At 68.7% G+C, this 40,534-nt stretch carries 36 protein-coding genes, 1 pseudogene and 1 riboswitch; of the genes and pseudogenes, 22 read left to right on the top strand and 15 right to left on the bottom strand.

Features of this window, described 5'->3' with window-relative positions; translation table 11 throughout:
- Window positions 1-483: 483 nt before the first annotated feature.
- From NM1_RS35800 to NM1_RS35790, 3 genes are all read left to right on the top strand, one after another.
- A complete protein-coding gene (locus NM1_RS35800) occupies window positions 484-1,773 on the top strand; it encodes an adenylosuccinate synthase (RefSeq protein ID WP_068030749.1) in 1,290 nt (429 codons plus the stop codon).
- A gap of 415 nt (window positions 1,774-2,188) precedes the next feature.
- Window positions 2,189-2,770 carry a TetR/AcrR family transcriptional regulator gene (locus tag NM1_RS35795; protein ID WP_068030745.1) on the top strand — a complete coding sequence of 194 codons (582 nt, stop codon included), beginning with the start codon at window positions 2,189-2,191 and terminating at the stop codon, window positions 2,768-2,770.
- A gap of 11 nt (window positions 2,771-2,781) precedes the next feature.
- Window positions 2,782-4,365: an FAD-dependent monooxygenase gene (locus tag NM1_RS35790; RefSeq protein WP_174556948.1), complete on the top strand. Its 1,584-nt coding sequence runs from the start codon at window positions 2,782-2,784 to the stop codon at window positions 4,363-4,365.
- Between the two features lie 280 nt (window positions 4,366-4,645).
- Here NM1_RS35790 and yczR read toward each other — a convergent pair whose 3' ends face one another.
- Entirely contained in the window at window positions 4,646-6,142 is a 1,497-nt protein-coding gene (yczR, locus tag NM1_RS35785) for a MocR-like transcription factor YczR (protein ID WP_068030739.1), read from the bottom strand.
- A gap of 368 nt (window positions 6,143-6,510) precedes the next feature.
- Here yczR and NM1_RS35780 point away from each other — a divergent pair, with 368 nt between their 5' ends.
- Both NM1_RS35780 and NM1_RS35775 read left to right on the top strand, forming a co-directional pair.
- The gene (locus tag NM1_RS35780) at window positions 6,511-6,858 is read left to right on the top strand and encodes a hypothetical protein (protein ID WP_068030737.1); all 348 of its coding nucleotides are present in this window, start codon (window positions 6,511-6,513) and stop codon (window positions 6,856-6,858) included.
- A gap of 53 nt (window positions 6,859-6,911) precedes the next feature.
- Entirely contained in the window at window positions 6,912-7,463 is a 552-nt protein-coding gene (locus NM1_RS35775) for a methylated-DNA--[protein]-cysteine S-methyltransferase (RefSeq protein ID WP_068030768.1), read from the top strand.
- 64 nt (window positions 7,464-7,527) lie between these two features.
- Here the strand turns inward: NM1_RS35775 and NM1_RS35770 are convergent, their stop codons facing one another.
- The 5 genes from NM1_RS35770 to NM1_RS35750 form a co-directional block, all read right to left on the bottom strand.
- Complete coding sequence (locus NM1_RS35770; RefSeq protein ID WP_147289058.1) at window positions 7,528-7,938, bottom strand: hypothetical protein; 411 nt, start codon at window positions 7,936-7,938, stop codon at window positions 7,528-7,530.
- A 137-nt stretch (window positions 7,939-8,075) separates the two neighbouring features.
- A complete protein-coding gene (locus tag NM1_RS42760) occupies window positions 8,076-8,399 on the bottom strand; it encodes a hypothetical protein (protein ID WP_147289057.1) in 324 nt (107 codons plus the stop codon).
- A 100-nt stretch (window positions 8,400-8,499) separates the two neighbouring features.
- On the bottom strand, window positions 8,500-9,477 hold the full coding sequence (locus NM1_RS35760) for a hypothetical protein (protein ID WP_084520366.1): 978 nt from the start codon (window positions 9,475-9,477) through the stop codon (window positions 8,500-8,502).
- A gap of 216 nt (window positions 9,478-9,693) precedes the next feature.
- Window positions 9,694-12,309 (bottom strand): helix-turn-helix transcriptional regulator, encoded by a 2,616-nt coding sequence (locus tag NM1_RS35755; protein ID WP_068030726.1) that lies wholly within the window; start codon window positions 12,307-12,309, stop codon window positions 9,694-9,696.
- A 217-nt stretch (window positions 12,310-12,526) separates the two neighbouring features.
- Window positions 12,527-13,627 carry a CaiB/BaiF CoA transferase family protein gene (locus NM1_RS35750; RefSeq protein WP_068030722.1) on the bottom strand — a complete coding sequence of 367 codons (1,101 nt, stop codon included), beginning with the start codon at window positions 13,625-13,627 and terminating at the stop codon, window positions 12,527-12,529.
- Window positions 13,628-13,831: 204 nt separating this feature from the next.
- On the opposite strand from NM1_RS35750, the gene NM1_RS35745 reads away from it, so the two are divergent.
- From NM1_RS35745 to NM1_RS35725, 5 genes are all read left to right on the top strand, one after another.
- Window positions 13,832-14,803 carry a purine-nucleoside phosphorylase gene (locus NM1_RS35745; RefSeq protein ID WP_068030765.1) on the top strand — a complete coding sequence of 324 codons (972 nt, stop codon included), beginning with the start codon at window positions 13,832-13,834 and terminating at the stop codon, window positions 14,801-14,803.
- Between the two features lie 136 nt (window positions 14,804-14,939).
- Window positions 14,940-15,260 (top strand): WXG100 family type VII secretion target, encoded by a 321-nt coding sequence (locus tag NM1_RS35740; RefSeq protein ID WP_068030720.1) that lies wholly within the window; start codon window positions 14,940-14,942, stop codon window positions 15,258-15,260.
- Between the two features lie 10 nt (window positions 15,261-15,270).
- Window positions 15,271-15,576: a WXG100 family type VII secretion target gene (locus NM1_RS35735; RefSeq protein WP_147289056.1), complete on the top strand. Its 306-nt coding sequence runs from the start codon at window positions 15,271-15,273 to the stop codon at window positions 15,574-15,576.
- Between the two features lie 391 nt (window positions 15,577-15,967).
- Window positions 15,968-16,882, top strand: a complete 915-nt coding sequence (locus NM1_RS35730) for a polymorphic toxin type 24 domain-containing protein (protein WP_068030717.1) — start codon at window positions 15,968-15,970, stop codon at window positions 16,880-16,882.
- A gap of 25 nt (window positions 16,883-16,907) precedes the next feature.
- Entirely contained in the window at window positions 16,908-17,306 is a 399-nt protein-coding gene (locus NM1_RS35725) for a HEAT repeat domain-containing protein (protein WP_068030712.1), read from the top strand.
- Window positions 17,307-17,384: 78 nt separating this feature from the next.
- Here the strand turns inward: NM1_RS35725 and NM1_RS35720 are convergent, their stop codons facing one another.
- Both NM1_RS35720 and NM1_RS35715 read right to left on the bottom strand, forming a co-directional pair.
- On the bottom strand, window positions 17,385-18,257 hold the full coding sequence (locus tag NM1_RS35720; protein WP_068030711.1) for an amidohydrolase family protein: 873 nt from the start codon (window positions 18,255-18,257) through the stop codon (window positions 17,385-17,387).
- Window positions 18,258-18,411: 154 nt separating this feature from the next.
- Window positions 18,412-19,797 carry an FAD-dependent oxidoreductase gene (locus NM1_RS35715; protein WP_068030708.1) on the bottom strand — a complete coding sequence of 462 codons (1,386 nt, stop codon included), beginning with the start codon at window positions 19,795-19,797 and terminating at the stop codon, window positions 18,412-18,414.
- Window positions 19,798-20,082: 285 nt separating this feature from the next.
- On the opposite strand from NM1_RS35715, the gene NM1_RS35710 reads away from it, so the two are divergent.
- The 4 genes from NM1_RS35710 (at window position 20,083) to NM1_RS35695 (ending at window position 23,146) form a co-directional block, all read left to right on the top strand.
- Window positions 20,083-20,520: an Rv0361 family membrane protein gene (locus NM1_RS35710; RefSeq protein WP_084520362.1), complete on the top strand. Its 438-nt coding sequence runs from the start codon at window positions 20,083-20,085 to the stop codon at window positions 20,518-20,520.
- Between the two features lie 61 nt (window positions 20,521-20,581).
- Window positions 20,582-20,701: riboswitch (SAM riboswitch) on the top strand.
- Between the two features lie 17 nt (window positions 20,702-20,718).
- A complete protein-coding gene (locus NM1_RS35705) occupies window positions 20,719-21,141 on the top strand; it encodes a rhodanese-like domain-containing protein (protein WP_068030706.1) in 423 nt (140 codons plus the stop codon).
- A gap of 139 nt (window positions 21,142-21,280) precedes the next feature.
- Window positions 21,281-22,495 (top strand): O-succinylhomoserine sulfhydrylase, encoded by a 1,215-nt coding sequence (locus NM1_RS35700; RefSeq protein WP_068030703.1) that lies wholly within the window; start codon window positions 21,281-21,283, stop codon window positions 22,493-22,495.
- A 69-nt stretch (window positions 22,496-22,564) separates the two neighbouring features.
- Window positions 22,565-23,146, top strand: coding sequence for a hypothetical protein (locus NM1_RS35695; protein ID WP_068030699.1), 582 nt, complete (start codon window positions 22,565-22,567; stop codon window positions 23,144-23,146).
- A gap of 9 nt (window positions 23,147-23,155) precedes the next feature.
- On the opposite strand, the gene nrdF is transcribed toward NM1_RS35695, so the two are convergent.
- Window positions 23,156-24,121, bottom strand: a complete 966-nt coding sequence (gene nrdF, locus NM1_RS35690; protein ID WP_068030696.1) for a class 1b ribonucleoside-diphosphate reductase subunit beta — start codon at window positions 24,119-24,121, stop codon at window positions 23,156-23,158.
- A gap of 200 nt (window positions 24,122-24,321) precedes the next feature.
- Between nrdF and NM1_RS35685 the strand changes: the two genes are divergently transcribed.
- Both NM1_RS35685 and NM1_RS35680 read left to right on the top strand, forming a co-directional pair.
- A complete protein-coding gene (locus NM1_RS35685) occupies window positions 24,322-24,966 on the top strand; it encodes a type 1 glutamine amidotransferase family protein (RefSeq protein ID WP_068030693.1) in 645 nt (214 codons plus the stop codon).
- Entirely contained in the window at window positions 24,963-25,436 is a 474-nt protein-coding gene (locus NM1_RS35680; RefSeq protein ID WP_068030691.1) for a MarR family winged helix-turn-helix transcriptional regulator, read from the top strand. The genes NM1_RS35685 and NM1_RS35680 overlap by 4 nt, the downstream gene beginning before the upstream one ends.
- 55 nt (window positions 25,437-25,491) lie before the next feature.
- On the opposite strand, the gene NM1_RS35675 is transcribed toward NM1_RS35680, so the two are convergent.
- Window positions 25,492-26,250 carry an HAD-IIA family hydrolase gene (locus tag NM1_RS35675; RefSeq protein WP_068030758.1) on the bottom strand — a complete coding sequence of 253 codons (759 nt, stop codon included), beginning with the start codon at window positions 26,248-26,250 and terminating at the stop codon, window positions 25,492-25,494.
- Between the two features lie 268 nt (window positions 26,251-26,518).
- Here NM1_RS35675 and fgd point away from each other — a divergent pair, with 268 nt between their 5' ends.
- Window positions 26,519-27,526 (top strand): glucose-6-phosphate dehydrogenase (coenzyme-F420), encoded by a 1,008-nt coding sequence (fgd, locus tag NM1_RS35670; RefSeq protein ID WP_068030688.1) that lies wholly within the window; start codon window positions 26,519-26,521, stop codon window positions 27,524-27,526.
- Window positions 27,527-27,565: 39 nt separating this feature from the next.
- On the opposite strand, the gene NM1_RS35665 is transcribed toward fgd, so the two are convergent.
- Complete coding sequence (locus NM1_RS35665) at window positions 27,566-28,381, bottom strand: immunity 49 family protein (RefSeq protein ID WP_211339457.1); 816 nt, start codon at window positions 28,379-28,381, stop codon at window positions 27,566-27,568.
- Window positions 28,382-28,549: 168 nt separating this feature from the next.
- Entirely contained in the window at window positions 28,550-29,059 is a 510-nt protein-coding gene (locus tag NM1_RS35660; RefSeq protein ID WP_068030754.1) for a nitroreductase/quinone reductase family protein, read from the bottom strand.
- A 129-nt stretch (window positions 29,060-29,188) separates the two neighbouring features.
- Between NM1_RS35660 and pta the strand changes: the two genes are divergently transcribed.
- Both pta and NM1_RS35650 read left to right on the top strand, forming a co-directional pair.
- Window positions 29,189-31,264, top strand: coding sequence for a phosphate acetyltransferase (pta, locus tag NM1_RS35655; RefSeq protein ID WP_068030683.1), 2,076 nt, complete (start codon window positions 29,189-29,191; stop codon window positions 31,262-31,264).
- 164 nt (window positions 31,265-31,428) lie between these two features.
- The gene (locus NM1_RS35650; protein WP_068030679.1) at window positions 31,429-32,625 is read left to right on the top strand and encodes an acetate kinase; all 1,197 of its coding nucleotides are present in this window, start codon (window positions 31,429-31,431) and stop codon (window positions 32,623-32,625) included.
- 34 nt (window positions 32,626-32,659) lie between these two features.
- Here NM1_RS35650 and NM1_RS35645 read toward each other — a convergent pair.
- Window positions 32,660-34,936 (bottom strand): annotated as a pseudogene (locus NM1_RS35645) (serine/threonine-protein kinase); the annotation flags it as partial.
- Here NM1_RS35645 and NM1_RS44740 point away from each other — a divergent pair.
- Window positions 34,818-35,270 (top strand): hypothetical protein, encoded by a 453-nt coding sequence (locus tag NM1_RS44740; protein WP_373864090.1) that lies wholly within the window; start codon window positions 34,818-34,820, stop codon window positions 35,268-35,270. The pseudogene NM1_RS35645 and the gene NM1_RS44740 overlap by 119 nt on opposite strands.
- On the opposite strand, the gene NM1_RS35640 is transcribed toward NM1_RS44740, so the two are convergent.
- Together NM1_RS35640 and NM1_RS35635 are read right to left on the bottom strand one after the other, a co-directional pair.
- A complete protein-coding gene (locus tag NM1_RS35640; RefSeq protein WP_068030675.1) occupies window positions 35,155-36,114 on the bottom strand; it encodes a glutamate ABC transporter substrate-binding protein in 960 nt (319 codons plus the stop codon). The two genes, NM1_RS44740 and NM1_RS35640, sit on opposite strands and share 116 nt — an antisense overlap.
- Window positions 36,115-36,125: 11 nt before the next feature.
- Complete coding sequence (locus NM1_RS35635; protein ID WP_068030751.1) at window positions 36,126-37,469, bottom strand: GlnX family signal transduction membrane protein; 1,344 nt, start codon at window positions 37,467-37,469, stop codon at window positions 36,126-36,128.
- 138 nt (window positions 37,470-37,607) lie between these two features.
- On the opposite strand from NM1_RS35635, the gene NM1_RS35630 reads away from it, so the two are divergent.
- Window positions 37,608-38,261 (top strand): NUDIX hydrolase, encoded by a 654-nt coding sequence (locus NM1_RS35630; RefSeq protein ID WP_068030672.1) that lies wholly within the window; start codon window positions 37,608-37,610, stop codon window positions 38,259-38,261.
- Window positions 38,262-38,264: 3 nt separating this feature from the next.
- A complete protein-coding gene (locus NM1_RS35625) occupies window positions 38,265-40,433 on the top strand; it encodes a molybdopterin-containing oxidoreductase family protein (RefSeq protein WP_068030669.1) in 2,169 nt (722 codons plus the stop codon).
- Window positions 40,434-40,534: the final 101 nt, after the last annotated feature.

Here is a 40,534-nt window from a genome sequence, read left to right as displayed (position 1 = left end):
GCGGCCGGGGGTTGGCAGGGTACGGAGGCGCTCTGCTGTGGGGTTTCGGCTCGCTCCTTCGTCGCATTGCTATAGGTGCTGGCGGTGTGCGGCTCGTTGTCGAATTCGTGGTGTGCGTCTCGTGGTTGGCTGGAGTCGGCTCGATTGGCTGGAGTTGTCGTAGTTTGGGGCGTTCCCGGATTACTGCAGGTTTCTCCATGTGCCGCTTGCTGATCGGGGGGAGAATTTCGTGGATTTCTACAACCGGGGTCTTCTCGCGTGATCGCGGCGGTGCATCGGGTTCGGGGGCGTGTCGTCGTCGCGCGAAAAGTGTTGTCGCGATAGGCATCCGGTTCGGGGGTGTGCTCCGGGCCACAACTGCCTGGTCGGGTCCCGGGTGGCGATGACGGCATCCACTAGACTGTGCCTCCGGCCACCGCCTCGGAAACGGCAGGTAGCTGCAGCATCGGGGATGCTGCGTGTCGAAACCGTAGGAGATTCCACATGCCGGCAATCGTCCTGATCGGCGCCCAATGGGGCGACGAGGGTAAGGGCAAAGCTACCGATCTGCTCGGCGGTCGAGTCCAATGGGTGGTCCGCTATCAGGGCGGCAACAATGCCGGGCACACAGTGGTGCTGCCCAATGGCGACAATTTCGCCCTGCACCTGATCCCCTCGGGCATCCTGAGTCCCGGTGTGACCAACGTCATCGGCAATGGCGTGGTCGTCGATCCGGGCGTGCTGCTGGACGAGCTGGCCGGGCTCGAGGAGCGCGGCGTGGACACCTCGCGGCTGCTGCTCTCCGCCGACGCGCACCTGATCATGCCGTACCACGTGGCCATCGATAAGGTCACCGAGCGTTTCCTGGGCAACAAGAAGATCGGCACCACCGGTCGCGGCATCGGGCCCTGCTACCAGGACAAGGTCGCGCGCGTCGGCGTCCGGATCGCCGACCTGCTGGACGAGAAGATCCTCACCCAGAAGGTCGAGGCCGCGCTGGAATTCAAGAACCAGGTGCTGGTGAAGATCTACAACCGCCGCGCGCTGGACCCGCAGCAGGTGGTCGACGAGGTGCTCACCCAGGCCGAGGGATTCAAGCACCGCATCAGCGACACCCGGCTGCTGCTCAACCAGGCGCTGGAGGGCGGCGAGACCGTGCTGCTGGAGGGGTCGCAGGGCACGCTGCTCGACGTCGACCACGGCACCTACCCCTACGTGACCTCGTCGAACCCGACTTCCGGTGGCGCCGCCGTCGGTTCGGGCATCGGGCCCAACCGGATCGGCGCCGTGCTCGGCATCCTCAAGGCGTACACCACCCGCGTCGGCTCCGGGCCGTTCCCGACCGAGCTGTTCGACCAGTCCGGCGAATACCTGGCCAAGACCGGCGGCGAGGTCGGCGTGACGACCGGACGCTCCCGCCGCACCGGCTGGTTCGACGCGGTCATCGCCCGCTACGCCACCCGCGTCAACGGCATCACCGACTACTTCCTCACCAAGCTGGACGTGCTGTCGAGCCTGGACCGGGTGCCGATATGCGTCGCCTACGAGATCGACGGCGAGCGGGTCGAGCAGATGCCGACCACCCAGACCGAGTTCCACCACGCCAAGCCCATCTACGAGGAGATGCCCGGCTGGTGGGAGGACATCTCCGGCGCCCGGACCTTCGAGGACCTCCCGGCCAACGCCCAGGCCTACGTGCTGCGCCTGGAGGAGCTGTCCGGCTCCCGCATCTCCTGCATCGGCGTCGGCCCCGGCCGCGACGAAACCATCGTCCGCCACGACGTCCTGGGCTAGCCCCCGTCCCCGGCGCGCACCGTCCATCGCGTCCTGGCCGCTCCGTCCATCGCGTCCTGGGCGCTCCGTCCATCGCATCCCGGACGCGGTGCGTCCGTCGGGTCCCGGGTGTGCTTCGTCCGTCGCGTCCCGGACGTGCTTGGGCCGCTACGTACCTCGCGTGCTCCGTCCGTCGCGTCCCTCGCGTGCTCCGTCCCTCGCGTCCCTGGGCGTGCTCCGTCCGTCGCGTCCCTGGGCGCGCTTCGTCCGTCACATTCCGGGCGCGCCCACTTCACCGCATCCCCTGCATGCTTTTGGCCGGGGAGTCGTGGTGGATTCCGGCCGAAAGCATGCGGGAATGAGTATTTTGGTCTTGACGGGGGAGTTTGTGGGCGCGTAGAAGTGTACGAAACCGTTTCGTTTACTTGGAGGGTGTATGGCTCGTGGCGTAGAGCGCGAGGAGGCGATCCTGTCCGCGACGTACGACCTGCTCGGTGAGGTCGGATACGCGGCGCTGACGATGGATGCCGTCGCGGCTCGGGCGCAGGCGAGCAAGGCCACCATCTACCGGCGCTGGAAGGGGAAGCCCGCGCTGGTGAAGGCGGCGATGGATGCGCACGATGCCGCCTACGCCGCCGATGTCCCCGATACCGGCACGCTGCGCGGCGATCTACTGGCTGCGCTGACCGAGCTGTGCGCGCAGGTCGACGAGCGGTACGTCACGATGATCACCGGACTGATGCACGCCATGCGGGTCGATCCCGAACTGGCCCGCGCGCTGAAAGCCCATGTGGCCGACGAGGATCTGGGGCCGTTCTGCGTCATCGTGTCGCGCGCCGTGGCCCGCGGGGAACTCCCGGAGGAGACCGAACCCGTTCGCGCCCACCGGGTTTCGGAGGCGCAGATCATGCATCGGATGTTTCTCGGCGATCCGGTGGACACCGAATTCCTCGCCGACCTGGTCGACGAGCTGCTCATGCCGCTGCTCACCCGCAGCTTTCCGGACAGGAACCCCTGATGACATCCGAACTGCCCGTGTTGATCGCCGGTGCCGGTCCGACCGGCCTGACGCTGGCGTGCGATCTGGCCCGCCGCGGCATCGCCTGCCGGATCGTGGACAAGGCCCCCGCGCTGTTTCCCGGCTCGCGCGGAAAAGGCCTGCAGCCCAGGACCCTCGAGGTCTTCGACGACCTGGGCGTGATCGATGCGGTGCTGGAGGCGGGCGCGCCGTTCCCGGACTTTCGGATGTACCGGGGGACGGAGGTGCAGTGGACGCGCACGGTGCACCGGATGCTCGGAGTGCGCCGTCCCGATCCCGGGGTGGGTGTCCCGTATCCCGATATCTGGCTGCTGCCGCAGTGGCGGACCGACCGGATCCTGCGCGACCGCTTCGAGGAATTGGGCGGCAGTGTCGAATTCTCCACGGAGATGGTCGATTTCGAGCAGGACGCGGAGGGTGTGACTGCGGTACTCGAGCATGCGGGAAGGCGCGAGCGGGTCCGCGCCCGGTATCTCGTCGGCGCCGACGGCGGGCGCAGCCTCGTGCGCAAACGGCTCGGGGTCGGTTTCGAGGGCGAGACGTTCGAGACCGAGCGGACGCTGATCGGAGACGTTCGCGCCGAGGGACTTTCGGGCACCTACTGCCACATTCTGACCACCGGCGATGTGACGGAACGCTTTTCGCTGTGGTCCCTGCCCGGCACCGACTACTACCAGTTCGTCGCGACCGTCGCCACCGACGATGTCCCCGAGTTGACGGTCGAATCGATACAGAAGCTGCTCGACGAGCGTTCCGGCCGAGCCGATATCGCGCTCACCGACCTGCGCTGGGCCTCGCTGTACCGGGTGAACGCCCGCATGGTGGATCGGTTCCGCGTCGGCCGGGTGTTGCTCGCCGGGGATGCCGCGCACACCCATTCCTCGGCCAGCGGTCAGGGCCTGAACACCAGCGTGCAGGACGCCTACAACCTGGGCTGGAAGCTTGCCACCGTGCTCGGTGGCGGTTCGGACGCACTGCTGGACACCTATGAAGCCGAACGGTTTCCGGTGGCCGCGGAGGTGCTCGGGGTATCGACTCGGTTGCACCACAGGAGCTTTCGCGAGGCGCGGCCGGACGAGCCGGTGGAGGCGCCCGACATCTTCCAGCTGCGCCTCAACTATCGAGGCGGTCCGCTGGCTGTGGACGATCGCACCGAGGATCTCGGTCTGCTCGCCAGGGGGCAGCGCTCGCGGCCCGCTGAGCGTGTAGGTCCGGCCTCCGAACCGGGAACCGTACGGGCGGGCGATCGAGCGCCGGACGCGCACTGCGGTGATACACGGCTGCACGATCTTTTCCGGGGCCCGCACTTCACTCTGCTGGCGTTCGGCGCGGACGTCCCGGCTGGTATGGCCGGTGTGGACGTGCACGCTTATCGAATCGAAACCCTCACGAGTGCATCGGGTTTCGCGATCGCCGATAGGGCCGGTGAGGCATTCCGCAACTACAGCATCTCACCCGATGGGCCGGGCACGCTGATCCTCATCCGCCCCGACGGATACATCGGCGTCGTCGCCACCGACCCGGGGCCGGTTCGCGACTATCTCGCCCGCGTCGCGTCACCCGCGACTGTGTAACAGCTGAGGCGAGACCGGAGGCCACTCGAACCCTCGTCGCACCCCGAAACTCACGCACCCCGCATTGATTCACGCACCCCTTCCAGCAACGTGTACAGGGTGCGCGAGCATGCGCGGGGTGCGTGAGTTTCGGTGTGCGCAGGGCAGGCCGGGGGTCAGTAGCGGGTGACGCCGCGGGTGCGCACTTCACGCACCCCGCGTTGGCTCACGCACCCCGTTCCAGCGCTTGTACGGGGTGCGTGAGCACGCGCGGGGTGCGTGAGGTGTGGTGTGCGGGGGGTCAGTAGCAGGTGAAGGGGGTGAGGGGGTCGGCGGAGTGGGGGGTGAGGGCGGTGTAGGTGGCGGTGATGGCCTTGACTCCGAGGCGGAGGTCCGGCTCCTCCTGGGTGAAGGGGAGGCGGATGAAGCGTTCGAAGGCGCCCTGAACGCCGAAACGTGGTCCGGCGGCGAGTAATACGCCGTGGTTCGGGGCCGTTGCGGCGAGCGCGGTCGAGACCGGGGTGGGCAACTGGACCCACAGCGACATACCGCCCGCGCCGGTGACCGCCTGCCAGTCGGGCAGCTCCTCGGCCAGGGCGTCCAGCAGCGCCGCGCGCCGGACGCGCAGCTGGTCGCGGCGGCGGTCCAGGATCGTATCGGCATGTTCGAGCAGGTACGTGGTGGCCAGCTGATCCATCACCGGGGTGCCCAGGTCGACCGTCGAGCGGGTGCCCAGCAGCTTGGTGATCAGCGACTGGTTCGCTCGCACCCAGCCCACGCGCAGGCCGCCCCAGAACGACTTCGAGGCCGAGCCGATCGACACGATCTCCGGGCCGCGCGCGAAAGCCGCAGCGGGGGGCGGGGTTTCGCCGTCCAGCTGCAGATCCGCCATGGATTCGTCGACGATCACCGTCATCCGGGTCTCCCGGGCGATGGCGGCCAGTTCGGCCCGCCCCTCCGCCGTCATCAGCAGGCCCGTCGGGTTGTTGAAGTCGGGCACCAGGTAGGCGGTACTGGCCGCGGTTTGCCGTGCGGCACTGCGGATTCCGTCCAGGTCCCAGCCGGCGCCGGGCTGTTCCGGCCGCAGCGGCACCGGCACCGGCCGGGCGCCGACGTCGCGGATCGCCTCGATCGCGTTCGGGTAGCTGGGATGGTCGATCAGCACCCGCTCGGCGGGCGCGGTGAGCACGTTGAGCAGCAGCCGCAGCCCGTGCTGGGCGCCGAGGGTGACCAGGATCTGGTCCGGGTCGGTGGGCAGCCCGCGCTCGGTGTAGCGCCGCGCGATCGCCTCGCGCAGCGGCAGCACGCCGACCGGGTCCATGCCGTGCGTCCCGAGGTAGATCGGAAGACCCTGCAGCGCAATCGAATACGCCTCGCTCATCTCCGGAGGCGCGGACATCGCGGCGTAGGTCATGTCGATGGTCGGCACCTCGGACGGCGGCATCATCGCGAGAATGCTGCGGGCCGGTTTGGTGCCGTCGTGCTTGACGGTGGACGGCAGCGCGACGGTGCTGCGCGACCCCTGCCGACTGATCAGGTATCCGTTCTCGCGCAGCAGCGAATACGCGGAGGTGACCGTGGTGCGGCTGACGCCGAGGGTGGTGGCCAGGTCGCGCTCGCTCGGCAGCGCGACACCCAGCGGGGCTCGGCCGTCGTGGATCAGCAGCCGGATGCTCTCCGCCAGTGCGAGATAGGCCGGACGCGAGGTCCGCCGGGCGCCGTCCGGCTCGGAGTCCTCGTGCCGCCACCGGCCCAGATCGCGGGTCAGGGTGGCCGCGCTGATCACACGTGTCGCCATAGGGGCCAGTATTGCGACGCTGGCTATGTATTTCAAGTCCAGATGGGGTGCACACTGCACCTATGACTGCACTTCTCCTGCTCGGGGTGGTCGTCGTGGTGACGGCCGCAACCCTTCGTATCTACGCGCCTCGGCCCGGTGAGCGCGGGGCATTCCGGCAGGCGACGCTGCGGGCGCGACACTCGCTGACGGACTGGGGCGAGTCGTATTCGGTCGAGTATCGGGAGATGCCAGTCTGCGAAATTGGCCCTCAACTCGCGCGTGAGCCCGGGCGGTATTGCACCAGGACACCGAACCTCCGTCTATCAAAGGCCAGTTATGGGCGTGTGGATATTTAATCCGGGTCCAGATGGCCGCACGCTGGTCCCATGGTCTCCTTCATCGCTTCCCTCGCAGTCGTCGTGATCTTCGCGGCGATCGTGTACCGCTTTGCGCCCACGCGCGGCCAGCGGGCCGCCGAGCTGCTCGAGCGATACCGTCCGCACGCGCCGATGTCCGACTGGTCGCTGTCGTACTACGACGATCGGCGCCAGTATTCGGAGTTGGTCGCGATCCGGGCGCATCGGGAGTCGGAGGCGGCCGTGACCCGGGCGCATCGCGAATCGGAAGCGACCGCGACCCGGGTACATGGCGAGTCGGAGGTGAACCGGAGCCGGGAGGCGGACCGCAGGCCGCAATCGGCGTGCGGCATCGGGCGTGGAGCAGTCCAGTTCTGATGGGCTGGACCGGGTCGCCGGGAATTGTCGGTCCCACCGTGCACACTGACCGTATGCAAGATCCGGACCGCCTCGCCGCGGCGGCGCTCTTCGACACCGCGATCGGTACCTGCGCGATCGTGTGGACCGATGTCGGGGTCCAGCGCTTCATGCTGCCGGAGCCCACCGCGGCCGCAACCCGGTCCCGCCTGCTGCGTCGCGGCTCGGGCGTGCGCGAGGCCGAGCCGACCGGGCAGATCGCGGAGGCGATCGCCGGCGTCCGCGCGCACCTCTCGGGAAGCCTCGACGACCTGCGGTGGATCGCGCTGGACCAGGGCGGGAGTCCGGAATTCCATCGCGCCGTATACGAGGTGACCAGGGCGATCGATCCCGGCCACACGCTCAGCTACGGCGAGGTCGCCGAGCGGATCGGGGCTCCCGGCGCCGCCCAGGCGGTCGGTCAGGCGTTGGGCCGCAATCCGATTCCGCTCATCGTGCCGTGCCACCGGGTGCTGGCCGCCGACCACGCCCTGCACGGCTTCTCCGCCCCCGGCGGCCTCACCACGAAGGAGCGCCTGCTCGGGATCGAATGCACGCCGGGCTTCGGCGAGCCGATGCTGTTCTGAGCCTGCGCGAACGAGCGCCGGAACGCCTGACGCGCAGTGCATTCCGGCGTTCGTTCGGCGCGGACTACTTCTCGGGCTGCGGCGCGGGGTTGGGAACGAGGGCGTTCTGGATGCCCTCTGTGGTGCGGTTGACGCCGTCGACCACCTCGTTCGGGACGGCCTCGGGGACGGGGGCGCTGAACTCGCCGATCCGCACGGTGCGCGGCTCCGGGACCTGGGGCTCCGCAGGCTTTTCCGGCTTCGGCGGCGCGGGCTTCGGCGCGGAACGTGGTGCCGGAGCGCTGTTCTGGGGCGCCGCGGCACGCAGATCGGCCTCCGCCTCCGGTTCGGCGGGCTGATTCGGCATGACCACACCCGGCTGCACGGGCCCCGGCGCGGCCGCCGCCACGGCGGCACAACTCAACCCGACAGCCAGTGGCAGTACCGCCAGTACGACCCGAATCCCCGCCCGCACGTTCCGATTACGACGAATCACGTCGGAGTACCACCCTCACCGATCCGATGACCAACCGGCGACGGTCTGTCGCCAGACCAGATCGTAGCGGGCTCTTTCCCTCCGATCCACCACTTCAAACCTCGAATCTGCCCGGTGTGCGGGGGAGTCTGGGGTGACTACTCGCCCGCCTTGACGATCGGACCGTAGTAGAGCAGCGGCAGTCCCGTGCCCATGCAGGTGACCCAGACATCGGCGCCCGGGGTGAATCGCAAATAGACCGGATTCGGTCCCTGCTCGAATTGGTAATAGCCAGGTGCGAATTGCACGTACGGCGGCTGAACACCCACCCCCTGGCACATCCACCACTCGCCCGGTGCGAGATCCATCCGGATCGCACCGGACGGTTCGGAGCTGGGGATCGGCGGCGTCGCGGATGCCTGATGCAGGCCTAGAAGACTGCAGGCGCCCGCTGCCAGGAAGATCGCGGTGGCCCGGAGCATGGTTCGCGCTCCCGGTACGGCGTTCGTGCCGGGTGTGCGACGCGCTGCAGTGGTAGTCGTGCGTAGGACTGTGTTCATGACAAACCTTTGCTGCGCTGGGTCAGACGGCGGCGCCGAAGGCCGTTCCGGCAGCGCCGCCGACGGCACCACCGACTGCTCCACCGACGACGGCTGCCGGGATACCAGTCAGGGCAGCCCCTGTGGCGGCACCGGCAGCGGCGCCGACGCCTGTTCCGATCAGCGCACCGCCAGCGGCGCCGGCGGTCATTCCGGCGGGACTGCCCGGCGTCCCCACGACAGCGCCGATGATTCCGCCCGTCGCGGCGCCGACTCCGGCACCGACCACGGCGCCGGGCACGGCACCGATGGCGGCGGCGGGGATCCCGAGGGCGGCCGCGCCCACGGCGGCACCGCCGACGGCGCCCGCCACCGTCAGCCCCGCGATCTTGTCGGAGCGGCTGGCGTTGATGCCGACCGAGTTGAGGCCGGTGGCGATGGCCGCCTCGGTGCCCGCGGCGGCGCTGTTGGCGGGGTCGAGGATGTCGTTGGGAACGTCGTCGGGGACCGGGGTGGTGAAGGCGCCCACGCGCAGGGTGCGGGGCGGCGGTGCGATCGGGGCGACCGGCTCCACCGGGGTCGGCGCGTGCAGGTTCTGGAAGTTGATCGCCGGGGCCGCCTCGGTCCGGGGAATCGGCCGGAAGCTCTGCGGGACAGCGTAATCGGCGCCGGGCGGCGCGGGCGGGACGACCCGGGGCGTGGTTACGCCGGGCTGCACGGCGCTCGGGCGCGGAAGCGCGAGATGGTCGGAGGGAGGCAGGACCACGCCGGGCTGCACCGGGCTGGAGGTGGCGGGCTCCGGCGCCACGTGGTCGGCGCCCGGCGGGACGGCCGCATCGGGCTGCCGTGGCGTGGTGGGCCGCTGCGGAGCGATCGTGCCGGTGGACGACGGGGCGCCGCCCGCTCCGACCGCCGCCTGCTGGTCGGTGCCGGTGGAGCACGCCACCGCGAGCGCGAGCGGGATGGCGCCGAGGGCTATCGCGCGCCGCGGCACGCCGGAATTCACTACTCGACGAGCCACGTCGACACACCTGCCTAGGAAAATTCTCGATGTGAAGCAGATCCCCCGTGATCGGGAACAGACCCCCGGTGACCAGGGCGGTCACGCGCAGAAGCGATGGTAACTGTTTGATAACTATAAAATGCAAATCGATGTGATTCAGTACACAGGAAAGCGGCCGAATGGTTGAAAAATCACCCAGTCGGCCGCTTTATCGATTCCTGCCCGCTATCGGCGTCAGTTGCGCTGTTTGCCCTTGGGTGGCTCGCCGCGCATGAGCTCGGCGAGCGCCTCCCGATCGGTGACATCGAGCTTGATGCACGCCCGGTAGAGATGCCCCTCCACCGTCCGCACCGACACGGTGAGCCGGTCGGCGATCTGCCGGTTCGTCAGTCCCGCCGCGACCAGGTTGGCGATCTCGCGTTCGCGCGCGGTCAGCGGCAGCGGCTGTGCGGACTGTCGCAGCGCCGGTGTGCTGGCCCCGCCGCAGGCCGCGGCCAGCCGGTTCGCGGTCGCGGCCGACTCCAGCAGCCGGCGCCGATCGCCGGAGCGCTCGTGCGCCGACGCGGCCTGAGCCGCCGCGTCCGCGGCCGACAGCATGGCGCCGAGCTGCTCGAATTCCGCTGCGGCGGTGTCCAATCCGGGCCCGTCGTTGGAGGCGACGGCGACCGCGTGCCGGGCCTGGGCCTGCACCAGTCGCCCGTCGATCCGGGCCGCGATATCGGCGAGCCGACCGGCGACCGTGTGGTCGCCGAATCGCGCGGCGGTGTGCAGTGCCATCGCCTCGATGGCGTGCTGGTTGGACCGCGCCGCGGCATCGGCGGCGGCGATGGCGAGCCGGACCGCGGGGGTGACGGTGCCCTCGGCCGCGGCCTGCCAGGCACGGGCGATATCGAGTTGGGGTTCGTACACCGCGGAGTGCCGCCCGCCGCGGCGATCGGCCTCGGAGATGACCTCCTTGGCCTCGGCGGCGCGCCCCAGCGCCGAATACGCCTCGGCCAGACGGACTCTCGCGGGGAACATCCAGGCGGCGGCGCCCTCGGCGGTGAGCGCGGCCAGGGCCTGCTCGAGGTTCTCCACACCGTCCGGGAAGCGTCCCTGGGCCACGTCGACCGTGCCCTGCAGGATCTTCGACAACCCCCACGCCAGGTACTGCCCGGGCGACGAGTAGCCGAAATACGCCGAGGCGCCGTGCCGTGCGGATTCCAGGTCGCCGGTGAAGGTGAGCGCCAGCACCTCGGCGTGCGCGGACATGAAGCGGTTCAGGCCGTCGATATGGGATTCGACCTCGTGCCCTCGCGCGGCATACTTGCGGGCGGCCTCGCCGCGGCCCATCAGCGCCAGCGCCAGGCCGCCGCCGAACGAGGCCCACCACACGGCCCACGGCGGCGATTCGGAGTCCGACATCACCTGTTCGGCGTCGAGGAACGCGTCCTCCAAGCGGTTTTCGTTGACCGCGCACGCGGATGCCAAGCCCTGCAACGTCAATTGCAGCTTCGGATGCGACACCTTGCTCTGCACCAGCGCCAGCACCTCGTCGGCGCGGTCGGCATCGCCCATGGACCACAACAGGTTCGAGACCCGGGTGCTGCCCCACCGGACCAGCTGCAGCTCGTTGAGCTGGTCGGGGTCGAAGCTGGCCAGGGTGCGCTCGGCCTCGATGCGGTGCCCCTGGTACAGCAGGGCGCGGGCGAGCAGGTCGGCGGATTCGACACCGCCGCGGCGCTCCACCGCCGCGCGGGCGAACCGCTCGCCGAGCGGGATGTTGGCCAGCCCGATCGCGTCGGCGGCCGCCGCCTCGAACAGCTCCAGATCCGCGGATTTGTCGCTGTCCAAGGCCAATTCGGCCAGCCGGATGCGGTCGGAGGCGGACTTTATGGGCCGCTCCCGCAGCGACGAGTACAACCGGCCGCGCAGCCGCCGCGCGGAGGCGATGCCCAGCCGCCGCCGGATCACCTCGCCGAACAGCGGATGGTTGTAGCGGACCAGCAGCTGGTGCGTGTTCTCGACAATCCTGATGACGCCGCGGGATTCGGCCGCCTCCACCGATTCCTCACCGGCCAGCTCGGCCAGCACGTCCAGATCGATCGGCTCGCAGAAGGTGAGCAGCTCCAGCACCCGCAGCACGTCCTCGGGCAGCTGCTCCACCCGATCCTCCAGCAGCGCAGCCAGTTCCGAGGTGACCGCGGCCCGTCCGCGCAGCTGCCAGACCCCGTTGACCTGCCGCAGGGTCCCGGCCTCCAGGGCGCCTTCCACCAAATGCCGTAGGAACAGGGCGTTTCCGCCCGACGACTCCCACATGAGGTTGGCGGTGAAGCCCTCCAGCTGCCCGCCGAGCATATTCTCGACGAGCTCGACGCTCTGGCGTTCGGTGAAGGGGGACAGGTCGATTCGCAGCAGGTGCCCGTCCTTCCACAGCGAGGTCACCGCGTCCGGTACCTGGACCCCGCTGCGCACCGTGCACACGATGTGCGCCGCCTTGTCGATGGCCAGCTGCAGCAGCAGCGTCGCCGACAGCTGGTCCAGCAGGTGTGCGTCGTCGACACCGATGATGGTGTGCCCGTCGGCCAGCAGCGCCTCACGGGCGGCGGCCATGAAGGTCACCGGGTCGTGCGCGGTGTAGACGCCCACCATGTGGGCGAACACACCGAGCGGAATGCTGCGGGCGGACTCGGTCCCCGCCACCCACCGGATATTGCCGCCTACCGCGGCCGTTGCCTGCCGCGCCAGCGTCGTCTTGCCGACGCCGGCGTCGCCGGTGAGCACGGCGCCGACGAATCCGGTGCCGGTGAGTGCCGCGCGGATCGACTCGAGCTCATTCCCGCGTTCGATCATCGGCCAGTTCCGTGCCATGCGAATTACTTTAGTGCCTCAGCGAATGTACGCGGAGCGAACGAAGGCCGAACGGCAGCAGGCAGATCCAGCGCAGATGCCTATGTGCTATCGACAACCGGCGTCGCCGTGCGCGTGCATTTGTACGTACGTTCAGGTCGGCGGGGTTTCGATGCGCCCGATCCGTGCCGCCGACCTCGGCGTGAAGGCCTGCAGCGCGGGTTCGCCGCGCTCGAAATCAGTCCGCCCAGACCCGCTCGATCGGCGTCGCCTCCGACGGTGGCGGCGTGGGAGTCTCGGTCGGGGTGCGGGAGAACCGCGGGGCGGGCGCGTGCTGGACGACGCCGTCGATCTCCACCAGCGACTCGCGCGCGGCGATGTGCCCGTTCTCGGTGGCCTCGGTGAGGGTCAGGACCGGGGTGACACAGGCGTCGGTGCCCTCGAACACCGCCGACCACTCGTCCCGGGTCTTGGTCTTGATCCGGTCCGCGAACAGCTTCTTCAGCTGGTCCTGGCCGTTCGGGTCGATCTGGTGCGGCAGGCCCTCCGGGTCGATCTCCAGGCCCTTCAGGAATTCGGCGTAGAATTGCGGCTCGATGCAGCCGACCGCCAGGTATTTGCCGTCGGAGGTCTCGTAGGTGTCGTAGAACGCCATGCCGGTGTCGAGCAGGTTGGTGCCGCGCTCGTCGGACCACAGGCCCACCCCGCGCATGCCCCAGATCATGTGCGACAGCGCCAGCGCGCCGTCGATCATGGCGGCGTCGATGACCTGGCCCTTACCGGAGCTCTGCCGCTCCACCAGCGCCGCGAGAATGCCGAACACCAGGAACATGGACCCGCCGCCGAAATCGCCGACCATGTTCAGCGGCGGCACCGGCCGCTCGCCCTTGTGGCCGATGGCGTTCAGCACGCCGGTGAGGGAGATGTAGTTGATGTCGTGACCGGCGCGGTCGGCGAGCGGGCCGTGCTGGCCCCAGCCGGTCATGCGTCCGTACACGAGCCGCGGATTGCGCTCGAGCGCCGCGTCCGGGCCCAGGCCCATGCGCTCGGTGACGCCGGGCCGGAAGCCCTCGATGAGCACGTCGGACTTCTCGATGAGCCCCAGCACCTTCTCGATTTCGGCCGCATCCTTCAGATCGGCCTCGACGATGGTGCGGCCGCGCCACTGCGGCCGTTCCATGAACCCGGGCAGCTGTCCGGGGCGCTGCACCCGCACCACGTCCGCGCCGAGGTCCGCGAGCAGCAGCGCCGCGTGCGGGCCGGGGCCGATACCGGCCAGTTCAACAACTCGGATGCCCGCGAGCGGGCCCTGTCGGGTGCCGGTGGATGGAGTGCTCACGCCCTACCTCGGTTCGTCGTCGATCCCTGCCTACCGGATCACAGCCCGGTATTGTCAGTATGACAATAAGGTCGGCGGCCGCGTCAATGGCGGGGGCGCTCGCCGCTGTCCGATCGATACCGTTCGGCAATACCCGGTTACGTCCAGGCAATGCGGTATGCCTACCGTCTGAGCAGCATCGTTGGACGACGACGGGAGAAACAGGTGTTCATCAGGTCTATCGGCCTGCTGGCGACGGCGTGCGCGGTGGCGGTTGCCGCCACCGGCTGCGGCAGCGGCGACTCCGGCGATGACAAGGTTTCGGTCAAGGCGCTGATCATCACGATGTTCGACCCGGAGGCCAAGCCTTGGGTCGAGAAGCAGCAGTGGACGCACGAGATCCCCGTCGACGGTGTGCGAACGCCGGTGCGCTGCAACGACTCCGGACTGTGCATGATGGTGACGGATATGGGCAAGGTGAACGCCTCGCTGTCCACCGCCGCCGTATTGGCCAGCCCGCGTTTGAATTTCGACGACGCGTACTTCGTGACCGCCGGAATCGCCGGTACCCCGCCCGACGCCGGGACGCTGGGCTTCGCCGCCTGGGCGCGCTGGGTGGTCGATGTGGATCTCGGCCATCACGTTCTGCCGCAGGATGATCCGAACGTCGCCAACGGCTATGTGCCGCATTCCAAGCCGAGCACCCAGGCGTACGAGCTGGACGGCAAGCTCGTGGATGCGGTGTACCGCAACACCAAGGACGTCGCGCTGGCCGACAGTCCCGACGCCGCGCAGGCGCGGGCCGCGTATCCGCAGCAGCAGGGTGCTCCCAAACCCACTGTCGTGCAGTGCGATACGGCCACCGGAGACAACTTCTTCAACGGCCCCGCCGCCTCGGCCCGCGCATCCCACATAGTCGGCCTGTACTCGAACGGCCAGGGCCGCTACTGCACCACCCAGATGGAGGACAACGGCACCGCCGCCGCCCTGCAGCGAGCCGGAAAGCTCGACCGCTACGTAAACCTCCGCACCGCCAGCAATTTCGACCAGCCCCACCCCGGCCAAACAGTCGGCCAGGCCCTGGACGCAGTCGAAACCGGCGGCTACTCACCAGGTTTCCCCCTCTCCATCGAAAACGCCTACCGAGTGGGGTTGGCCGCCGCAGACTATTTGATGCAACACCCCGACCTGTCCTGACGCGCGCCGTGCCGGGGCCCCGACAGCTGGATACGACACTCTCGGCCCGAACAAGCAGTCGATGCGCCACGAGATCGATGTGGGCAAGGCCGGGTATCGTGACCGAGATCCATCCAGTTGTCGGGGAGGGAGCGACATGACGGAGCCCGAGGGGCCTGCACCGGAGTTCGCCATTGTTCCGGCCGAGGTGACCGATGCCGGCCAGTTCGTCAAGTACACGGCCGATTCTCTGGTAAGCGGTTTGCGATCACTGGATGCCGATATTGCGACTCTGCTGGAGGCGTGGAGGGGCGGTTCGGCAGACGTTTACGGGGCTGGCTGGGAGGAAGTGAAGCAGGGCGCGGTCACCGTGCTCGAGTCGTTGTCCTCGATGGCGGAACTGCTTGGGGTTACGAGCCAGGTGGTCCAAGAGATGGACGACTCCAGGGCGCGGGCAATCAGCACGCTGAATATCTAGGGGGTGGATCGTGTCGGACGACGCGCGATCGTTTCAGGTGGATCTGGCCGACCTGGAACAGATCATGGCCAGGCTCGAAGGCTTCCGGGGGTTTCTCACCGAGAGCATGTCGGGATTGCAGTCGCGGATCGATACGGTCCAGCAGAACTGGACCGGAGAGTCGGCGGATGCGCAAGCCGAAGCGTTCCGGCAATGGGTCGCCGGCGCCACCGATGTGGCCGAGGGGATTGCGGCGATGAAGCAGGCCGCTCGGGCAGCGCATGATCGCTACAGTTCGGCGGCAGCGGCGAATCTGCGGATGCTCGGCCGGGGGTAGATGTCCGCGTGACCGGGTTCAACGTCGTTCCGACGGTTTACTTCTCGTCCGCAACCACTCTCAACCAAGCCGCGCAGGACTTCTATGCGGCGTTCGTGACGCAGATGAAGGCGATGTCCGGTACGGCGGACATGGGCGGCAGCGTCGGGCCCTGTAAGGATTGGGCGACCTCCTACGACACCACCGTTGGCGACGCATACCTCCTCGCAGGCCAATTGGCGGATGCGATCCATAACTATGCGGGGATTCTGCAGCAAGCGGGTCACAACTACGCCCTGGCCGATCACGATCCCAGCAGTGGCCAACCGGCGCCGGCGGCACCGGGCTCGCTGTGCCCGCGCGATCGGAGTGCCCGAATCCGCCGCCATCGGCCGGCGGGCCGGGAAGCGGGTTGGTCGATGACGGTTTCGAGCTGGCGAGCAAGGTCGGAATACCGATCCCGGACGGCGACCCCGGCAAGCTGCTCGCCGCCGCCGACACCTGGAATGCACTCGCCGCCAACGAAGCCGTAGCGAATCTACCGGCAAAGCTGGAGGGCATCGCACAGAACTTCCAGGCGGTTACCGCACCCGAGGTCGAGTTCATCGACGAAGACATCCGGGAGATGAAGTCCGCCGCCGAGGACCTGATCACCACCCTCGCCGACCTCGCCAATTCTTGCCGGGAACAGAAGACCGCGATCGATGCACTGCGAGCGGATCTTCAAGGTCTCCTGCAGGACTTGGCCGCGGACATCGCGACCGAGGTCGCGACCACCGTGGTGTTCAGCGTGGTCGCGGGCGCGCTGTCGGCCGGTTTCGGCGCAGCAGCGGTAACCGCCTACAAGACCGGCAAGATCGCGAAGAAGGTCAAGAACTGGGCCGACCGCATCGGCGGTATCGTCCAAAAAGCCAAGCTGCTGACCGCGGTCAAGGTCCAGAAGTCCACCGCGACCAGCCGCCAGAAGATGCAACGCATCATCGACTTGGTCAAGAAGCACGGCGACGATGTGAAGAAGGCGCCGGGAAAGTCGTTGCGGGAAAAGCTGGACAACGCCCAAACAACTACGGATAGGCGAATAACCATCGACAACGGCCCGCCCAACGGGTACATCGTCAAGCGAGATGCAAATGGAAATATTACAAACTATGTCCAGTTCGATCAGAACGGCCGAGGGATCAAGCGTGTCGACCTGACAGGCAGGCCCCATGCCGGGGTGCAGACACCCCATGTTGTCGAGATGGATCATAATGTTGCGCCCGATGGCCGTGTCTTCGTGCGGGAGCAGCGAGATGTCCGTCCGGCGGCACTGGATGAAATTCCGTAGTAATTATCGAGAACAGTGAGGAAGAATGGAAACGGAGTCGCCCTTTCAGGCATCACGTTCGCCGAGTTGGGAGAAGCGCCGAGCTGCTGCCTGGTCTCTCGGCGAGTTGCTTCCTGACCCCGCCGCGCTGGAATGTTTGTTCGGGTTGCTCGACGATGAAGACACTGCGGTCGAGCAGGATGTCGCAGAAGTGCTCGTTCGTCGGGGTGGACGCGCCGGTTTATCGGCCGTCTTGAGTAACCTTGGTCAGCGTGTCGACGATCCTGATGCCGACTATATTGCTTACCGGCTCAGAGAACTGCAGTTGTTCGAGGAAGTTCCGGTGCTGCAAACTGCTCGGCAAGTCGGTGACCAGAATGCGTCGAGCGAGATTCGCGATGGGCTACGCCAATTGGAGGAGTTGTTCGGCTCTGACATTCCGTGACAGACATCGGCCATTGTCGCGGATCTCAAATTGCGCCGTATCGGGCCACAGTCGGTGCGGGGCGTTTGGTGGAGATGGTTACTCGATGATCGGGAGTGGGATCGTATCTCCCGGTTGGAGTTTCGGTAGTTCGTCGCGGTGCAGGCGGAGGGTGGGGGGCTCGCTGACTTGCAGCGGGCGGGTGGTGGGCTGGTTTTCGGGGGCCGGGCGGGCTTTGACCGGGAGGCGGTAGAAGGTGCGGGCGTTGTCTTCCAGGACCTTGTACATGTCCGTGCCGGTGACGTCGGCGATCAGGTCGACGTCGGAGTTTCGGAACGGGCGGCCGGCGCGGGTGCCGGGGAGGTCGGAGCCGAACATCAGGGCGCCGGGGTTGACCGTGTGGATGCGGCGCAGGGCCGAGGCCACGTTCATCGAGATGCGGCCGAAGCCGGACGCCTTCACGCGGGCGCCGCGGTCGACCAGGTTCAGCAGGTACGGCAGGCATTCGTCGGACATGCCCATGTGGTCGATCGACAATGCGGGCAGTTTGGAGATCACCGGTTCCAGGGAGCCGAGCATGGAGCCGTCGATGTAGAGCTCGACGTGCCAGCCCGCGATGTCGTGCGCGCGCAGCGCCTGCATGGTCAGGGCCACGATGTCCCCGGCCGCGCGCTTGAGGTTGAACCGCAGTGCGCGCACGCCCGCGCGGTCCAGGTCCGCGATCTCGTCGTCGCTCGCGTCGGGATCCAGGTTGATCACGCCCACCCAGTTCGGGCCGAGCTCGGCCAGCGACGCGCGCAGAAAGCCGCTGTCGGTTCCCTGGAACGACGCGCTGACCACCGCGCCACCGTCGATATCGAAGCGGGACATGCGCTTTCGATAGTCGGCGATGGTGTAGGGCGGCGGCAGGTAGCCCTCGTTCTCGATCAGCGGGAACCGCGGATCGATGATGTGGACATGGGAATCGAACACGTGATCAGCATGCCTCACAACAGTGACAAATATGTAAGGGGATTCTTGCTTCCGGCCACCTCGGCCTCTCGGGGATCCGGTCAGCACGGAGGGTGCGCGAATCCCCGTCCCGATCCCGTTTCGGTCCCGGCGAGCGCCGGGACCTCGGGCGAGGTCAGGCCTTGTGCGGCTCGCTGGCGGCGAGCATCTCGTGCCGCTCGACCACCTTCACGCGCTCGCGGCCCTGCGGCTCGCCGAGGGAGCGCTCGTGCGCGTCGAGGCGGTACCACCCGGCCCAGGTGGTGAACGGAATTCCCTTGCCCTCCAGGAACTTCGTCACAGCCTCCGGCTCGCGCTCGGCGGCCGGGGTGAAGTTCGCCGCGTCGTCGAGCAGGCAGGCGATGGTCTCGTTGGCGTCGCCCTTGGTGTGGCCGATCAGGCCGACCGGGCCGCGCTTGATCCAGCCGGTGACGTAGGTCTGCGGCACGAAGCGATCGGCGCCGTCGGCGTCCTCGTCGGCCAGCACGCGCCCGGCCTCGTTCGGCACGGTGCCCGCCTGCTCGTCGAACGGCAGCTGGGGGATGTTCTGCGACAGGTAGCCGACGGCGCGGTAGACCGCCTGCACGTCCCAGTCCCGATAGACGCCGGTGCCCTTGACGTTGCCGGTGCCGTCGAGCTGGGTGCGCTCGGTGCGCAGCCCGGCCACGCTGCCGTCCTCGCCGACGATCTCGTGCGGCGACTCGAAGAAGTGCAGGAACAGCTTGTGCGGGCGGTTGCCGACATCGCGAATCGCCCACTGCTCCAACGTATTGCAGACCATGTCGACCTGCTTGGAGTGGCGGCGCGCCGCCTCCGAGCCCTCGTCGTAGTCGATGTCCTCGGGATCGACGATGACCTCGATATTCGGCGAGTGGTCCAGCTCGCGCAGCTCGAGCGGCGTGAACTTGGCCTGCGCGGGACCGCGGCGCCCGAACACGTGCACCTCGATCGCCTTGTTGTCCTTCAGGCCCTCGTAAACGTTCGGCGGGATCTCGGTCGGCAGCAGCTCGTCGCCGGTCTTGGCCAGCACCCGCGCCACGTCCAGGGCGACGTTGCCGACGCCGAGCACCGCGACCTTCTCCGCGTCCAGCGGCCAGCTGCGCGGCACGTCCGGGTGGCCGTCGTACCAGGACACGAAGTCGGCGGCGCCGTGCGAGCCGTCCAGGTCGATACCGGGCACCGGCAGCGCGCGGTCGGCGTTGGCGCCGGTGGAGAAGATCACCGCGTCGTAGAACTGGCGCAGCTCGTCGAGGGTGATATCGGTGCCGTAGTCGATATTGCCGAGCAGGCGCACCTGCGGCTTGTCGAGCACCTTGTGCAGCGCGGTGATGATGCCCTTGATGCGCGGGTGATCGGGCGCGACGCCGTAGCGGATCAGGCCGAACGGCGCGGGCATCCGCTCGTACAGGTCGATGCTCACCTCGGCATCGGACTTCATCAGGGCGTCGGCGGCGTAGATTCCGGCCGGTCCGGCGCCCACGATCGCTATGCGCAGCGGGTCGTTCGCACTGTATTCGGTCATTCTTACGCGCACCCTCTGGTCGAGAACTCTGTCGTCATGTACTCAGCCGTGTATTCAGCCGTCTTTCTTAGCTTAGGCTAAGTTGACGTGTGGTCCGGGCTGCACCCGGCCGATCCGACATCCCATCGATGCTGCTTCGTTGCTGCGCGGGGATGTGGTCCGTACCGGCCTGAGCCGGGGGTTCTGCTGATTCTATCGGTGGCTGCTATCGCGGTTATTCCCGGGATCCGGCGGGAAATGCCGATGTGATCTCGGACACCCGCGCCGACCAGGGATGATCGGTGCATGGACGAGACCCCCGAGGACGCACCCGCGATCGATCAACGCGAGACCACCCGGTCGGTGATCCCGTTCGTCGCCGCCGCGGTGGTGGCGGTGCTGGTGATCGGCGGGATCGTGGCTCTCGCGCTGGCGCGGCCGGTTGAGAACAATGTCACAGATTCCGATCGGATCGCGGCCGCCGTGCGTAATTTCTCGACCGCCCAAGCGGATTCGGATGCCGGGCGGCGGGCGACCACGGCCTGTCCCGGCTTCGACGAGGGCCGCTCGCCGCTGGGCCCCGGTGTGCTCGGCAAGCAGGTCGACGTCGCGAAGGTCGCCGACACGCGCCTCGACGGCGACCGCGCCACGGCCGCCGTGACGAGCGCTATCGACGGCCGCGAATCGACCGCGACCTGGCACCTGGCGCGAATCGACGGCACCTGGCTGGTGTGCGGCGGATGAGTGAGCCGCTGTACGAACTGGGGTTTGACATGCGACCTTGCGGCCAGGCACTCTCGATCCAGGTCATGAGTGCCAGCGCCAAGCCCCGGCTCGCTGGTCGGCAACCCTCCTCCGCGGTGGGGTGCTCCGGGTGACGACCTGGCCACGCGTCGAAGTCTCCACGATGCGGCAAGTGCGGATTCTCAGGAGGTATGAGAAGTGAGTTATGCGGGCGATATCACGCCGAAGCAGGCGTGGGATCTGTTGCACGACAATCCCGATGCGGTGCTGATCGACGTGCGCACCGAGGCCGAATGGCGGTTCGTCGGGGTGCCGGACACCAGCTCGATCGACCGGCCGACGGCGCTGATCGAGTGGGTGGACGGCACCGGCGCGCCGAACGCGCAGTTCGTCGATCAGCTGAAACAGGTGCTCGCGGACCGTGCTCCGGGCGCCGACGCACCGGTGATCTTCCTGTGCCGGTCCGGGCAGCGGTCCATCGGTGCCGCGACAGCATCCACGGCTGCCGGTTACGAGCCCTCGTACAACGTGCTCGAGGGCTTCGAGGGCCCGCTGGACGGGCAGGGCCACCGCGGTGGCGCGGGTTGGCGGGCACACGGACTGCCGTGGAGGCAGTCGTGAGCGGGGCGGATGTGCGAACCATCCGCTCGGCGCGCCCTGCGCGCGGCGGGGCCGAGTGCGGCCGGGGTGTAGTAATGAGCGGGGGCGAGTCGACCGGGTGCTGTTCGGCCACCGGTGCGCGTGACGATCGGAGGCTCGCGTGATCACCGGAGGTGCGTTCGACAAGCCGCTGCCCGAGGGCGTGGGCCCGGCGACCCTGGGGGTGCGCGGGGGCCTGCGGCGTTCCGGCTTCGAGGAGACGTCCGAGGCGCTGTATCTGACCTCCGGATTCGTCTACGAGAGCGCCGAGGCGGCCGAGGCCGCATTCACCGGCGACGTAGAGCATTTCGTGTACTCGCGCTACGGCAATCCGACGGTCGCCATGTTCGAGGAGCGCATGCGGCTGCTCGACGGCGCCGAGGCCTGCTTTGCGACGGCCAGCGGCATGGCGGCCGTATTCACCGCGCTCGCAGCGCTTCTGGGTAACGGCGACCGACTCGTGGCCGCGCGCAGCCTGTTCGGGTCCTGCTTCGTGGTCTGCAACGAGATCCTGCCGCGCTGGGGCGTGGAGACCGTCTTCGTCGACGGCGAGGACCTCGACCAGTGGGAGGCGGCGCTGTCGCAGCCGACCCAGGCGGTGTTCTTCGAGACGCCGTCCAACCCGATGCAGACCCTCGTGGATGTGCGGCGGGTGTCGGAGCTGGCGCACGCCGCGGGCGCGAAGGTGGTGCTGGACAACGTCTTCGCCACGCCGCTGCTGCAGCGCAGTCTCGATCTCGGCGCCGATGTGGTGGTGTATTCGGGCACCAAGCACATCGACGGCCAGGGGCGGGTGCTCGGCGGGGCGATCCTGGGTTCCCAGGAGTACATCGACGGCCCGGTGAAGACGCTGATGCGGCACACCGGCCCGGCACTCAGCCCGTTCAACGCCTGGACCCTGCTCAAGGGCCTGGAGACCATGCCGCTGCGGGTGCGCCAGTCCGCGCAGTCGGCGCTGCGGATCGCGGAGTTCCTGGAGCGGCATCCGGCCGTCTCCTGGACGAAATACCCGTTCCTGCAGTCACATCCGCAGCACGAGCTGGCCACGCGGCAGATGTCGGCGGGCGGCACCGTGGTCACCTTCGAACTGGCCGCCCCGGCCGAGGAGGCGAAGAAGCGGGCGTTCGAGGTGCTCAACCGGCTGCGCATCGTCGACATCTCCAACAACCTCGGCGATGCCAAGACGCTGATCACGCATCCGGCCACCACCACCCACCGGGCCATGGGCCCGGAGGGCCGCGCGGCGGTGGGCATCACCGACGGCGTGGTGCGGATCTCCGTCGGTCTCGAGGACGTCGAGGACCTGCTCGGCGACCTGGAGCAGGCACTGGGCTGAGGTTTCCTCCCTCGGGGACACGCCGGGGCGATGCTTCGATTCGGACGCTCGGCCATCGACGATGGCTCCATGGGCGCCGTTGAGGACAGCGACTGGATGGCGAATGTCTCGCCGGAGGAGCGGGCGGCCTGGGTGCGTCAGGACCGGCTGATGTACGGCGGGCTCATCGCCATCGGGACCGTCGTCATTCAGCCGTTCCTCACCTCCGGCCCGCTCGACCTCACCGCCATGATCGCGGTCATCTCGTTCGCGATCGGGCTGCCGCATCTGGCCGTGATGGTGCTGATCGAAGACTGGCCGGCGCCCGACATCTATCCCAAGCTGAGCTGGATGCCCACCATGGCCAAGTCCCTCGGCCTGTCCGGTTCGACCGCCGGTGTCGTCGCGGCCTTCTGGCATATCTCGTGGATCGCCGGGGTGGCCGTGCTGGCCAGCGGTATCGGCGCGGGCAGCGCGCTGACCGTCTACCAGGCCAAGGTCATGGTGCCCGAGGAGGAGCGGCGGCAAGTCGAGGCCGTCCGGCAGCAGGCCGAGCGGCAGGCCGAGGCGGAGCGGGAACAGTCCCGGCGGCAGGCCGAGGCGTTCCAGCGGCAGGCGGGGGAGGCCCGGCGGCATCGTGGGAAATCGACCGACGACACCGGGCGGTCCTAGCGACCCGCATCAGAAGTCCCAGTCGGCGTCCTCGGTCTGCTGCTGCTTGCCGATGACGTAGGAACTGCCGGAGCCGGAGAAGAAGTCGTGATTCTCGCCCGCGCCCGGATCCAGGGCGGCGAGGATCGACGGATCCACCCGGCATTCCGCGGTGTCGAAGAACGGTTCGTAGCCCAGGTTGGCCAGCGCGCGGTTGGCGTTGTACCGCATGAACGGCAGCACATCCTCGGTCCAGCCGACCGCGTCGTAGAGGTCGTGGGCGTAGTCGATCTCGTTGGTGTACAACGCATTCAGCAGCTCGTAGGTGTAATCGCGGTGGTCCCTGCGTTCGGCCTCGGTCAGCTCCGCCAGCCCGCGCCGGCATTTGTATCCGATGTAGAAGCCGTGCACCGCTTCGTCTCTGATGATGAGGCGGATGAGATCGGCCGTGTTGGTGAGCTTTCCGCGCGCGGACCAGCGCATGGGCAGGAAGAAGCCGGAGTAGAACAGGAACGACTCCAGCATCACCGAGGCCGCCTTGCGCTTCAGCGCGTCGTCGCCGCGGTAGTAGTCGACGATGATCTGCGCCTTGTTCTGCAGGTGCGGGTTGCGCTCGGACCAGTCGAAGGCCTCGTCGATCTGCCGCGTCGAGCACAGCGTGGAGAAGATCGAGCTGTAGCTCTTGGCGTGTACCGACTCCATGAAGGCGATATTGGTGAGCACGGCCTCCTCGTGCGGGGTGATCGCGTCGGCGATCATCGCCACCGCGCCGACGGTCGCCTGGGCGGTGTCGAGCAGGGTCAGGCCGGTGAAAACCCTTGTGGTCAGCTGCTGTTCGGTCGAGCCGAGCTGTTCCCAGGTGTGCAGGTCGTTGGACAGCGGCACCTTCTCCGGCAGCCAGAAGTTCCCCGTGAGCCGGTCCCAGACCTCGGCGTCCTTCGGGTCCGGCAGGCGGTTCCAATTGATCGCGTGCACGCGGTCGACGAGTGTGTTCATGCGGCTCTCCGATCGGTGGAACGGGCGCGCCCATGGTCGCGGGCGACCCATGGTCACAGCGGTTCGGTCAAGCTAACACATTTATTAGGGCACCCGAACTAGCGCGGGCGGACGTGTTGCGGTGTCGCCTACCAGCCTGCTCGCGGCGAGGCGATCTGTCACTATTGACAGCTTACTGTCAAAAATGACAGAATGCTGTCATGATGAAAACAGTGCACATGGCCGTCTACGACACCTTCTCCGACTGGGAGCTGGGGTACGCCACGGCGCATATCAATCGGGCGATGTGGCAGCGCGAGCCGGGGACCTGGCAGGTCCGGACGGTGGGTCTGACCGGTGAGGCGGTCGTCTCGGCGGGCGGGATGCGGGTCGTCCCCGACATGACCCTCGACGAGCTGTCTCCGGCCGAGAGCGCGATGCTGCTGCTCCCGGGGGCGGATACGTGGGAGGCCGGTGTTCTGGCGGCGTTCGGGCGCAAGGCGCGGGAGTTTCTCGCGGCCGGGGTGCCGGTCGCGGCGATCTGCGGGGCTACCTGGGGGCTGGCGGTCGAGGGGCTGCTCGACGCCCGGCCGCACACCAGCAACGACCCGGATTACCTTGCCGCCAGCGGATATACGGGCGGCGAGCATTTCGTGCGGGAGACGGCCGTCACCGACGGAGATCTGATCACCGCCACCGGTACGAAGCCGGTGGACTTCGCCCGCGCGGTCCTCGCCCGCCTCGGCGTCTACGAGCCGCACGTGCTCGACGCCTGGTATGCGCTGTACGGCCGCAACGATGCCCAGGGCTTCTACGCGCTGGCCGAGTACGAGGCCGCGCGGACGCCGGATACGGTGCCGCAGTGAGTAATCGTGCGAGCGAAGCGTCGAGTCGGCGCACCGATCAGGATTTGTTCGCGACCGCCGCGGTGACCTCGTTCAAGTTGAACGGCCAATTCCTCGCCATCGCAGAGGAATTGGCCCGACCGGCGGGCATCACGGCGGCGTGGTGGCAGGTGCTCGGCGCGATTCTGCGCGAACCGCTGCCGGTGGCCGGGATCGCCCGCGAGATGGGCATCACCCGCCAGAGCGTGCAGCGCATCGCGGATCTGCTGGTGGACAAGGGCCTTGCCGAATACCGCCCCAACCCCGCACACAAGCGGGCCAAGCTGGTGGCCGTCACCGACGCCGGTCTGGAGGCGGTCCGCCGCATCGACCCCCAGCACGCCGAGATGGCGAAACGCCTTGTGGCCGAAATCGGTACGGCTCGACTGGCTGAGATCGCCGACGCCCTCACGGACCTGTCCGCCGCCCTGGACCGCATCGAACACGAGTAGTCGAGCCGACGGACCCCGCCTCCGCAAGCTTTTGGCCGGGATCCCGCTCCGTCGATCAGGCGGCGAACGGATTCGAGGTCCGGCCCACCAGGTCGGCGACGGATTCCAGGACGGCCGTGGGGCGGTAGGGGTAGTGCTCGACCGAGGCGCGGGTGGAGATGCCCGAGGTGACGAGGATGGTGCGCATCCCGGCCTCCAGGCCGGAGATCACGTCGGTGTCCATCCGGTCGCCGATCATCACCGTGGACTGCGAATGCGCGCCGATGCGGCGCAGCGCCGAGCGCATCATCAGCGGGTTGGGCTTGCCGACGTAGTACGGGTCGCGGCCGGTGGCGCGGGTGATCAGGGCGGCGACGGAGCCGGTCGCGGGCAGTACGCCCTCCCGGGAGGGGCCGGTCGCGTCGGGGTTCGTGGCGATGAACCGGGCACCCCGCTCGACCAGCCGGATCGCGGTCGTGATCGCCTCGAACGAGTAGGTGCGCGTCTCGCCGAGCACCACGTAGTCCGGGTCGCTGTCGGTGAGGACGTAGCCGATGTCGTGCAGCGCGGTGGTCAGGCCCGATTCGCCGACCACATAGGCCGTGCCGCCCGGCCGCTGCTCGTCGAGGAATGTCGCGGTGGCCAGGGCCGAGGTCCAGATCGCCTCCGGCGGAATGTCGAGCCCGGTGTGCCGCAGCCGCGCCTGCAGATCCCGCGGGGTGCGGATGGAGTTGTTGGTGAGCACCAGGAACGGGATGTCGTTGGCCTGCAGTTCCGACAGGAACTTGTCGGCGCCGGGCACCAGATGATCCTCGTGCACCAGCACCCCGTCCATATCGGTCAGGTAGGACAGGATCGGTTCGTTGTCGGCAGTCACGAGTCAATTCTGAGCTATCGGCTATTCGGATGTGGACAACTCGGGAAGTTGCGACCATTCACACACCCGCCATCGCCGCTGACTATGTTCGAAGCAGACCGCGCTCGTCGGCAGCCGCTTCGAAATGCGTCAGTTTCGAAATACGGCGCCGCCGTCCAGCGCTGCACACGGTCGACGGGGTTCAGGCCCCCACAGCACGTAAGCGACAGCGAACAGGAGTGGCGCAGTGAGTGGACTCAAGCTCGGGTACAAGGCGTCGGCGGAACAGTTCGGCCCCCGGGAGCTGGTGGAGCTCGGGGTTCTCGTCGAGGAGCACGGACTCGACAGCGCCACGGTCAGCGACCATTTCCAGCCGTGGCGGCACGAGGGCGGCCACGCGCCGTTCTCGCTGGCGTGGATGACCGCGGTCGGCGAGCGCACGCAGCGGATCCAGCTCGGCACCTCGGTGCTGACCCCCACCTTCCGCTACAACCCGGCCGTGATCGCGCAGGCGTTCGCGACCATGGGCTGCCTGTACCCCGACCGCATCATGCTCGGTGTCGGCACCGGCGAGGCGCTCAACGAGATCGCCACCGGGTACAAGGGCGAGTGGCCGGAGTTCAAGGAGCGGTTCGCGCGGCTGCGTGAATCCGTCGACCTGATGCGGGCGCTGTGGACCGGTGACCGCGTGACCTTCGAGGGGCAGTACTACCAGACCGTCGGCGCGTCCATCTACGACGTGCCCAAGGGCGGCATCCCGATCTACGTCGCCGCGGGCGGCCCGCTGGTGGCGCGGTACGCGGGGCGCGCCGGGGACGGCTTTATCTGCACCTCGGGCAAGGGCATGGAGCTGTACACCGAGAAGCTGATGCCCGCCGTCGACGAGGGCACCGCCAAGGTCGGGCGCACCCGCGACGATATCGATCGGATGATCGAGATCAAGATCTCCTACGACACCGATCCCGAACTGGCGCTGGAGAATACGCGATTCTGGGCGCCGCTGTCGCTGACCGCCGAGCAGAAGCACAGCATCACGGACCCGATCGAGATGGAGAAGGCCGCCGACGCGCTGCCGATCGAGCAGATCGCCAAGCGCTGGATCGTCGCCAGCGATCCGGACGAGGCCGTCGCCCAGATCAAGCCGTACGTGGACGCGGGCCTGAACCACCTGGTGTTCCACGCCCCCGGCCACGATCAGCGCCGCTTCCTGGACCTGTTCCAGCGCGACCTGGCGCCGCGGCTGCGGGCCCTGTAGCCGACCGAATGTCCTTGGCCTGAGCGAGGATTCGCTCGCTCAGGCATCCACCTCGCCGATCCAGCCGAATTCCAGGAGTACCTTGGGCAGGTAGTCGGATTCCACCTTGATCGGCATATCGGCGTCGCGCGCCATGCACGCGATCGCGAGCGGCCCGAGAGCGACCAGGCCCTCGGTGCTGCACGACCGGTCCTCTTCCGCGGTCCAGTATTCGTGGTGCCAGGTCAACGCGTCGTCCAGCGCCGCGTTGAACCGGTCGGTCTCGCGGCTCAGGTAGCGATGGAGCAGCTCGAGGGGCGGATACAGCTGCTTCAGCATGAGTTCGACCTCGGCGACCCGCGTGACCTCGGGAGCCGTGCCGTTCACCGCCGTCAGCAGCGTGTCCCAGGTTTCCTCGCGGCCGAACCAGAGGTTCTGCAGGGTCTCCACCCAGTCGTAGATGTACTCGTCGACCACCGCGCCGGAGGCTCGCAGGAACTCGACGGGCACGTGCGCCAGTCGTTCCAGGCGATCGTTCTCGCGGCAGATCACCGCGAGGTAGAACGCGGTGACCCAGGCTCCCGGATGCAGGTAGTACCGCGGGCCGGTCGCGGGGAGATTGCGCACCTCGCCCTCGATCCCGACGCGGCACGGCACCGGTCCCTCGGCCGCCGTGGCCGAATCGAACAGGGCCGAACCGATCTGCATGGCCGTGATCCATGCCTCCCAGGTGGGAAACTTCGTTGCCGTCGGGTCCAGGGCCGAATGCGCTTTCGCGGTGGCCAGCGCCGCGGCCAGGGCGTTGGAGCGGCCGGTGTCGTTCGGGTCCTCCAACTCCCCGAGGATCCAATCCATGGTCCGACCGAGACTTTCCACCGCCTCCTCCATACCTTCGAGCGGAAACTCATGGCGGGCAATGTTCTTCGTAGACACTCGTTCTTCCCTGGTCGGCCGATACATTGCAGACCATCAAACACGCGAGGCGTCGTGAACGGCCTCCCCGAGGCGGGAAGGAATGTGCCCGAGGGCGATTCGGAGGAGGACTCAGGCGCGGGTGAGGGCGAAGAGGCGTAGGTCGCGGGTGGTCCTGCTGCGGTAGGCGGAGTACGCCTCGGTGGTCTCGACGAATCTGTCGAAGATCTCTGCCTTCTTCGCCTCGTCCTCGATCAGGCTCGCGCGCACCGGGATTCGCTGTCCGTCGATGGTCACGGTGCCGGAGGGGTCGGCGAGCAGGTTGCCGGTCCAGGCCGGGTGGTGCGCCTGGCCGAAATTGCTGCCGATCACATACAGCACGTCGCCGCCGTGGACGTACAGCAGCGGTGAGGTACGGGGCTGCCCCGACTTGCGGCCCGTTGTGGTCAAGAGGATGACCGGAATGCCGATCGGGCCGAGCACGGTGTAGCGGCCCGCGGTGCGCTCGAGCACCTTCCGGTCCAGCGGGGTGAGCTTGCGGATGATCAGGGACCCGATCTTGGACGCCGCGAACGGACTGGCCATGCGGCCGAGCAGACCCGTGCGCGATCCCCACTGCCGGTCCGGAAACTGTGCTGCCATGGGGGAATCGTAGAAGCCCGCGCCGCGCCCCGCGCAGCTCACGGTGGGCCCACCCGGCAGGGTGTGATTTTCCAACTATTTGCTACTGGCCGGTCATATCGGACACCGTTGATCACTAGGCTCTCGAGTATGGCCGATACCGCTCCGTCCACCGTGTACATCGCTTCGCTCGAGGGTGACACCGGAAAATCGACGGTGGCCCTGGGCGCGCTGCAGATGCTGTCCGCGACGACGCCGCGGGTCGGTGTGTTCCGGCCCATCATGCGCTCGGCGACCGAACCGGACTACATCCTGGAGCTGCTGCTCGAGCACTCCACCGCCGATATCGACTACGACCAGGCCTGCGGCGTCACCTACGAGCAGGTGCACGAGGATCCCGACGCGGCGATCGGCGAGATCGTCATGCGGTTCCACGACGTGGCCAAGCTGTGCGACGCGGTGGTCATCGTCGGCAGCGACTACACCGATGTGGCCAGCCCCAGCGAGCTCCGCTTCAACGCGCGCATCGCCGTGAATCTGGGCGCCCCGGTGCTGCTGGTGCTGCGCGGTTCCGGCCGCACGCCCGAGCAGATCGTGCAGGTCGCCGAGCTGTGCGAGGGCGAGCTCGCCGCCGAGCACGCGCAGCTGACCGCCATCGTGGTCAATCGCTGTGATCCGGACCGGCTGGACGAGGTCGCCGATGCCGTGCGGAGCATCTGCGCGACGTCGTGGACGCTGCCCGAGGTGCCGCTGCTGACCGCGCCGACCATGTCCGAGCTGTGCGCGGCCATCGGCGGCGAGCTGTACTCCGGGGATCCCGAGCTGATGCAGCGCGAGGCGCTGTCGGTGATGGTCGGTGGCATGACGGCCGAGCACATCCTGGAGCGGCTCAGCGACAGCGTCGCCGTCATCGTTCCGGGCGATCGCTCCGACGCGCTGCTGGCGCTGGTGAATGCCCATGAGGCGGAAGGGTTTCCGTCGCTGTCGGGCATCGTCATGAACGGGGGCATGCCGCCGCATCCCGCGATCGCGCGGCTGATCGAGGGCCTGAAGCCGAAGCTGCCGATCCTCACCACCCGGCTCGGCACCTTCGATACCGCGGGCGCCGTGTCGCGCACCCGTGGCCGGGTGTCGCTGTCCAGCGTCCGCAAGGTCGATACCGCCCTGGCGCTGATGGAGCAGCGGGTGGACGGGCGCAAGCTGGCCGAGTTGATCTCGGTGCCCGCGCCCTCGGTGGTGACGCCGCAGATGTTCGAATATCAGCTGGTCGAGCGGGCTCGCTCGGACCGCCGCAGGATCGTGCTGCCGGAGGGTAGTGACGACCGCATCCTGCGCGCCGCCGGTCGGGTGCTGCAGCGCAAGATCGCCGACCTGACCATCCTCGGCGACGAGGCGGCCGTGCGCGGGCGCGCCGCCGAACTCGGTGTCGACATCGATGCCGCGCAGGTGCTGAACCCGAAGACCAGCGAGCTGCGCCAGGAGTTCGCGGAGAAGTACGCGAAGTTGCGTGCCCACAAGGGCATGGCCGTGGAGCGGGCGCGCGAAATGATCTCCGACATTTCGTATTTCGGCACCATGATGGTGTACGAGGGAGTAGCCGACGGCATGGTGTCCGGCGCCGCGCACACCACCGCGCACACCATCCGGCCGTCGTTCGAGATCATCAAGACCGAACCGGGGGTGTCCACCGTCTCCAGCGTGTTCCTGATGTGCCTGGCCGACCGGGTGCTGGCCTACGGCGACTGCGCGGTGGTGCCGGATCCGACCTCCGAACAACTGGCCGATATCGCGATCTCCTCCGCGCGCACCGCGGCCCAGTTCGGGATCGACCCGCGGGTGGCGATGCTGTCGTACTCGACCGGCGAGTCCGGCAGCGGCGCCGACGTCGACAAGGTGCGCACGGCGACCAAGCTGGTACACGAGCGCGCCCCGCAGCTGCTGGTGGAGGGGCCGATCCAGTACGACGCGGCGATCGAGCCGACGGTGGCCAGCGCCAAGCTGCCGAACTCCGAGGTGGCCGGGCGCGCAACGGTTTTCATCTTCCCCGACCTGAATACCGGGAACAACACGTACAAGGCGGTGCAGCGCAGCGCCGGTGCGGTGGCGATCGGGCCGGTGCTGCAGGGCCTGCGCAAGCCGGTCAACGACCTGTCGCGCGGTGCGCTGGTCGCCGACATCGTCAACACGGTGGCGATCACCGCCATCCAGGCGCAGTCGCGGGCGTAGGACGTGGACCGCTCGGGTGCGTTGCGGCCCGGCCGCCACAGGCGCGGCAGGAGGAACGCGCGGCCGACAGTGCGCGAAGGTGTTGCGTTGGATACAGCAGGAATGCGTAGCAAACCCCCGGCGTTGCCCGCATCGGGAACACCGCGGCAGACAGGAGGCGCACGATGCAGGTCCTGGTGATCAACTCCGGGTCGTCGTCGATCAAATATCAACTGCTGGATCCGGATTCGGGTGCGGTGGTGGCCTCCGGTCAGGTATCGAGGATCGGTGAGCCGGTCGCTCCCGGCGCCCCCACCGTCGAGCATCACAGCGACGGCCGGACGCTGGAGCACGACGGCGCCGTCCCCGACCACGCCACCGGCCTGCGGATCGTGTTCGATCTGTTCGCCCGCGGCGGTCACGACCTGACCACCGCCGGGCTGACCGCGGTCGGGCACCGGGTGGTGCACGGCGGCGAGGTGTTCTACCGGCCCACGCTGATCGACGACGCGGTGGTGCGGTCGATCGATGAGCTGTCTTCGCTTGCTCCGCTGCACAATCCGGCCAACGTGACCGGAATCGAATCGGCCCGGGCGCTGCTGCCGGACGTGCCGCAGGTCGCCGTCTTCGACACCGCGTTCTTCCACGGCCTGCCCGATGCGGCCAAGACCTATGCGATCGATGCGAAAGTCGCTGCCGCACACGGTATTCGCCGATACGGCTTCCATGGCACCTCGCACGAGTACGTATCCGGCCGGGCCGCGGAGCTGCTGGACCGGGATCCGGCGGAGCTGAACCAGATCGTGTTCCACCTGGGCAACGGCGCCTCGGCGTCGGCGATTCGGGGTGGTCGCGCGGTGGACACCACGATGGGCCTGACTCCGCTGGAGGGGCTGGTGATGGGAACCCGCTCCGGCGACCTCGACCCCGGGATCGTCCCGCACCTGGCGCGCACGGCGAATATGGACATCGACGCGATCGACAATCTGCTCAACCGCGACTCGGGCATCAAGGGCCTGTCGGGGGTGAACGACTTCCGGGAGCTGTTCGGGCTCATCGAAACCGGGGATGCGGCGGCCCGGCTGGCGTACGACGTCTACGTGCATCGGCTGCGGCGCTACCTGGGCGCCTACCTGGTGGAGCTGGGCCGGGTGGACGCGATCACCTTCACCGCCGGTGTCGGGGAGAACAACGCGCGCGTGCGCGCCGACGCGCTGGCCGGGCTCGAACGCTTCGGCATCGCCGTGGATCCCGCCCGCAACGAGGCGAAAGACCGTGCGGCCCGCTATATCTCGCCACCGGAGGCCGAGGTGCCGGTGCTGGTGGTGCCCACCAACGAGGAGCTGGCGATCGCCCGCGCGGCGGCCCGCCTGGTCGGCTGAGCATTCACGAAATACTCATGATCGGACCGACCGCTCACACCCAGGTCTTGGCGCGGATCGCGTTGGCGAGGTCGATCAGGGCGTAGCGGTGGGTGCGGCCGGGTGCGGTGCGGGCCAGCCCGCGCAACCCCGTCTCGGTGCCCTGACGCAGCTCGCGCTCGGTGAACGGCTCGCCGAACAGCGTGGCATCCGGCAGCTTCGGGGCGTTGCCCGCGCGCAGCCAGGCCAGCGCCGAACCGAGCACCAGCACACGCATCTGGTTGGCGCGGTGCTCGCTCGGCGGCAGCGCCTGCACCCGGGCCGCGGCGATGTGCAGCGTCGATTCCCCGAGTTCGGCCACCGGCGCCGCGGTGAGCAACATCAAGACCGCGGTCATCCGCGCCTCGCCGTAGTGCCGCGAGGCGGCCGGTACCTCGTCCAGCGCCCGCACCGCCTCGACGACGCGCCCGGCCGCGCTCAACTGCCGGGCCAGGCCGAACGCCGCGCTCACCACCCCGCGGTCGGTGCGCCAGACGGTGGCGTAGAACTTCTCCGCATACCGGCGCCACTGCCCGGGGTCCGGCGAATCCCAGTGCTGCAGTACCAGTTCCGCGGTCGCGGCCAGTGCCAGCTTGGGCGCGACCTCGCCGGGCAGCGCCTGCAGCACCGCGTCGAAGCGGTCGAACGCGCGCTGGTAGTCGAGCTCGAGTAGCGCGGCCAGACCGCGATACCAATCGACGCGCCAGTCGTCGTCCTCGATCCGGCGCAGCACATCGCGGGCCGCGGCGGGCTGGCCCAGGTCCAGGTGGATGCGGGCCTCGGCGAATGTGCATTCGGCCTCGAAGCTCTCCGGCGCGCCGCCCGGCTCGGCCGCGGCCCGTTGGCGGGCGGTGCGCACCGCGTCGAGCGCATGCCGCGGCTCCGGGTGCACGGTTCCCGCCAGCAGCGCGGCCGAGGGATCCGACGGATCGATCACCGGAACCGGAAGTGCCGCAGCGACATCGCGGGCACGCAGATTCTTGCTGCGCTCGGCGCCGTCGACGTACGAGTCGGTCTGCGCGACCAGTTCCTCGGTGCCGAAGCTGGTGCGCGGCGGGCTGAACACGGTCGACAGCTGCGGTTGTTCGGTGCCGGTCTCGGTGGCCAGAATCTCCCGTAGCACGCCCGTCAGCTGCGTCGTCATCACCCGGGCCGACGGGAAGCGGCGCGCCGGATCCGGATCGGTGGCGCGCAGCAGCAGCCGGTGGAAGAACTCGTAGCGGGCAAGCAGCGGTTCGGAATCCGGCTCCGGGAGGCCGTCGAGGTAGCGGCCTTTCTCGGTCGGCAGGTTGAGGGTCAGCGCCGCCAGCGTGCGGCCCACCGTATAGATGTCCGAGGCCGCCGTCGGCCCCGTCTTCGCGATCTCGGGTGCCTGAAAGCCCCTGGTGCCGTACAGGTTTCCGTAGGATTCGAATCCGGCCACCGCGCCCAGATCGATCAGCTTCACCTGATCCTCGGTGACCATGATGTTGTCGGGCTTGAGGTCGTTGTAGGCCAGCTCCAGCGAGTGCAGGTATTCCAGCGCCGGGAGGATCTCGAGCACATAGGCGATGGCCTCGGTGACCGGCATGCGGTCGGGGCGCTCGTAGGAGTCGAGCATGTTGCGCAGCGACCGCCCGCCGACGTACTCCATGACGATGTAGCCCACCGGCACCCCCTCGGGGCTGGGGTGCTCGACGAAATTGTGGATCTTGACGATGCTGTGATGCGCCAGCTCGGCGAGGTATTGACGCTCGGCGACGGCCACCGCCTGCGCCTCCGCGTCGCCGCTGTGCAGCAGGCCCTTGAGCACCACCCAGCGGTTGCTGACATTGCGGTCGACGGCCAGGAAGATCCAGCCCAGTCCGCCGTGCGCGATACAGCCCTGGATCTCGTACTGACCGGCAACCCTATCTCCCACACTCAGGTAGGGACGGAAATCGTATGGGGCGCCGCATACTTCGCAGACGCCGGAGGTGGTCGCGGGATGACCGGCGGTGGCCCGCCCGACCGGTTTCCCGCAGCGCCAGCAGAACCGGCGCGCTTCGGCGACGACCGGGTCGGTCAGTACCACGGAGCGCGGATCCACCGGCGGCACAGTGGAAATCGGCACCAGACCGGCGCCGAGCCGCCGCACCGTCGGGCGGGTGCGGACAGTGCGTCCGCTGCGGCCGGACGGTCGGGAATCCGCGCGGGTGGGCTCCGGACCGGCCACGGTGCCCGGCTCGACCGCGGACGTCTCGGGGGAGGCCGCCGCGGTCTCAGGGGAGACGGCCGCGGTCTCGGGGGAGACGGCCGCGGTTTCGGGGGAGACGGCCGCGGTTTCGGGGGAGACGGCCGCGGTTTCAGGGGAGGCCGCCGCGGTTTCGGGGGAGACCGCCGCGGTTTCGGGAGCAACCGCTGCGGTCTCGGGTGGTACCGCCTGCGTCTGGTCGTGCCGCTGGGCCGACGTCGGCTCCGGGTCCGGTCGCGGCGGGCCGGGCACGGATTCGGTAGGGCCGGAGGAGGATTCGCCGGGATCGGGCATCGGGATCAATCCTGATACCGGGGCTGCGGTGGGCCGGGAGACGGGCCGAGGACCGACAGCCACCTCTGGTAGATGCGGTTCCAGGTGCCGTCGGAGCGCAGCCGGTCGAGGGTGTTGTTGACGAAGCGCACCATATCGTCGTCGCCCTTGGGGATGCCGACGCCGTACGGCTCGTCGCTCAGATTGCCGCCCACGACCTCCGCGTACGGATCCTGCCCGGCCAGCCCGGCCAGCAGCGCGTCGTCGGTGCTGACCGCGTCGACCTGGCGCTGCTGCAGCACGACCAGGCAGTCGGCCCAGGCGGGGACGGTGAGGATCGACGCGGCCGGTTGGTTGCGGCGGATCAGATCCAGCGACGTGGTGCCGGTGACCACGCACACCCGCTTGCCCGCCAGATCGTCCAGGCTCTTGATGCCGGAATCCTTCACGACCAGCACCCGCTGGTGCGACATCAGGTAGGTGGTGGAGAACGTCACGCGCGCCCGCCGCTCACAGGTCATCGTCATGGTCTTCACCACCACGTCGACGGTGTGTTCCTGCAGGGCGCGTTCGCGATCGGCGGAGCCGAGGATGCGGTACTCCACCCGCTCCGGGTCGCCGAACAGGTCGCGCGCGATCTCCTTGGCGATATCGACGTCGAATCCGGCGAGCGTGCCGCTGATCGGATCGCGGAAGCTGAACAGATTGCTGCCCGGGTCGAGTCCGACCAGCAATCGGCCGCGGGCGCGGATGGCGTCGACGGTGGGTCCGCCCGCGGCGCTCGGGCGCAGGCTGGCCGTCGCGTCGCAGCTCTTGTCGGGCTCCGGCGGCAGCGGCGTCTGGGTCTGCGCCGGAACGGCTTTCGCGGGATACGGCGGTTCGGAATAGCTGACGGTGCTGTCGGTCGGCGGCGGGGCCGCGGACCGGTCGTGGCAGCCCGCGGCCAGCAGGGCGACGGCGATCAGCAGCAGCGCCCGCGCTCGCATCGGTGCCGCCCTCATCGGTACTCCCGCAGCCGGGGCCACAGGCCCGCCACCACGAGGACGGCGGCCAGGATGGACAGCACCAGCGCGCCCGGCGCCAGCAGATCGAGCGAGCGAGCCGCGTCGGAAACCTCGCTGCGCAACGTGTTTCGCGTATCGGAGAGGCCGCCGCGCAGCGCGTTGTCAAGCGCCTCGACGTCGGCGGTGGCCCCGTTGGCGCCGGGACCGATCGCGACGGCGCTGGCGCCGGGGAAGTCGCCGCGCCCCAGCGCGTCGTTCATCCGCTGATGCGCCTGGCGCCAGCGGTCCAGCGCCCCGCGCGCGGTGGTGACGTCATCGGAACCCGGTGCGCCGTGCGGATATCGGGTGAGCAGCATGGTCAGATCCGAGATGGCCTTGTCGTAGATTCGGTCGTAGTCGCCGCTGGCGTCGCGGCGCACCAGCTTCAGGGTTTCGGCGGCGCGGGCCTGCTGGGTGAGGATGCGGCTCTCGGTCAGCTCCGAGGTCGGGATCGCCCCGTCGTCGCGGCCCTGGGTGGTGGCCACGGCCGAGATCGACCCCGCGATCACCGTCCAGGCCAGCACGATCACCAGCGTGCCCGAGGCCAGCAGCAGGCCCGGATTCAGCACCCGGTGCCAGCGCCGCGCCAGATACCACTGCGCGCCGACCAGCGCGCCCAGCGTCAGAATCGGCAGCGCGATCGCCACCCACGGCGGTTGCACGTGGTGGCGCTGGGTGTCCGTGATCGCCACGGACCGGTGCTCCTGTAATTCGCGCGCCATCGGCAGCATGGTCGACTGCATCAGATTCGACGCCTCGCTGAGATAGGCGGCGCCGAGCGGATGCCCCTCGCGGTTGTTGGCCCGGGCGGTCTCGATCAGGCCGGTGTACACGGGCAGGTGGGTCGCGATCCCCGCCCGCAGGTGGCCGTCGGCATCGGTGCCCGGCCCGTTGCGCCCGGCGTTGGACTGTGCGACGAGTTCCGCGGACGCCTGGCCGACGGCCTGGCTGTACCGGTCGCGCACCGGTTTCGGTTCCAGGCCGCCGGAGATGAACGCCGTGCCCGCGGCCGCATCGGCCACCGACAGCGAGGCGTAGAGCCGCTGGGCCGAGTACGCGTCCGGCTCCGCCTCGTCGAGCAGATGGTCCAGGGCCTGCTGCCGGTTGTCGACCGTCGACGAGGCCACCGCCCCGGCGAGCAGGCACATGCCCAGCAGCAGCAGGCCGATGGTGATCAGCTTGGCGGGGGAGGAATGGGCGAATGCGCGCAGGTCGGTGTCGTCCAACCGGCGGCGTACGGCGGCCGCCGCGGCGCGTGGCGACAGCTCGTCGAGCCGCGGTGGCAGGCTGCGAGTCATGGTCACCTCCGATCGCCGTCCGGCCCGTACCGTGCCGGACTGAGCTTATTGTGGTCGTACCGACGCCGTCTCGGGTGTGTCGCCCCGGCACCCGTGGCAAGGGTGCGGCAGTGGTGGCGAGGATGGGACGAGACGAGCATGCGTGGTGACGGAGACGGTTTTGTGGACTCCCCCGACGGAACGCGGCAGTGGGGCCTGTTCGGTGCCGCGGGGCTGCTGCTGCGGGCGCCCCGGACCGGCGGCGGCGCCATGGTGTTGCTGCAGCACCGGGCGCCGTGGAGTCATCAGGGCGGCACCTGGGCGCTGCCCGGCGGCGCCCGCGACAGCCACGAGACCAGCGTGCACGCCGCCGTGCGGGAGGCGCAGGAGGAGACCGGAATCGTCCCGGAGGCCGTGCGGGTGCGCGGCGAGCGCATAACGGCGACGGCGCCCAGCGGCTGGACCTACACCACGGTGGTCGCCGATGCCGCCGAACCGCTGGCCACCACCGCGAATCGGGAGAGCGCCGAGCTGGCCTGGGTGCCCGAGGAGGAGGTGGACGCGCGGCCGCTGCATCCGGGTTTCGCGGCGGCGTGGCCGGCGCTGCGGGCCTCGTCGGCGCGCATCAGCCTGGACGGGGTCGACGACGCCGCGACGGTCGCGGCGGCGTTGCCGCGCACCGTGGACCTGGCCGAGCACGGCTTCGTCTGGCTGCACTCGAACGGTCGGGGCGGGCGCGCGGCGCGCATCGGCTCCGCGGCGGATCTGGCCGGAAATGTGTTGTTCCTCACGCTGGATCAGGTGTTGTCTTGAGACATGACAGCACGCGAGGTGCCGACATACTGCCGAATCTGTGAACCGCTCTGCGGGTTGATCGCCACCGTCGAGGACGGGCGGCTGGTGCAGTTGCGGCCCGATAAGCAGCATCCGTTGTCGCGGGGGTTCGCCTGTCCCAAGGGGATTGCGTTCACCGAGGTGCAGAACGATCCGGAGCGGGTGCTGTATCCGCTGCGGCGCGGTGCCGACGGTGCGTTCGAGCGGGTGTCGTGGGAGACGGCGCTCGACGAGATCGGCGCCAGGCTGCGGGCGATCATCGGCGCGCACGGGCGGGAAAGTCTGGGTTGGTATTTCGGCAATCCGTCGTCGTTCTCCTACTCGCATACGTTGTGGATCGTAGGTTTTCAGCTCGCCGCCGGGCTGCGGCACGTGTATTCGGCGGGCTCCCAGGACGTCAACAACCGTTTCGTGGCCAGCCACCTGCTGTACGGGTCGCTGACCAGCGTGCCGGTGCCGGACCTGGACCATACGGACTTCCTGCTCATGGTGGGCGCGAATCCCGTTGTGTCGCACGGCAGCGTGGTCAGCGCGCCCCGGATCCGCGACAAGCTGACCGATATCACCAAGCGCGGCGGGCGGGTCGTCGTGGTCGACCCGCGGCGCACGGAGACGGCTCGGCTGTTCGAACATGTCGGGGTGCGGGCGGACACCGACGCCTGGCTGCTGGCGGCGCTGCTGCAGGTGATCTTCGACGAGGGTCTGGAGGACGCGGCCGCGCTGCGCGAACAGGCGGCGGGGGTGGCCGAACTACGCAGGGCCGTGGCTCGTTTCACGCCCGAGGTCACGGCGCCGGTGACGGGCGTCGATCCGGATACCGTGCGCACGCTGGCCCGCGATCTGGCCGCCGCACCCCGCGCGGCGGTGTACGGGCGCACCGGGACCTGCCTGGGGCGGCACGCGACCCTGGTCGCCTTCCTCATCGATGCGCTGGCGGCGGTGACCGGAAACCTCGACCGGCCGGGCGGATGTGTCTTCGGCAAGGAGTTGGTGGCGGTCTCGGAGCTCAATGCGCGGCTGGGGTTGATCAAGTACGGCAAGACGCGTTCCCGCATCGGCGATTTCCCGGAGGTGCTGCGCACCTTCCCGGCCGCGATCATGGCCAAGGAGATCACCACGCCCGGGCCCGGCCAGCTGCGGGCGCTGTTCACCTCTGCGGGTAATCCGGTGCAGTCGGTGCCGGGCAGCGACGAACTCGCCGCGGCGCTACGGGAACTCGACCTGTTCGTGTCGATCGATCTGTACCTCACCGATTCCAACCGCACCGCCGACTACGTGCTGCCCGCCACCACCTTCCTGGAGCGCGACGACGTGCCGCTGCCGTTCGCCGCGCTGGCCCCGGTCCCGTACACCCAGTACACCGAACCGGTGCTGGAGCCCTACGGCGAGGCGCGGCAGGAATGGGAGATCATCGACGAGATCGCGCGGCGAATCGGCGTGCAGCCCTTCACCTTCGGGCCTCCCGCCCGGATGCTCGGCGAGCTGCGCCGCCGCGTGCCGGGTGGTCGTGCGGCGCGGGTGCGACCCAGAGCGCTCCTGGATCTCGCATTGCGTACGGGGCCGTACGGTGACCGATTCGGATTGCGTCGCAACGGAATCAGCCTGCGCAAACTGCGCCGCCATCCGCACGGGCTGGTGCTGGCCGACCGCATCACCACCGGGGTGCTGCGAAAGGTGGTGCAGCACAAGGATCGACGGGTGCGGCTGGCGCCGCCGGAGATCATCACGGAGCTGAGCGAGCTGGCGGCCCCGCCGATCGATCCCGCCTATCCGCTGCGCATAATCGGCATGCGCGAGTTGAAATCCCACAATTCCTGGATGCACAACGCCGACTCCCTGGTGGCCCGCCGCGAGCACGCCGCACGCATCCATCCCAAGGACGCCGCCGTCGCCGGAATCGCCGACGGCGACCGCTGCCGGGTCAGCTCACCGCACGGCGCGATCGAGGTCACGGCCCGCCTCACCGAGGACATGACCGAGGGCACCGTGGCCGTACCGCACGGCTGGGGCCACACCGCCGGCTGGCGCCGCGCCACCGCCGCGGGCGGCGCCAACGTCAACCTCCTGATGTCCACCGACCCCGCCGACGTCGAACGCCTGGCAGGCATGTCCCACCTCAACGGCGTCCCCATCCGCCTCGACCCCGCCTGACCCTCCGAAATGCCCGGCCCGCCCACATCACCGCCGCCCCGCCAAGTTGATCCCGTCGTCGCGGCCCCAGGGGGCCGCGACGACGGGAATGTGGCCGTGCG

Source organism: Nocardia mexicana NBRC 108244 (assembly GCF_001613165.1).
Classification (GTDB): domain Bacteria; phylum Actinomycetota; class Actinomycetes; order Mycobacteriales; family Mycobacteriaceae; genus Nocardia; species Nocardia mexicana.
The sequence above is the reverse complement of the archived record's forward strand: the minus strand, read 5'-3'. Positions and strand labels throughout refer to the sequence as shown.

Excerpts from the sequence above, each read along its gene's own strand:
- NM1_RS35800 (WP_068030749.1), top strand. The coding sequence starts at position 484 with ATGCCGGCAATCGTCCTGATCGGCGCCCAATGGGGCGACGAGGGTAAG.
- NM1_RS35795 (WP_068030745.1), top strand. The coding sequence starts at position 2,189 with ATGGCTCGTGGCGTAGAGCGCGAGGAGGCGATCCTGTCCGCGACGTAC.
- yczR (WP_068030739.1), bottom strand. The coding sequence starts at position 6,142 with ATGGCGACACGTGTGATCAGCGCGGCCACCCTGACCCGCGATCTGGGC.
- NM1_RS35780 (WP_068030737.1), top strand. The coding sequence starts at position 6,511 with ATGGTCTCCTTCATCGCTTCCCTCGCAGTCGTCGTGATCTTCGCGGCG.
- NM1_RS35775 (WP_068030768.1), top strand. The coding sequence starts at position 6,912 with ATGCAAGATCCGGACCGCCTCGCCGCGGCGGCGCTCTTCGACACCGCG.
- NM1_RS42760 (WP_147289057.1), bottom strand. The coding sequence starts at position 8,399 with ATGCTCCGGGCCACCGCGATCTTCCTGGCAGCGGGCGCCTGCAGTCTT.
- NM1_RS35755 (WP_068030726.1), bottom strand. The coding sequence starts at position 12,309 with ATGGCACGGAACTGGCCGATGATCGAACGCGGGAATGAGCTCGAGTCG.
- NM1_RS35740 (WP_068030720.1), top strand. The coding sequence starts at position 14,940 with ATGACGGAGCCCGAGGGGCCTGCACCGGAGTTCGCCATTGTTCCGGCC.
- NM1_RS35725 (WP_068030712.1), top strand. The coding sequence starts at position 16,908 with ATGGAAACGGAGTCGCCCTTTCAGGCATCACGTTCGCCGAGTTGGGAG.
- NM1_RS35715 (WP_068030708.1), bottom strand. The coding sequence starts at position 19,797 with ATGACCGAATACAGTGCGAACGACCCGCTGCGCATAGCGATCGTGGGC.
- NM1_RS35710 (WP_084520362.1), top strand. The coding sequence starts at position 20,083 with ATGGACGAGACCCCCGAGGACGCACCCGCGATCGATCAACGCGAGACC.
- NM1_RS35695 (WP_068030699.1), top strand. The coding sequence starts at position 22,565 with ATGGGCGCCGTTGAGGACAGCGACTGGATGGCGAATGTCTCGCCGGAG.
- nrdF (WP_068030696.1), bottom strand. The coding sequence starts at position 24,121 with ATGAACACACTCGTCGACCGCGTGCACGCGATCAATTGGAACCGCCTG.
- NM1_RS35685 (WP_068030693.1), top strand. The coding sequence starts at position 24,322 with ATGATGAAAACAGTGCACATGGCCGTCTACGACACCTTCTCCGACTGG.
- NM1_RS35675 (WP_068030758.1), bottom strand. The coding sequence starts at position 26,250 with ATGGACGGGGTGCTGGTGCACGAGGATCATCTGGTGCCCGGCGCCGAC.
- NM1_RS35660 (WP_068030754.1), bottom strand. The coding sequence starts at position 29,059 with ATGGCAGCACAGTTTCCGGACCGGCAGTGGGGATCGCGCACGGGTCTG.
- pta (WP_068030683.1), top strand. The coding sequence starts at position 29,189 with ATGGCCGATACCGCTCCGTCCACCGTGTACATCGCTTCGCTCGAGGGT.
- NM1_RS35650 (WP_068030679.1), top strand. The coding sequence starts at position 31,429 with ATGCAGGTCCTGGTGATCAACTCCGGGTCGTCGTCGATCAAATATCAA.
- NM1_RS35640 (WP_068030675.1), bottom strand. The coding sequence starts at position 36,114 with ATGCGAGCGCGGGCGCTGCTGCTGATCGCCGTCGCCCTGCTGGCCGCG.
- NM1_RS35635 (WP_068030751.1), bottom strand. The coding sequence starts at position 37,469 with ATGACTCGCAGCCTGCCACCGCGGCTCGACGAGCTGTCGCCACGCGCC.
- NM1_RS35630 (WP_068030672.1), top strand. The coding sequence starts at position 37,608 with ATGCGTGGTGACGGAGACGGTTTTGTGGACTCCCCCGACGGAACGCGG.
- NM1_RS35625 (WP_068030669.1), top strand. The coding sequence starts at position 38,265 with ATGACAGCACGCGAGGTGCCGACATACTGCCGAATCTGTGAACCGCTC.